The organism is Peptococcus simiae (assembly GCF_046569735.1).
GTDB lineage: Bacteria > Bacillota > Peptococcia > Peptococcales > Peptococcaceae > Peptococcus > Peptococcus simiae_A.
In genome coordinates this window covers 57672-115342 of record NZ_JBKICG010000004.1, presented here as the reverse complement: position 1 = coordinate 115342, position 57671 = coordinate 57672, and the positions used below count along the sequence as shown (strand labels likewise).

Below are 57671 nucleotides of genomic sequence, written 5' to 3'. Positions count from 1 at the left end.
GGCATCCACCTTCCGGTGGTGGTGGGCTTCAATGATTTCAATATCAAAGTCCGGCAGGGCCTTGGCTGCTTGCCGGACCAGGAGCTTGAGGACATGAACGCCGAGACTGAAGTTGCCGCTGTGGAAAATAGATAACTCTTTGGCGGCCTCTTCCATCAAGGCCATTTCCGCCTCGGTGTGGCCGGTCGTCGCTATGACCAGGGGCAGGCCCCTAGGCCGGGCATAGGCCAGCAGGTCTGCCAGGGTGGTGTGGTTGGAAAAATCAATAATGACATCTGCTGCCGGGGCCTCGTCCAAATGATCAGACATGGGAAAGGGGCCCCCTTGCTCAGGCTCATCTGCCCAGCCGAAGACAATTTCCATATCCTCGTAGGCCTGGACCTGGTCGGCGACCATATGGCCCATAGCCCCGGTCGCACCACTTAAAATAATCTTCATCCCTACCCCTCCAGTACCCCAAGCCGGGTCATTTCAGCCTTGAGGGCTGCGATGGTGGCGTCAGCCGGGGTGGTCAGCGGAGCCCGGTAACCTCCGGCCGGCAGGCCCCGCATATGAACGGCAGCCTTAACCGGAATCGGGTTGGGCTCAGAGAATAAAATATGGACGAGTTTTTGGAACCGGCACTGGATGGCCAGGGCCCCGGCCCGGTCCCCCTGTTGCCAGAGGGCACACATGTCATGGACCTCTTTAGGGAAAACATTGGCCAGGACAGAAATAACCCCGGCGCCCCCACAAGATAAGACGGGTACGGTCACATCGTCATTGCCGCTATAAATATCAAAATCAGCCGGGCACTGGCTGCGCAAGTCCACCGTGGTGGCCAGGTTGCCGGTAGCATCTTTAATGGCAACAATATTATCAAAGGCTGCCAGGCGGGCAACGGTCTCCGGTTTTAAGTCCATCCCCGTCCGACCGGGCACATTGTATAAAATAATCGGAATATGGACGCTGTCTGCCATAACGGCAAAGTGTTCATAGAGGCCCTTTTGGGAGGTCTTATTATAGTAGGGGGTCACATGCAGGAGGGCATCGGCGCCAACGGCTTCCAGGGACCGGCTCAGGGCCTCCCCGTGGATGGTATTGTTGGAACCGGCGCCGGCAACAACCGGGACCCGGCCCTTGATGTGGTCGACGGTGAAGGCGACGGTCTCAATCTGCTCTTCATCGGTCAGGGTAGAGGCTTCACCGGTGGTGCCACAAATGACGATGGCATCTGTCCCGTTTTCAATTTGGAAGTCCAGTAGGGTGGCCAAGGCCTCAAAGTCCACATCACCGTTATCTTTAAAGGGGGTAATAATCGCAACACCAGAACCTGTGAATACAGACATTTTTATCTTCCTTTCTAAATTTACTTTATTCATTTAATTTATTTGAGTAAATCATGAGCAATAATATCATCTAGGCTTTCCCGGCGGACCACTTCCCGGTGGTCCTGCCCCTTGACAAATACCACAGCCGGCCGGGGCAGGCGGTTATAGCCGGAGAACATACTGAAGGTATAGGCCCCGGTACCTAAAATCGCCAGGATATCACCGGGTTGGGGGTCCGGGAGGGATGCCCCCTTAATGAGGACATCCCCGCTTTCACAATACTTGCCGGCAATCCGCCAGGTATTGCCAACCTCCTCATCCAGTCGGTCCGCCAGGACGGCGGTGTAGCCGGCCTGGTAGAGGGCCACCCGCATGTTGTCCCCCATACCGCCATCAACAAAGGCGTAGTTGGTCCCGTCAGCCAGGCGCTTGATATCGCCGATGGTGTAGAGGGTGAGGCCGGCGTTGTTGACCAGGCTGCGGCCTGGTTCCAGCCAGACTTCAGCCAGGCGGATGCCCCGGTCTCGGGCCTCTTTTTCCAGGTCTTGGGCCAGGCCTTCCAGGAAGGGGGCCAGGTCAATGGGCTGGTCGCCCTCTTCGTAAAAGACCCCAAAGCCGCCACCCAGGTCGAGGATTTCCATGGTCAGGCCTTGGCCTTGACAGGCAAGCATAAAGTCCAACATGATATGGGCCGCTTTTATAAAGGCATCGTCGGCAAAGATTTGCGACCCGATATGGCAGTGGAGGCCTCGGAGGCGGAGTCCGGTCAGGCCCTGGATGATTTGGAGAGCCTGGCCTGCCGTTGCCAGGTCAAGGCCAAACTTGCTGTCGCTGGTGGCTGTTTTGATATAATCGTGGGTGTGGGCTTCAACCCCCGGGTTGACCCGGAGAAGGACCTCAACGGTCCGGCCGGCCTTGTCGGCAATGGCCGATAGGCGGCGGGCTTCGGACAAGTTATCTAGGACCACAAAGCCAATCCCGGCCTCTACAGCTGCTTCCAGTTCCCGGTCCAGTTTATTGTTGCCATGGAAGATGATCCGGTCCGAGGGAAAATTGACCGCCAGGGCGGTGTAGAGTTCCCCTTCCGAGACCACATCCAGGTTCAGCCCCTCCTCTTTCGCCAGGCGGATGAGGGCAGCGAAGCTGGCGGCCTTAGAGGCGTATAAAACTCGGGCCTTATAGGCTTCACTCTTAAAGTGGTCGGCAAAGGTCCGGGCTTGGCGGCGCAAGGCCTCTTCGTCATAAACGTACAGGGGGGTGCCATAAGTGGCGGCCAGGTCCCTGGCGGCCCATTCGCCGACCACCAGCTGGCCCTCTTTATTTTTAAAATCAGGAAATCCCTTCATCCACTCATCCTTTCAATAGACCTATAAATAAAGCACCCACGAGCAAAAGGATTTGCGTCATGGGTGCTGAAAATATACCTTTTGCCCTTGATGTGAAAGCTCCTCACTGAAAGATTGGGCAACCTTTCAGCGACAGTCTTATGCCTATTCAACATAAGCCCAGCACCTTGGCACTTCGGCGAGCATGCCTTTCGGGAAATCCCTACTCATCGCACTCGCGTCCTCTCGCACATCTTGTATGGGTTTGTATCAATACTCTAGCAGATTGCCTGACCCCTGTCAAGGCTTTTATATAACAGTAATGGGGGTTCAGCTTCTGAAATGCAGCTGCCAGCCCCACCAGCCTTAGTTTAAGGGCAGGCGGTAGCGACTATCTAAGAAGCGAACGGTACCGGTCTTGTGGCGCAAAACCACGGTATTGACTCGGATAAAGTCACCATCGACCTCTACCCCTTTTAAGAGGTTACCGCTGGTCACCCCGCTGGCCACAAACATGACATCATCAGCCGGGACCAGGTCACTGAGGGTCAGGACCTCATCACAGCTGGTGCCCATGCTTTCTGCCCGGGTCACCTGTTCATCGTTTTCCGGAGCCAGCTTCCCCTGCATATCGCCGCCCATGCACTTGACAGCTGCTGCAGCCAGGACCCCTTCCGGGGCCCCACCAATGCCCAGGACCATGTCAATCCCGCTTTCCGGGAAGCAGCAGGCCAGGGCCGGTGATACGTCGCCATCGGTAATCAGCTGGACCCGGGCGCCCAGGGCCTTGACAGCCTGTTTAATGTGTTCGTGGCGCTGCCGGTCTAAGAGGCAGACAGTCAGGTCTTCCAAGGGTTTATTTAAGGCCTTGGCTACGTTTTTTAGGTTTTCTTCTACAGAGACCTCAATATCAATAGCCCCCTTGGCCCCGGGGCCGACAATGATTTTATCCATATACATGTCCGGGGCATGTAAGAGCCCGCCGGCATCGGCGACGGCCATGACGGTAATGGCGCCGGGTTGGTTTTTAGCAGCCAGGTTGGTCCCTTCCAGGGGGTCCACTGCAATGTCCACTTCTGCGCCGCCTAAGCCGACCTTTTCACCGATGTAAAGCATGGGGGCCTCATCCATTTCCCCTTCACCGATAACAACTGTCCCGGAGATGTCTACCGTTTCAAACATATGGCGCATGGCCTCTACAGCTGCCCCATCGGCAGCCATTTTATCCATTTTACCAACCCAATTTTTACAGTTGATGGCCGCTGCCTCGGTCACCCGTGAAAATTCTATGACCAGTTCTCTTTCCATAGTTAAGACTCCTTACGCTTTGCCGTTTGACCCGAAGATACGAATTTTTTCTACCACCCGTTCCTGCATTTTATCCCGGGCCGGGCCTAAGATTTTGCGGGGGTCAATTTCGTTGGGTTTTTCGGCCAAGACCTCGCGGACGCCATCGGTAAAGGCTTCCCGCAGGTTGGTGTCGATATTGATTTTGCGGACCCCGCGGCGGATGGCTTCTTTCAGGGCTTCATCCGGTACACCGGAAGACCCATGGAGGACAATGGGGATCTGCACTTTCTCTTTGATCGCAGTCAGCCGGTCAAAGTCCAGCTTCGGTTCCCCTTTATACTGGCCATGGGCGGTCCCGATAGCTACGGCCAGAGACCGGATGCCGGTCTGCTGGACAAAGTAGGCTGCTTCATCCGGGTCAGTAAAGCTGGCTTCCCGGTCACTAACGACCACGTCATCTTCTGTGCCGCCAATTTTACCCAGCTCTGCTTCAACCGAGACATTTAAGGGCCGGGCCACCTGAAGGATTTGGTTGGTCACCTTGATGTTTTCTTCCAGCTCATGCTTGGACCAGTCGATCATGACCGAGGTAAAGCCATGGCCAATGCACTGGATGACCTGTTCAAAGCTGGTCCCATGGTCCAGGTGGAGGGCCACCGGAACAGAGGCTGCTTCAGCAGCGGTCCGCACCAGGGAAACAATATAGTTGAGGCCGGCATACTTGATGGCCCCTTGGCTGGCCTGGATAATGACCGGGGACTTTTCCGCTTCAGCGGCCCCGATGATGGCCTGCACAATTTCCATGTTATTGCAGTTAAAGGCGCCGACTGCATAGCCGCCTTCTTCTGCTGCCTGTAATAGGGTGTCTACGTTTACTAAAGCCATAATATCCTCCTTTACATCCGTTCCGGGGCACTGACGCCCAGGAGCAGTAACACATTACGTAGGGTGATACGGGCACAGTCCGCCAGAACGAGCCGGGCGGCCTGCAGTTCCGCATCATCTGTCAGTACTTTACATCCATTGTAAAAAGTATGGAAGGCATTGGCAAGGTCTTTTGCATAATAAGCCAGGTGGTAGGGGGCCAATTCTTGAGCAGCCAGGGCCACCTTTTCAGGCCAGGAAGCGATGGCTTCCAGGAGGGCTCTTTCGGCTGGATGGATCAAGAGGCCGGTATCAATATCTTTCGCCTGACGAACTTCTTCACCGGCAACGGATAAGAGGGAGCAAATCCGGGCATGGGCGTATTGCACGTAGTAGACCGGGTTGTCTGAAGACTGCTTCTTAGCCAGGGTCAGGTCAAAGTCCAGGGGACTGTCCGGTGACCGCATGCTGAAGAAGAACCGGGCCGCCTCCCGGCCGACTTCCTCCATAAGCTCTTCCAGGGTCACAAATTCCCCGGCCCGCTTACTCATCCGTACCAGTTCACCATCCCGGTAGAGCCGGACCAGCTGCATGAGGATGACGGTAAGCCGGTCGCCGGGGTAGCCCAGGGCGGTCAGGGCCCCCTTCAAGCGAGCCACGTGGCCATGGTGGTCAGCCCCCCAAATATTAATCAGGTCTTCATAGCCCCGGTCAAACTTATCCTTATGGTAGGCAATATCTGCCGCAAAATAGGTGGGAATCCCGTTGGCCCGGACCAGGACCTCATCTTTTTCTGCCCCATAATCGGTACACCGGAGCCAATGGGCCCCATCTTTTTCGTAGACATAGCCCCGGTCACGGAGGGTATCGACCACTGCCTGAACGGCCCCGGATTCATGGAGGCTTTTTTCGCTAAACCACTTATCATAAGTAACCCCAAAGGCTTCCAGGCCCCGGCGGATACCTTCAACCTTCTCATTTAGGGCAAAGACGGTCATCTTTTCCAGCCGGTCTTCCCGGTCCATCTGAGCATAGGCCTCCCCCTCCCTGTCCAGGAGGTGCTGGGCGGTTTCCTTAATATCTTCCCCCTGGTAACCGTCTTCCGGCAGGGGGTATTCATCGGCCCGGCCTAAAAGTTCAAAATACCGGGCTTCCACAGAGGCGCCCAGGAGCTTGACCTGGTTACCGGTATCATTAATATAATACTCCTTATCTGCCCGGTAGCCGGCCATATTTAAAACAGCAGCCAGGACATCCCCCAGGGCGCCGCCCCGGGCATTGCCCATGTGGAGGAGGCCGGTCGGGTTGGCGCTGACAAATTCCACCTGAACCCGGCGGCCCTGGCCGACATCGCTGGCCCCATACCGGGTATCTTCCGCTTGCACCGCTGCCAGGACGGGCATAAGGTAGTCTTCTTTTAAAATAAAGTTAATAAAGCCCGGGCCGGCCAGTTCCACCCGGTCAATGGGCGCAGATTTGTCAATCCGATCTACCAGCCCCTGGGCGATGACCCGGGGGTTCATTTTCGCAGGCCGGGCCAACTGCATAGCAATGTTGGTGGCAAAGTCCCCATGGCTTTTATCATTGGGTTGTTCCACGACAAAGTCCGGCAGGGCGTCGACTGAAAAGACGCCATCTGCCTTAGCGGCTGCAAAGGCCTCTTCAATGCGCTCGGTCACCAGCGCCTTTGTATCTGCAATAATATTCATATTCTCCTCCACAAGTTAGGATTCACGGGCTTGTAAGGCTGCCTTCGCCAGCTGTTCATCGCCGGCGTAGGGTTCCCGCTTGCCATTTATTTTTTGACAGACCTCAAAGCCCTTGCCCAAGAGTAAGACCACCGCCCCGGTAGGGGCTTCTTTGATGGCATAGGCAATGGCCTGGGCCCGGTCGGCAATCATTTGAACCGGGGTCTCCTTTTCAAAGGCCCGGTAAATTTCTTCATTAATGGCCTCTACGGCTTCTGTGGCCGGATCATCTGCCGTTAGGATGACATAGTCTGCTTCCTGACTGGCCACCCGGCCCATGTCCGGCCGGCGGCTTTCAGCCTTATCGCCCGGGGCGCCAAAGAGGAGCCAGACCGGGGCCTGGGGAAAGTCATGGCGAACGGTCTCGATGACCCGCTTAAAGCTGATGCCATTGTGGGCATAGTCCACGACCACTGTCAGGTCAGCGCCATGGATATAGGCCATGTGCCCTTCCATTTTAACACTTGCCAGGGCCTCTGCACAGGTGTCCAGGGAAATCCCCGATCGATGGGCCAAGGCCAAGGCCGCTAGGGCATTTTCCACATTGAAGCGGCCATGCATGGGCAGGGCCACCTGGATGGCCTCCTGACCGACCCGGACCCGAAATGTCAAACCGCTATCGGTCGACTGGACCTGGTCGGCCCTATAATCGGCCCTGTCGCCGCCAAAGCTGATGACTTCGGGACAGTGGCCGGCGGCTTCTTGCAGTTCAGCAAGGTGGTCACTGGCCAGGTTGATAAAGGCCCGGTCCGTCCGGTCAAAGATAGCCAGTTTGCTGGCCAGGTAGTCCTCAAAAGTCGGGTGCTCAATGGGCCCGATGTGGTCCGGGGAAATATTGAGAAAGACAGCATCATCAAAGTGAATGCCCCCTACCCGATGGTACTTGAGGGCCTGACTGGATACTTCGATGACCATATGCTTCAACCCGGCCGCCCGGGCCGTTGCCAGGTGGCGGTAGAGGTCAATGTTTTCCGGGGTGGTCAGCTTGGAAGCCTTCTCCACCCGGCCATCATAGTTCATCAGGCTGGAGGTAATCCCACAGAGAGGCTCATGGGCCTTTTCGGCGGCCAGGTCAAAAATAGCCTTGACCATACTGACCGTCGTACTCTTACCCTTGGTCCCGGTCACCCCCATCATGTGGAGGTCCTGCCAGGGGGCATCAAAAAACCAGTTGGCGGTCACCGCCAGGGCCCGGCGGATATCGCTGACCACCAGAGCCGGCAGGTCAGAGGCTTCCGGATAAACCCTTGCGCTCAAGTAGGCACAAGCCCCCTGGCTGCGGGCATCCAGCAGGTATTGGACGGAAAAATGGGCCCCCTTGCATAAAAAGAGGGTGTTTTCCTGTACCTGCCGGGAGTCATACTGGATATCCGAAATGGGCCTTGCCGGCAAGTCACCAACCACCCGGTATAAGAGCCCTGCCTCATCCAGGGCAAGGGCCAGGTCATTCAGGGTCTTTGTCATACCTATCCTTTCTTAAGGGCCAGGCCGCACCAGTCTTGGCCGATGCGGCTGGCCTCTTCTATCAATCTGTATTGGGCCGCCTGCTGCTGGATCTCAGCCAGCCGTCCCTTATGAATACCTGACAAGAGGACTTGCCCCGCCGGGGCCAGGCTGTCACTCAGGCTGGGAATGAGGGCCAGGAGCACATCCGTAACAATATTGGCAATAATAATATCCCACTGGCCCTGGACATCCTGCAAGAGGTCACTTGGCCGGCTGGTCAGGTCCACCTGGTTGAGCCGGGCCATATCAGCGGCTGCTGCCACGGCCTGGGGGTCATTGTCCACCGCCAAGACCTCGCCGGCGCCACACTTTTTAGCCGCCACCGCTAAAATCCCCGACCCACAACCCAGATCACAAACCCGCTTACCGGCCGGGTCAGCCCAGTCCAGTAAGTCAAGGGCCAGCTGGGTTGTTTCATCGGTCCCGGTGCCAAAGCCGATGCCCGGATTGGTCAGGACCACAACAGACCCCTCTCCCAAGGGGCTGGCCCAGTAAGGACAAAGTTCTATCCGGTCCGTCACCTTCATGGGTTGGAACTGGTCTCGCCAGGCATCCTGGTCCGGCAGGTCATAGGGCGTTAGCGTCCAGGCCCCATCAAGGCCCAGGGTTGCCCACCGGCCCTTGATGGCTGCCAGCCGGTCCCGGTCTTCAGCAGCCAGGTAGGCGGTCAACCTGGCCTGGTCTTCCGCCAGGATATCCGCCGAGTATTCATGGGCATCCCAGTCTCCCTTGGCCAAATGGGCCAAAATATCCCGGGGGTCATATTGTTCAAAGCCCTCCGGGAAGACTTCATCAAAAAACAGGACCGCCTGGGGCCAGTCATCCAGCGACGCCAGGGTCAGCTCTAACTTAATATAGGCCATAGCCCCTCCTTTCCGACTCGACATTTTTAAAAGCGGAACAGCCACCGCCTATCCGCTCATAAAAATATCGAGAAGGAACCCCTTCTCGATATAAATACGGTCTATTCCATCGTTGCTTGAGCAGCTGTAATGATAGCCACTTGGTAAGCATCTTCAGCAGAGCAACCGCGAGATAAGTCATTGATCGGGGCAGCTAAGCCTTGTAAAAGGGGACCATAGGCTTCATAGCCACCTAGGCGCTGGGTAATCTTGTAGCCGATATTACCGGCTTCCAGGCTCGGGAAAATAAAGACATTGGCATGACCGGCAACCGGGCTGCCCGGGGCTTTACTTTCGCCAACAGAGGCCACATAGGCGGCATCAAATTGAAGCTCACCGTCAATGGGAAGATCCGGCGCAATTTTTTGGGCAATCTTCGTTGCTTCAGCTACCTTCTCACTTTCCGGAGAAACAGCAGACCCCTTGGAGGAGAAGCTTAGGAGGGCCACTTTCGGGTCGATGTCAAAGACTTTAGCGAATTTGGCACTTTCGACAGCAATTTCACCCATAGCCTGGGCATCTACGGTAATATTAACCGCAATATCCGCATAGAGGAGCCGCTCTTCCCCTTTAACGAAGACCATGGCGCCAGAAACCCGGGAAACACCCGGTTTGGTTTTGACAATTTGTAAGGCCGGACGAATGGTATCGGCTGTGGAGTGGGCTGCACCGCTAACCATCCCATCTACCTTGCCCAGGTATACCAGCATGGTGGCAAAGTAGGTTTCATCTTTCAGGATTTCACGGGCTTTTTCAGGAGTGGCTTTCCCTTTACGGCGTTCAACAAAGGCATCAACCATGGCATCAAATTCTGGATAATTATTGGGGTCAATGATTTCCAGTTTACCGATGTTGAGATTCTTTTCACCGGCAATGCGACCGATTTCATCCGGATTACCAATTAAAATCGGTTTCAAAATAGCGTCTTCAGCATGACGCGCAGCTGCCTCAATAATACGAAGATCGGTACCTTCAGGATAAACAATTGATAAGTTTTTCCCTCGTACCCGGTCTGTAAGCTGCTGCATAATATCCATGTTTAGGTCACTCCTTAACTTGTCTTGTATGAAACGACATCCTTTTACATTATACCCCAATTCCCCTAGGATATCTATAAGCGATTCACTCCAGAACCCTCTCGCTCTTAAGCATAGAAAAGTACTTTTGGTCATGAATAGCAGCCCATAACAATAACAGCAGAAGCCCCGCCTCATTTTACAAGGCAGGGCTTCTGCTGGTTAGAACGCCTCCTAGTCTCGACTATGCACCGGCTGTGAAAAACTCAAGCAAAAAAATAGGCAGACATAAGCCGCCGGCTACAAGCAAAAGAATAAGAGCCAACTGGATTTTCTTTTTCATAAAAGACCAGCCTTTCACCTAATCTCGACTAAAATCTTACTATAACTTTCATGTGCTTATGGCTATATTTTAAGTCCGTAAGCCTTCATTTGTAAAGTTTTATATACAAACCGGCCCTTGGCATCAAGATATAGACAATACTTATCCTTTAAGGGCGTATCCAGCCCGTCTTCTCGGCTGCCTGTGGTATACTAAGATGAACCTACAAGGAGGGATAAGACATGCCTTTAAGACTTGCCCAAACAGCAGACTTACCGCCCCTGCTAGACATATACGACCGGGCCCGCCAGCTCATGCATGAAGCCGGTAATTTCCAATGGGACCTGACCTACCCCGGCCGGGACCGGCTGGAAAACGATATTAAAAAAGGCCAGCTCTACGCCTTAACCAATGCCGGCAAGCTGGTCGGGGCCGGCGCCCTAGTCCCCGGCCCCGACCCCACCTATGAAGTTATCCGCGAAGGCGCCTGGCTCAATGACGCCCCCTACTGGGCCCTCCACCGGCTGGTCATTGACCCGGCCTGCCAGAGCAAGGGCTATGGTAAACAGATGTTCCAGGCCATTGAAAGCCTGGCCCTGGACAAGGGTATCTACAATTGCCGGATAGACACCCATGCCGCCAACGCAACCATGCAACACCTGATCCGCAAGCAGGACTACAACTATTGCGGGATGATTACCGCCATCGATGGCGATGACCGCTTAGCTTACCAAAAAATTTTATTGAGAGAAAAATAAAATAGCCGTTGGCTTTTAACTAGAAAATCCCCCTTCACGCATCCGGTGAAGGGGGATTTTTTTATTCAGCTTGTTAGCGGTTAGCCCGCTTGGCGGCTTCGTTTTTCAGCCAGGCGTTGATGAAGTCATCAATGTCCCCATCCATGACGGCCTGGACGTTACCTTTTTCGGTGTTGGTCCGGTGGTCTTTCACCATGGTATAGGGGTGGAAAACGTAGGACCGGATCTGAGACCCCCAGCCGATTTCCTGCTGGTCGCCGTGGAGCTTGGCGATTTCTGCTTCCTGGGCCTTGATTTTTTCTTCAACCAGGCGGCTGGTCAACATCTTCATGGCTGTGGCCCGGTTTTGGATTTGAGACCGTTCGCTCTGACATTGGACAACAATGCCTGTCGGCAGGTGGGTAATCCGGACGGCACTTTCTGTCTTGTTGACGTGCTGGCCACCGGCCCCGGTGGACCGGTAGGTATCCACAGACAGGTCTTTGGGATCAATGTCAATATCGGTATCTGTTTCAACTTCCGGCATGACTTCAACGGCAGAAAAAGAGGTATGCCGCCGGCCGGATGAGTCAAAGGGGGAAATCCGAACCATCCGGTGGACGCCTTTTTCCGCCTTGAGGTAGCCGTAGGCGTTTTCGCCGGCGACGAGGATGGTGGCGCTCTTAAGCCCGGCCTCATCGCCATCCAGATAGTCAAGGATGGTCACCTTAAAACCGTGCCGCTCAGCCCAGCGGACGTACATCCGGTAGAGCATTTCAGCCCAGTCCTGGCTTTCGGTGCCACCGGCCCCGGGGTGGATGGTCACGATGGCATTATTGGCATCATAGTCACCATTTAAGATAGTTTCCAGCTCAAACTGGTCTAAGCCGGCATCCACCTTTTTTAAGGCAGCTTCGATTTCTTTTTCAAGGCCTGGGTCGGCTTCTTCCTTGTAGAGTTCAAAGGCCACTTCTACATCATCCAGGGATTCAGCCAGGCCTTCATACCGGCGGAGCTTGCCTTCCATGGTCTTTTTCTTTTGCATGACGCCCTGGGCCGCCTCAGAATCCTGCCAAAAGTCCGGTTCTAAGGTTTGGGCCTCCAGTTTTGCGAGTTGATTTTTTAAATGAGGCAGGTCAAAGAGATTCACTCAAATCTCTGAGACGTGTCTGAGACAGTTGAAATAGCTTGTGTACTTCGTAGTCCATAGGTCACATCCCTTTGTATAATTTAAATCTGATGCCTGGTGCTTAACTTAGGCATTCCGCCCGTGGCAGTGTTTGTATTTCTTGCCGCTACCACAGGGGCAGGGGTCATTCCGACCGATTTTTTGGTCTTTGACGATGGGCTGTTTTTTAGCCGGTTCTTCGTCCCCGTGGCGGGCATTTAAGATGTCGGTCCGTTCTTCAGGGGTTGTTTCCTGGACGGTTTCTTCCGGTCTGGAAACAGACACATGGTACATGAGACGGACGGTTTCGTATTGAATGTTATAGATCATGTCGTTAAACATGTCAAAGGCTTCGTTTTTGTATTCGTTGATGGGCTTGTGCTGGCCATAGGCCCGTAAGCCAATCCCGGCCCGCATTTGGTCCATGGCGTCCAGGTGGTCCATCCAGCTGGAGTCGACCGTTTGCAGGAGGACATTCCGTTCTATCTGGTGGAAGAGGTCTTCGCCGATTTCGGCCTCTTTTTCTTCATAACGGGCAATGACCCGGTCTTTTAAGAGGTCTTCGACTTCCTGCCGGCCCATTTCAACAAAGCGGTCTTTATCGACCACATCGGTTAGACCAAAGACTTCGTTGATCCGGTCTGCAAACTTATCCAGGTTCCAGCTTTCGGGGTACTCTTCCCCTTGGGCGGCTTCAGCCACCAGGCTTTCGGCAATCCGTTCAATCATGGCCCGGATGGATTCTTTCATGTTTTCGCCTTCCAGGACCTGCCGGCGCTGGGCGTAGATGATTTCACGCTGCTTGTTCATGACATCATCATATTCCAGGATATTTTTACGGACTTCAAAGTTCCGGCTTTCGACCCGTTTTTGTGATCCTTCAATGACCCGCGACACCATCCGGTTTTCAATGGGGATGGAGTCATCCATGCCGACCTTATCCATGAGGCCAGGCAGGCTTTCAGCCCCGAACCGGCGGACCAGGTCATCTTCCAGGGAAATATAAAATTGGGTGATCCCGGGGTCCCCTTGACGGCCGGCACGACCACGGAGCTGGTTGTCAATCCGGCGGGCCTCATGCCGCTCTGTGCCGATGATATAGAGCCCGTCCAACTCATCAACACCTTCACCGAGGACAATGTCCGTCCCACGACCGGCCATGTTGGTGGCGATGGTGACGGTATTCTTTTGCCCGGCTTGGGCAACGATATCTGCTTCCTGTTCGTGGAACTTGGCGTTTAAGACCTGGTGGGGAACGCCGCGCCGTTTCAAAATATCCGAAAGTTTTTCGGATTTTTCAATGGATACAGTACCCACCAGGACAGGCTCACCCTTTTTATAAAGGGCCTCAACCTTATCCGCTACGGCTTCAAACTTGCCGTCTTCGGTCCGGTAGATGATATCCGGCTTATCTTCACGGATCATGGGTTTATTGGTCGGGATAATGACAACGTCCATCCCGTAAATAGACCGGAATTCGTCTTCTTCGGTTTTAGCTGTCCCGGTCATCCCGGCCAGCTTCTTATACATCCGGAAGTAGTTCTGGAAGGTGATGGTAGCCAGGGTTTGGCTTTCTTTTTCAATCTGCACCCCTTCTTTGGCTTCAATGGCCTGGTGCAGACCTTCGCTGTACCGGCGGCCATACATAAGCCGGCCGGTGAATTCGTCAACGATGATGACTTCGCCGTCATTGACCACATAGTCCCGGTCCCGTTTCATGAGAACTTGGGCCTTCAGGGCCTGGTTCACGTGGTGGGCGATTTCCATATTGCTTTCAGCGGTCAGGGGCTCTTCAAGGCCTAGGATTTTTTCCACGTGCTCTGCCCCTTCTTCGGTCAGGGCAACGGTCTTCAGTTTTTCATCAAAGGTGTAGTCCTCTTCTTTTAACCGCCGGACCACTTGGGCCATGGGGGTGTAGAGGTCCTTGGCCTTGGCCACCGGGCCGCTGATAATAAGAGGGGTCCGGGCTTCGTCGACTAAGATAGAGTCCACTTCGTCGACGATGGCATAGTTTAAGGGCCGCTGAACCATATTTTCCACGTGCATGACCATGTTGTCACGCAGGTAATCAAAGCCGAATTCATTATTGGTCCCGTAAGTGATATCACAAGCGTAGGCGTCCCGGCGTTCTTCATAGGAAAGGCCATGAACGATGAGCCCGACACTGAGGCCTAAAAATTCATACAGGGGCCTCAGCTGCTCGGCATCACGGCTGGCTAAGTAATCGTTGACCGTAATGACATGGACGCCCTTGCCTTCCAGGGCATTCAGGTAGGCCGGCAGGGTGGCAACCAGGGTTTTACCTTCCCCGGTCTTCATTTCAGCAATCCGGCCCTGGTGTAAAACCATCCCACCCATGAGCTGGACGTCAAAGTGCCGCATCCCTAAAATCCGGGTTGAGGCTTCCCGCACCACAGCAAAGGCTTCCGGTAAAATATCATCTAAGGATTCCCCTGCCTTGAGCCGGTCTTTAAATTCCGGCGTCTTAGCCGCCAGGTCCTCATCGCTTAAGGCCTTGTAGGCATCTTCATATTGTCCCACTTCCGCAGCTCTGCGGGTTAATTTTTTGACATCCCGTTTATTATCATCGACGAGTCGACGGATTAATGTATCTATTCCCATTCCTTCACTACTTTCTTATAAATAGCTGAATTGTACTGAAACAACTGGTTCATTATACTATGAAATCCTATCCTTCACAAGCTGAGGCCCGTAAATGGCGTTTTTCCTTAATATTTTACATTTTACAGAAAACAAACTTCCACAAAAACAAACAAATAATTTAAACAATTCGCAAATCTTTTTTTTATTGTATTCGAAAAAATGCTATAATGGGCTTACTCATAAACAATCTACTATAACCTATACGAGTGATTGGGTTATTTGAACTAGGAGGAGATTTTATATGCGCCAATCACAAGCTGTTAGATATCCTCTCCCTAGATCTGAGGGAGACTTACCTTTTCGGGAAATGGCGGATGTCTTAAGATTACTGGGCAATGCCAACCGTCTCATGATTTTGAGCATCCTGGCCGAATCTCCTCAGTCCGTTACCGCCATCCATCAATTGATTAACGAACACAGCAATTTATCCCAGTCCTCCCTATCCCAACACCTAGCCCTGCTCCGGGCCTACAAGTTTGTGGATTTTGAAAAGCAGGGACAGCGGGCCACTTACTTTATTTGTAACGACCGCATTAGCGATTTATTCTATGCCTTAGAGGCTTTTTGCCAATCCGGCAATTAATTAAAGATTTCTAATTGTTTAATGTTTGCAGGTTACCTTTTGGCGGGTATAGAATATAAAAAGGATCTGTCAAGTTTTTTTATGCAGGTCCACCCAAGAAAGGATGAGGATGTATGCGACTTACAATCAAAGGCCGAAACGTTGAAGTAACAGATGCCCTACGCAGCTATGTAGAAAAGCGCTTCAGCAAGTTGGAAAAATACTTTTCCAATGAATTAGAGGGGCATGTCACCCTGCTCGTCGAAAAAGGTGACCAACGGGCGGAAGCCACCATTCCCATCAATCGCTTTATTTTGCGCGCTGAGGAGTCCAGCGCAGATATGTATGCGTCTATTGATCAAGTGGTTGATAAAATTGAACGTCAGATTCGCAAGTATAAAACGCGGATCAACCGCAAGGCCAAACAAACTGAAATTAACATTGGCGAATTAATGCGCCAAGAAGAAGCAGACCTGAAAGCAGCGCAAGCTGACCAGGCTGAAGCGGACCAGGAGGATACTGCCGATAAGATCTCCAAGGTCAAACAATTCCATGTCCGGATGATGGACCCGGAAGAAGCCATCATGCAGATGGAACTCCTTGACCACGACTTCTTCATCTTCTTAAATGCTGACAGTGACGCCATCGATGTGGTCTACCGCCGTAAGGGCGGCACCTATGGCCTCTTACAGCCGCTAATGAAATAGTTTTAGCCAAATTTAAGCAGCCGAAAGGCTGCTTTTTTTCTTGCCCGGGTGCCTATAAAAGAATAATGCCCTAAGCCTAAAAAGCTGGTCATCATCACATCCAACTTTTTAGGCTCAGGACATAGGGCCGAAAGGCCTTTAACTAAAAGCAGGTCTTTTCTGTTCCATCCGGGCAAAGCCGGCCCCTGCCATCAGAATAGCCGTATTTTTCCCGCAGGGCTTCTGCCACCCCGCAGGGCACAAAGGCGGACACATCCCCGTCCAGCTCAGCAATGTTGCGAATCATACTGGAACTGACAAATGAGAACTCCGGTGCCGCCGTCAGGTAAACCGTGTCGATACTGGGACAAAGGTACTTGTTAAAAGAGGCCATCTGCATTTCGTATTCAAAGTCGGTAATAACCCGCAGGCCCCTTAAAATACCTACTGCCCCCTTTTCTTTGGCAAAGTCCACCAAGAGGCCGTCAAAGGCTTCGACAGTAACATTGGGGATACAGCGCACAGCATCCTCCAAGAGGATGAGCCGCTCTTCGGTGGTGAAGAGGGTATTTTTATAGTTCTGCCGGGCTACCGCTACGTAAACGTGTTCAAATAGGCGGGCCCCCCGTTCTAAAACAGATAAATGGCCATTGGTTACCGGATCAAAGGTGCCGGAGTAAACTGCAATTTTCATAAGTCACCTCATTTACTGTTATGTGCGATGCGGGCGGCTGCCGCGGCGGCCACTGCACCAATCAAGTCATCAGAAAAGGTATGCACATGGGTAGGATGACCATCTAAATGGCCGATGATGCCCGGTTTTTGCTTGTCTAAATAGCCAAAGTTGGTGACCCCGATGGTCCCGTAAATATTGGCAATGGACATGGCCAGGGCCTCATCAATGCCAAAGAGGCCCTCGTCGTTTTCGACGGCCTCCTGGAGTCCTTCCGGCATGAGCCCCTGCTCACAGCACTCATCTAAAAAGAGGCCGGTTAAGATGGCAAACTGGACATCCTGCTTATTTAAAACCGCTTCTACCGCTACAGTACAATCGGCTAGGGTTAGGCGGGGAAAGTATTTATTCTGTAAATCATAAACGAGGGCAGCGATGTCCTCACAATCGATCCCCCGCGCCTGCAATTTGGCGACAGCTGCCTGCCGCAAGTTAAAACGTTCTTCGGCCATTAGGCACCTCCCCGGTGTTCGGTAAATGTGACGTCATCATATGGTAGGTATAAGCGTAGTTCCTTCAGGACCGATTCTGAAGCATCTACATTATAGGCCGGATCCAGGCGCACCAGCTTCTTGTCACCGGGATAGTAAAAGTAGACCGGTCGCCGGCCGGGATGCCCCTTAAGCACTGCCAATAAGTCCCCTTCCTGGCTCCGGCTGTGGACCTTGACAAAAAGGGCCAGGGGCTTATCTGCCTGCTCGGTTGTCTGGGCCGCCGGCGCTGCAGCCGGGGCCTCTTTTTTTGCTGCCGGTCCCAGCTCGCTTAGGGGGCGGATATCATTCACGAAGCACTTCTTCTCATCTTCTTCCGCCTGGTACTTACCGCTGACCAGGACAATTTCCCCGTCTTCCAGGTGCCGCCTTACGGCCCCGAGTGACCGGGGGAAGACCAGGAGGTTCAGGCTGCCGGTCTCATCTTCCAGCTCAGCATAGGCCATCAGGTCGCCCTTTTTGGTGGTCTGAAAGCGGACCCCGCTTAAAATCCCGCCCAGGGTAATGTACTGGCCATCCATTTGGTCATTTAAGTCACTGACTGTCCCTGACCGATGGGCCCGGAGGGTCTGCCGGTAGTCATCCAGGGGGTGGCCGCTGATATAAATACCCAGGAGCTCCTTTTCCATCCGGAGCTGGTCAGCCTTGTCATAGTCTGGGATATCCGGCAGGGGAATGGCTGCCAATTGTGCGGCCGGGTCAATATCTGCCACGTCAAAAAGAGAAACCTGGTTGGAATGGGTGGCCTTCTGCAGGGCCTGGGCCTCAAGGACGCAGTCATTTAAAATGGCCAGGAGGGCCCGCTTGTTGGGCGTGATTTCCTGGAAGGCCCCGCCTCGGATCAGGCTCTCTAGAACCCGTTTATTGACGCCTTGGGACAGGTCCACCCGTTGGCAAAAGTCCTGGAGGGACTGGAAGGGGCCACCGGTCTCCCTGGCCTCTGTAATGGCCTCGATCGGGCCGTCACCGACCCCTCGGATGGCCTTTAAGCCAAAGCGGATGCCTTCGGCGGTCACCGTAAAGCCCTTGCCGCTTTCATTGATATCCGGTGGCAGGACGGGAATGCCCAGGTCCACGCATTCTTTAATGTAAAAGGTCACCTTGTCGGCATTATCCACAAAGGAATTTAAGAGCTCCGCCATGAATTCAGCCGGATAATGGCATTTGAGCCAGGCCGTTTGGAAGGCCAAGACCCCATAGGCGGCACTGTGACTCTTATTGAAGCCGTAACCGGCAAAGTATTCAATCAAGGAAAAGATATGGGCCGCTTGCTCGCGGCTGACGCCATTTTTTAGGGCCCCCTCTATAAACTGGGTCCGGAAGCCTTCAATAATTTCCGGCTTTTTCTTCCCCATGGCCCGGCGGAGCATATCTGCCTCGCCCAGAGAAAAGCCGGATAGGCGGCTGGCAATTTGCATAACCTGTTCCTGGTAGAGGATGACCCCATAGGTTGGGCGGAGAATGTCTTCCAGGAGCATGTGGGGGTATTCAATGTCCTTTTCCCCATGCTTACGAGCAATAAAGTCATCAACCATCCCGCTACCCAAGGGACCCGGCCGATAAAGGGCCACCAGGGCAATGATGTCTTCCAGGGAGTTGGGCTTTAGGTCCTTCAAGACCACCCGGAGGCCGCTGCCTTCCAATTGGAAGACCCCCAGAGAGTCCCCTTTGGATAGCATTTCATAGGTGGGTGGGTCATTTTCATCGATGGTCTGAAAGTCAATTTTTTGGCCATGTCGTTTTTCAATGAGTTCGATGGTTTTATTGACCACCGTCAGGGTCCGCAGGCCGAGGAAGTCCATTTTCAGAAGGCCAATCTCCTCTACCTCGTCCTTGGAAAACTGGGTAATCACCGACCCATCATCCCCGCCGGTCTGGAGGGGTAGATAATGGGTCATAGGTTCTCGGCTAATCACTACCCCGGCGGCATGGGTCCCGGCATGGCGGGGCAGGCCCTCCAACCGCTGGGCCATCCGGATCATCTTATCAATCTGGTCATCGTCAGCCATGGCCTGGCGGAGGTCCGGGGCGGCACTGAGGGCCTTGTCGATGGTCATCCCCAGCTCTAAGGGGATGAGCTTGCAAACCCGGTTAACGGTCGACAGGGGGACATTCATGACTCGGCCCACATCTCGAACAGCGCCCCGGGCGGCCATGGTCCCAAAGGTGATAATCTGCGATACATGGTCAGCCCCGTATTTCCGGGTCACATAGTCAATGACCTCGCCCCGCCGTTCATAGCAAAAATCGATATCGATATCGGGCATGTTGACCCGTTCCGGGTTCAAAAATCGTTCAAAGAGAAGGTTATACTTAATGGGGTCTACCGCTGTAATACCCAGGGCATAGGCCACCAGGCTCCCGGCCGCCGACCCCCGGCCCGGACCTACATAAATGCCCTTCCGCTTGGCGTAATCGACAAAGTCCCATACAATGAGGAAGTAGGCCTCATAGCCCATCCGGCCAATAACGGAAAGCTCCTTATCCAGCCGCTCTAAAAGGGGGGCATCGACGGTCTCATAGTGGTCAGCCAGACCGTCCAGGCACAACTTTTTGAGATAGTCTGGGATGGTATAGCCTTCCGGCACATCAAAGTAGGGCATGTGGTTACAGCCAAAGGTAAAGTCAAACTGGCACCGGTCTGCAATGGCAACGGTCCGGTCCAAGGCAGCTTCCTGGTTGGGAAAGGCGGCCAACATCTCATCATAACTTTTCAAATAGAATTCATTATTATCAAACCGCATCCGGTCCGGCTCATCCAGGGTCTTGCCTGTTTGGATACAGAGCATTACATCCTGGACTTCCGCATCTTCCCGCTTAATGTAGTGGTTATCATTGGTGCAAACCAGGTCGAGGTCCAGCTCCTTACCCAGGCGGATCAAGGCATCGTTAACGACCTGCTGCTCAGGCAGGCCATGATTTTGTAATTCTAAAAAGAAGTGATCCCGGCCGAAGGTTTCCTTGTACCATAAGGCCGCTTCCCGGGCAGCGGCCTCATTCCCGTCCATAATCATCTGGGGGAGTTCGCCACCCAGGCAGGCCGATAAGCAGATGAGGCCCTCATGGTGCTTGGCCAGGAGGTCTCGGTCAATCCTGGGCTTGTAATAAAAGCCCTCCAGGTAGGATTGGGTCACCAGCTGGCAGAGGTTGTGGTAGCCCTGGTCATTTTCAACGAGCAGGATCAGGTGATAGGGTTTTTCATCCCGGCCGCTTTCTTTTTGAAAGCGAGACCGCCGGGCCACATAGACCTCACAGCCGATAATAGGTTTAATCCCATGGGCCTGGCAGCTTTTATAAAATTGAACGGCGCCGTACATCACCCCATGGTCGGTGATGGCCAGCGCCGGCATACCCAGCTCCGCTGCTCGCTTCACCTCATCTTCTACGCGCCCGGCGCCATCCAGCAGGCTAAAAGCGGTATGATTGTGTAAATGAACAAAGGGCTTCATATGCGTCCTTTCTTTGACAGGCCTTCATCAGTACTTCACTACAAAATCACAAGTTATCATTACCTGTGATTATATCAAAGGGCTAGGCCCAATTCAATCATCGGTCTGGCCGCCGATTCCTAAGTAAACAAAGGTAGCTGACGGGACCATAAGGTCAGCTTAGGCGGATTTATTTAACTTTTTCTAATAAAAGGCTTGACATGGTACAGTTGAACCGTTAATATGTGTATTATATAACAAAAGCATTGATGAGGACTTATCCTTAGGAAAGCCTTTACAGAGAGTCGTTGGCCGGTGGAAAACGACAAGGCGGATAGGGAGACTCCCCTCTGAGCAGCCGACTGAACAGCCCAGCTAAGTAGGAAGGACGGCCTCTCTACCGTTATCTTGAGAACACATTCGCTACGGCCGATGTGATAAAGGGGAAGATGATTATCTTCAAATAGAGTGGTACCGCGAGCCCAAGACCTCGTCTCTACATGTAGAGACGGGGTCTTTTTTACGCCTACCACCCACAACGCCTAGCAAAATCCCTATTATATAGAAGAGCAAAGAAAGTGAGGAATCTACTATGAAACAAATTCGTATTTTTGATACCACCTTGCGTGACGGTGAGCAATCCCCCGGCTGCAGTATGAATTTAAAGGAAAAGCTGCAGTTAGCGGCCCAAATAGATGAATTAGGCGTAGATTGCATTGAAGCAGGCTTCGCTGCCTCCTCTCCGGAAGACTTCCGGTCTGTCAATGAAATCGCCAAGTCCGTTAAAAATGCCTATGTCGTCTCCTTGGCCCGGGCCTTGAAAAGCGACATTGACAAGGCCTATGAAGCAGTTCAACACGCTGCCAAGCCGATGATTCACACCTTCATCGCTACCAGCGATATCCATATGGAATACAAGCTGAAAATGACCCCTGACCAGGTCTTGGACAAGGTCACTGAAGCCGTCTCCTATGCCAAGTCCAAGTGCGACCAGGTTGAGTTCTCTGCTGAAGATGCCAGCCGGACCCGGCCGGAATTCCTCTGGGAAGTGTGCCAGAGAGCCGTTGACGCCGGCGCCAGTGTCATCAACTTGCCTGATACCGTTGGCTATGCCACCCCGGCTGAAATGACCGCCATGATTAAGGGCGTTAAAGACCATGTCAAAGGCATTGACGATGTCATCATTTCCACCCACTGCCATAATGACCTGGGCCTGGCCTTGGCCAACTCCTTGGCCGCCATCGAAGCCGGCGCCCGCCAAGTGGAATGCACCATCAACGGCATTGGCGAACGGGCCGGTAACTGTGCCCTTGAAGAAGTCGCCATGATCTTGAAGACCCGCCATGACTATTACCAGGCCAGCTGCCGGATCGATACCAAGCAAATCTATCGAACCAGCCGGATGCTGTCTGCCATTATCGGGGTACCTGTTGCCCCGACCAAGCCCATTGTCGGGAAAAACGTCTTCGCCCACGAGTCCGGCATCCACCAGCATGGGGTCTTGTCCAACAAGTCCACCTATGAAATTATGTCCAGAAAAGACATCGGCTATCCAGAACAACGGATGGTCTTAGGAAAACACTCCGGCCGCCATGCCTTTAAGGCCGAAGTGGCAAATATGGGCTACCACTTAACGGAAGAAGAGCTGAACGAGGCCTTCCACCGCTTCAAGGACTTGGCCGACAAGAAAAAAGACATTAGCGACCGGGATATTGAATCCGTTATCATGGGCCAGCAGAGCAGTCAAATCACCCCCTACTACAGCTTAAAAGCCTTCAATGCCAATGTCGGGTCTCTGGTTTCTGCCATGGCCTGTGTCCAATTGAACCACGAAGAAGATAAGTCCGTCATTGAACAAGTGGCCAAAGGCGACGGCCCCATCGATGCCGCCTATTCCGCCATTAACGATATTATTGGGGTAGATGCCCAATTGGAAAGCTACCAAATCAACTCTATTTCCGAAGGGGTCGATGCCCAAGGGGAGGCCTTGATCAAACTCTCCTGTGACGGCAAGTACTACACCGGCCGGGCTACCAGCACCAATATTATTGACGCCAGCTTAATGGCCTATATCAACGGGGTTAACCAAATCATCAGCCGCAATAAAAGCGAGCAAATTTAATTGCGAAAGGAAGCATGACTATGTCCAACCAACGTCCCATGACGATGACCGAAAAAATATTAGCTGCCCATGCCCATGTCCCCTCTGTCCGCCCAGGTGAACTCATTCTGGCGGACATAGACCTGGTATTAAGTAACGATATTACCTCCCCGGTCAGTATTGATGTCTTTGAAAAAGCCGGCTTCGACCAAGTTTTTGACCCGGATAAAATCACCATGGTCATGGACCATTTTGTCCCCAACAAAGACATCCAGTCTGCCCAGCAGGCCAAACGGACCCGCGAATTTTGTAAAAAGCATGCCATCAAACAATTCTTTGACGCCGGCCGGATGGGCATTGAGCACGCCCTCCTCCCAGAGCGGGGTATGGTACGGCCGGGCATGATTGTCATCGGGGCCGATTCCCACACCTGCACCTATGGGGCCATTGGCGCCTTTAGTACCGGGGTTGGGTCAACGGACGTTGCCGCTGCTTGGCGGACCGGTAAGGCCTGGTTGCGGGTGCCTGAAACCATCCGCTTTGAATTAAAGGGTGAATTGCAGCCCTGGGTCTCCGGTAAGGACATTATCCTTCACATTATCGGTAAAATCGGCGTAGACGGTGCCCGGTACAAGTCTATGGAGTTCACCGGCCCCGGGGTCTCCTCCCTGAGCGTTGATGACCGCTTCTCCATGGCCAACATGGCCATTGAAGCCGGCGCTAAAAACGGGATTTTTGCCGTCGATGAAGCCGCTGAAGCCTACGTTGCCGACCGCACCGACGTCCCCTACACCGTCTACCAGCCCGATGAAGACGCCGAATACAGCCAGGTCATTGAGATTGACCTCTCCAGCCTGGAAGTCACCGTTGCCTTCCCCCACCTGCCCTCCAATACCCGCACCTTTAGCGAGATTGAAGAGGATATCCCCATCCACCAGGTGGTCATCGGTTCCTGCACCAATGGCAAGCTGTCTGACTTAGCCATTGCCGCCGACCTGATTAAGGGCAAGCAGGTCGCTGACGGGGTCCGAATGATTGTCATCCCGGCCACCCAGAAGATTTACCTGGAAGCGGTGGAAAAAGGCTATGCCCAGGCCTTTGTAGAAGCAGGCGCCGTCTTTTCCACCCCGACCTGTGGCCCCTGCTTAGGTGGTCATATGGGGATCCTGGCTGAACATGAACGCTGTGTAGCCACCACCAACCGTAACTTTGTCGGCCGGATGGGCCATCCCTCATCCGAAGTTTACCTGGCTTCCCCGGCAGTGGCTGCGGCCAGTGCCATCACAGGTAAAATCACCTCACCGACAGAATTAAACTAAAGGAGGCTGCACCATGAGCGGAAAAGTATATAAATATGCAGACAATGTGGACACGGATGTTATCATTCCGGCCCGCTATTTAACCACATCCAATCCGGATGAATTGGCCAAGCACTGTATGGTCGATATTGACGCCGACTTTGCCGATACCGTCAAGGAAGGCGATATCATCGTGGCCGGCCAGAACTTTGGCTGTGGGTCTTCCCGGGAACACGCCCCGATTGCCATCAAGGCCAGCGGTATTTCCTGCGTTATCGCCCGCACCTTTGCCCGGATTTTCTACCGCAACGCCATCAACATCGGCCTGGCCATCATCGAATGCGATGAAGCCGTGGACCGAATCGAGGCCGGCGATGAAGTCCAGGTCAACTTGCAAACCGGCGAAATCAAGAACATCACCAAAAATGAAAGTTACCAGGCCCCACCTTTCCCGGCCTTTATCCAGGAAATCATTCAAGATGGCGGCTGGATTAACTATATTCAAAAAGGCAAGGTCCAAGCCTAGAAAGGAGCCTTATGGAAAAAACAATTGCAGTCTTACCCGGCGATGGCATTGGCCCAGAGATTATCCAACAAGCCGTTAAGGTCCTCCAGGCCGTCGCCGACAAGTACCAACACAGCTTTCACATCCAGGAGTACGCCTTTGGCGGCGCTGCCATCGACCGCCACGGCCAGCCCTTGCCGGACGAAACCCTGGCCGCCTGCCAAGCAGCCGATGCCGTCCTCATGGGGGCCGTTGGCGGTCCCAAGTGGGATGACGTCCCCAAGGAAATCCGCCCGGAGAAGGGCCTCCTGGCCCTCCGCAAGCGTCTGGGCCTCTATGCCAACTTGCGCCCTTCCCGGCTCTTTTCCCAACTAAAAGCCGCCTCTCCTTTACGGGCAGACATTAGCGAACAGGGCTTTGACTTTGTCATCGTCAGAGAACTGACCGGCGGTATATACTTCGGCAACCACCGCACCTTCGAGGAAGATGGCCAAACCTATGCCGAGGACAACCTGCGCTATTCTGAAGCAGAAATCCGCCGGATCCTGACCGTAGCCTTTACCACCGCCCAAAAGCGACAGAAAAAGCTCTGCCTGGTGGATAAGGCCAATGTCCTCGACTCTTCCAAGCTCTGGCGAAAAATTTGCCAGACCATGGCCTCAGACTACCCCGATGTAAACGTCAACTACATGTATGTCGATAACGCCGCCATGCAGATTGTTGGGAACCCGGGCCAGTTTGACACCATCGTCACTGAAAATATGTTCGGGGATATTTTATCCGACGTGGCCAGCATGATTACCGGCTCCATCGGCATGATCCCCTCTGCCTCCATGGCAGATGGCAGCTTTGGCCTTTACGAGCCCATCCACGGGTCTGCCCCAGATATTGCCGGTCAAAACATCGCCAACCCCATCGGGACCATCCTCTCTGCCGCCATGATGTTGGACTACTCCCTGGGCCTTTCCGAAGAAGCCAGGGCCATTGAAAAAGCCGTCGACCAACTCTTAGACCAAGGCTACCGGAGCGCAGACACCCTCACCCCCGGCATGCAGGAACTCAGCTGCAGTGCCATCGGTGACTATATCGCTCAAGCCATTTAATGAAAAGGGGCTGTTGCAAAATAGCCCCTCCAACAAACAAAGTCCCAGCTCAAAACAGTGAGGAGGGACTTTGTTTATGGATATATCCATGTAAGCTTATAACATGTAAGCTTATAATATATAGCTAAGGAGAATTTTATAAATCAATTAGGGCTAAGTTTGTCTATAAGCAAGGAGCTGTGCCGAATGATTTTACTCATTCTGACACAGCCCCTTTTTATGTCTTTTTTCCATAATCAAGATCACCTATACGTCTCCCTAAGGGACTGCTTCGAACAGGTCGCAAGAATCGCGGCTACTTCTCCGCTAAAAACGACCCTTTATAAAGGATAAGTGGCCTGTCGGCCTGTTGCCGTCACAGCACCGGTCCCGGTTTCCAGTTGGCCCAAGAGCTTGTCCCGCAGGCCCTTCTGGATTTCACGGACAAACTTGGCGTCTACCTCCGCTTGGGTAAAGCGCTTCTCTTCGTCCTGCTGCGCCTGGTCTTCGGGGGCTTCGGTTTTTGTTTCTGCCGCCTGGTCTGCCTGTTCTTCTGCGACAGGCGTGGTTTTATCTTCGGGCATTGGTTACCTCCTTGTTAACGTCCTGTAAGACGATATCCGTCACAGTTTTCTGCCATAAGCGTTTTGGGCATAGAAAATAGACCTTTTAACGACTTGTCCAGGTCGGTATGGTATAATACTTTCGTTGTCATTACCCATTCCGGCAACGGAAGGGGGTGGTTCGCATGACAATTGCAATATCCTTTTTACTTTCCATCATAGCAGGTATAGCTTGCCACTATATCTGCAAGTGGCTAGATGGAGAGCATAGTGACAACTAGCCCAACAAAAAACCCACCGACTTGCCCTCGGTGGGTTTTTCTGTTCGCAGGACTGCAATATCCTTTTTGACAGGCGGCAAAGGCACTGTCTTATATATAGTATACCACAGCTGCTAGCTTTTTAAACCCTTTTGTGTTTTACCCTGCACGGGAGATAGTGGATCACCTCCTAGAGCTTCAGAACCATTGACTTATGTCCCATCCGCCTCACCCCCCTTTGCTGATGATTGGCATGAAAAAACCACCCTTCCAGGTGGTTGGCTATAAGATTGTGTCCGCTATGCCCTTGGCAAGGTTAGCGGCCTTTTTCATCATACTATTCTCCTGCAAGTATTGCATGCCTGCAAAAGTAATATGAACCTGGCTATCGTCCACATAGTGGACGCCATCAAAATAGCCCGTTATGCCCAGCTCCCTAATGAGGCCTTCTTCCTGCATTAACCTTAAGATATTATCCCTTTTTATGGGACTAATTCCAAGTTGTTCAGCAGAAATCCGGGTCATATCCGGTTCTGGACAGTCTAAGGCAGTGTTAAGGGTCTTTAGGATACGGTAGATGATCGTGAAGTTATTCATGTGCAAATGCGTCCATCAATCTAGAATCTCAATGCTCTCGATTTCATAGTCGTTGATTTCATAGAGTATTCCGTGTTCCCTAATGGTAATATTGTCTCGTTCATCTTCATCAGCAGGCGGCTGCCATTCAGTACAAAAGCCTTCGCTAATCATACCATTCGTCATCTTAACACGAACGTTATGTCCGGGCAGGTCCCTCAACTCTTTTCTAGGAATCATTTTAAGCCCCCTAATCTAGGTACAACATGCGTTCCTTTATCTTTTGAATAGTGGATGCTGAAATATTTTGTGCTTGCCATTTCCTCACCGTTTTCAACAACTACACCAATAAATGCATCTGCCTCAATAAACTCCTTATTTGTCCAATCTCCGCCCCCTCTGTTTCTCTTAAATTCGCCTGTGCCTGCGTACTTGTAAACCAACTCCTGGGGATCAACACCTTCAAGCAGATAGCTTTCACCTGAATAGTTGTTGTGCTCTTTTATGTGCTTCCCCTGCCGGCCTTCATGAATCTTTAAGTTATAGGCTCCGCCCTGGATAGCACGCCTTAGGCGGTTATCTTTGATTAGCAGATTTAAGCTATCCTCAGGTGACCCAAGATGATATGCGCCCTCTGCCTGTTTCTGCGCCCGCCTATGGCTCCATACGGCCTTGCTGCTTATACTTCTATTATACCCGCCAACTGCTGTCCGCTCAAGCTTGGGCCGGAGCTTGGCCGCCCTGGAAAATCTCTTGTAGGCCTCTCTTTGTCGACGCAAGCGGATGACTTGTTCAGCAACCTTGACATCCGGGGCGCCGGCTGCCTGGTAGCCGATAATGGTCCGCCGGGTTTTACGCATGGTCCGTTCCAGCTGCCTTTGTCTTTGGCTGGCTTCATAGGCGGTATAGGTCCTGCCTTCATATTCAAAGGGGGGAGGGTCTATGTTCTCCAGGTCTTTTTTGCTATAGGTCCGTTCAGATAGGCCGGGGAAATAAGGAAAAAAGGAGTGGCGGCAGTTCCAGCCACAAAGGCCGGGGCCGCTGCCATATCCTGTCACCTCAATAAAGTCCGGTAGGCCGGCTTGGTTGCCGTCTCCGGTCTTGTCTTTCTCTGCCCAATAGTAGACGCCTCCCTGCCAGTCAGCATGGCTGGGCCGGGCACCTATGTGGGCAGAGACTTCCACGTAGCAGGCGCTCATGGTATCCATGTTTAAGCTGGTGATCTCGTGGCTAATTTGGGAAAGCCCGGTCCGGAGGAGGGTCCGCACATGGCCGTCAATGGTCCGGGTGACGCCTGATTCGAAGTCATAGACCCGGACGCCGCTGGCGGCCATTTCGTGGATAATCCGCCGGTTTATTGTTTGGTAGTCATAGCTGCCGGTAAGGGTGGCAAAGATGCCGTCATTCACCCGCTTGCGGTAGTACTGGTCCAGGTCCGTAAAGCCATCTGTCGTGATAAAGCCAATGGTCCCGGACATGTTTAAAACATCTTCCTTTTTCCGGCTTTGAACCGCCTTGAGGACCTGCTGGACCTGCCTGTTGTCGTCCCAAGATGGAAGGTAAAGCAAGCCCTAACCACAGATGACCCTAGCAAAGCATCAGCGGCAGCCCAAAAACACAAAATCCAGTCGGCCCACCCCCATCGGCGCAACCGTAAAAGAAGTACAAAATAGACTAGGTTATAAATCCGTAGAAACAAGGCTGCAGATAGACACACACGTCACCGCCAAAAAGCAAAAAGAAATAGCTGCCCGCTTTGCAAAATACCTGGAATCGTTTTGGCTTAGGTTTAGATAAGAGCTTTAGAACTGAGTTTAAAACAGACCCTTTCAGTCTCATTGCATAAAAAAAGAGCCGCTCAACAGAGCGGTTCTTCTCTTACTGTACACGACAGTATTATCACTTATGGAGATAAGGGGATTCGAACCCCTGACCTTCTGAATGCCATTCAGACGCGCTCCCAACTGCGCCATATCCCCGAATAAGCTACGAGAATTATAATACCTCAATTCTAAGTAAAAAGCAAGTGTTTTTTTACCTTTTTATCATAATTTCCCTGGTAACCGGGCCCGGATCTGGCTACAAATGATAAAGGACTATAATACAGAGGGGTTCCGGTCGCAAATTTGACCGGGCAAGGTTGGAGAAGGTTGGTCTTTTAAGTGGTATGAAGACTAGCCGAAAAAACGGACTGTTGGGGTTGTTGCAAAATAGCCCCTCCAACAAACAAAGTCCCAGCTCAAAAAAATGAGGAGAGACTTTGTTTATGGATATATCCATGTAAGCTTATAATATATAGCTAAGGAGAATTTTATAAATCAATTAGGGCTAAGTTTGTCTGCAATCCAGGAGCTGTGTCGAATGATTTTACTCATTCTGACACAGCCCCCTTTTCAGGATTTATGGTATCATGGACTCTGGTAAAAGTGACTTCACAAAACCTTTACAATAAACAAGAGGATTGGAGATAGTTATGGACCAGAAAACACTGGAAAGCTTAAAGAAAGAAAAAAATGCTGTCATCCTTGCCCACTACTATGTGAGTGGGACGGTTCAAACGGCCGCTGACTATGTTGGCGATTCCTTCACCCTGGCTAAGCTGGCGACAAGGATTGATGCCAACAAAGACTTGGACCGGGAGGTCCATATCATCATCACTGAAGAAGGAATCTGCTACGAACTGGAAAAAACCTACCCGGACCGGACCTTTATCTTCCCCGATTTAATCTGTGCGGGGATGAAGCAGGTCCATCTCGATGATATCATTGATATTTTAAAAACAGGGAAAAATGAAGTCCATGTCGATCCCAGCCTGGCAGAACGGGCCAAACTCCCCCTAACCCGGATGCTGGCCATTTGTGGCTAGAATAAGCTGCAGAAAGGAGCCTCTATGACCAACCAGTTACACCATTTTTTAATCGATGACTATATCCTGGCTGCCCTCAAGGAAGACATCAATGAAGAAGATATTTCCACCAATGCAGTCATTGATGCTGAGGCCCGGGGCCAGGTCAAGCTCCTGGCCAAGGAAGAGGGGATTTTAGCCGGCCTGGCGGTTTTTGAAAGGGTCTTCACCTTATTGGATGCCGAAAGCCGTGTCGCCTTCCAGAAGGCAGATGGGGACCCGGTGCAACCGGGCGAAGTGATAGCCATCGTTTACGGGAAAATTCGCGCCCTCCTGACCGGTGAACGGGTAGCCCTGAACTTCTTGCAACGGATGAGCGGCATTGCCAGCTATACCCGCAAGATGGCCGATATCCTGGCCGGGTCAAAAACCAAGATTGTGGATACCAGAAAAACCACCCCTAACTTTCGCCTCTTTGCCAAGTATGCGGTTACCGTCGGCGGTGGGGCCAACCACCGCTATAACCTCACAGATGGGGTCCTCCTCAAGGATAACCACCTTGAGGCGGCGGGCAGCATCCAGGCCGCTGTAGACAAGGCGCGGGCCTATGCCTCCTTTGTCCGCAAAATTGAAGTAGAGGTCGAAAGCCTGGCCCAGGTCCAGGAGGCCCTCGATGCCCGGGCCGATATCATCATGCTGGATAATATGGACCCTGAGGCCATTAAGGAAGCCGTTGACCTAATCCAAGGCCGGGCCCTGGTTGAGCTTTCCGGCAATATTAGCCTGGCCAACCTCCACAAGTACAAGGACCTCGGCGCCGACCTAATTTCCAGTGGGTCCCTGACCCACTCGGCCCCGGTCCTGGACCTATCTATGAAGGAGTTATCCCATGACCATGAGTAAAAAAGACCGGCTGACGGCCTTAGAAAAGCGGTTAAAGGAGACCGACACCCCCCTGCCCGGCGATGAGCTGGCCAAGGCCTTTGATGTCTCGCGCCAGGTCATCGTCCAGGATATTGGCCTCTTAAGGGCCAAGGCGGTGCCCGTTATCGCCACCAGCCGGGGCTACTATATCGAAGTGGCCAACGGCCACCAGCGGGTCTTTAAGTGCCGGCACCGAGATGACCAGATTACAGATGAGCTCAACCTCATCGTGGACCTGGGGGCCAGCTGTGAGGATGTCTTTGTTGAACACCGTATTTATGGCAAAATCAATGCCAGGATGGATGTAAAGTCCCGCAAGGACGTGCAAAACTTCATGAATAACATCTACACCAGTGTCAGCACCCCCTTGAAGAATATCACCGATGGCTACCATTTCCACACCGTCTCTGCTGATGATGAAAAGACCTTGGACGAAGTGGAAGCTATGCTGGAAAAAGAAGGTTTTCTAGTTAAAGAATAAGTCCGGGAGGAAAAAAATGAAAGAATTAGCAGTGATTGGTTATGGTGCCTTGGGAAAAATTTTAGTATCGGCCCTCTTAGACCGACTCAGGGATGACTACCGGCTGGTCGGTATTTACGACCAGGTCTTGGAAGGGGATAGCCTCCAGATTGATGGAGAGACCATCCCCCTCTTCCCCAACTTCGATGCCCTCATCGACAGCAGGGCTGACCTGGTGGTGGAAATCGCCGGCGTTGGTGCGGTCAAGGCCTATGGGGAGGAGATTCTAAGAGCCCACAAGGACCTGGTCATTAGCTCTGTAGGGTCTCTCGCTGACGAAGCCCTCTTGGCCCAACTGGTCGAGATGGCCAAGGCCAGCGGGCAGAAGGTCCATATCACCAGTGGGGCCCTTGGCGGCTTTGACATCATGCGGACCCTCTACCTCATGGGCGGGGCGACCACTGAAGTCCAAAGTACCAAGGCCCCCAAGAGCCTGAACGGGGCCCCCTACCTAGCCGGCAAGGACCTGCCCACAGACGAAAAGGTCACCGCCTTTGAAGGCAATGCCAAGGCAGCCATCGCCGGCTTCCCGAAAAACACCAATGTCAGCGTGGCCGCCGGCCTGGTCACCTGTGGTGCCGACCAAACCCGGGTCCGCCTGGTCAGTGACCCGGAAAAATCAGGCAATACCCACCGGGTCACCGTCGAGAACCCCTCGGCCAAGGCGACCATCGAAATCAGTTCGAAGGTCGATCCCAAGAACCCCAAGTCCAGTGTCACTGCAGCCTGGAGCGTCTTAGCCCTCTTGCAGAACTTGGCCTCCCCTATCCAATTCTTTTAATACCATACAAAAAAGCCCCCAAGGCCTGGATTTTCACCGGCCCTTGGGGACTTTTCATCATGGGATTATTTATCAAGGTGGTCCTTAGGCCTTGGGTAGCAGGTCCATGAGGGTATCACGGATCTCTGCAATCTCTATGACCGGGTGGGGCCGTTCTCCGCTTTGGGAGAGCTTGGCCAGGGCCCGGTGGACCGGGGTATTGGTCACTTCAGATAATTCCTTCATCAGGTCTAAGACATTGGCCTCGGAAACATCCTTATCCGGAGCCAGGGCTTCACTGACCGCTTGAACGAACTTAAAGGGGTTGGCCGTCGCATCGACCACCACCAGGTGGTCTGCCTGGGCTGCAGCTGATACCGCAACAGCGGTATGCGGGTCCAGGAGATAGCGGCTGTCCTCAAAGACCCGAGCAATGACCTCTTTAGCGGTCTCTGCATCTGCATCGGCTGCGAGGATATCTTCGGCCATGGCTTCCTGCAGGGCCTGGGGAATGGTAAAGGTCCCGCTGGCTTTCAAGTCCTGCATCCACTGGCTGATTTGCTCCCCATCGCCGCCTGTTTTGAGGTAGAGGTAGCGTTCCAGGTTACTGGAAATCAGGATATCCATAGAGGGGCTGATGGTCCGGTAGAAGGGACGGTTGGCGTTATAGGTCCCGGTGTTAAAGAAGTCTGTCAGGACATTGTTTTCATTGGAGGCGCAAATGAGGCGACCAATGGGCAGGCCCATTTCCTTGGCGACATAGGCGGCCAGGATATTCCCAAAGTTGCCAGTCGGCACAGAAAAGTCCACCGAGTCACCGAGTTGGATCTGCTCGCGTCGGACCAGGTTCAGGTAGGCGGCCACATAGTAGACCACCTGGGGAGATAAGCGGCCCCAGTTTATGGAATTAGCTGAAGAAAATTGGTAGCCGGCCTGGTCCAGCCGCTGGATCATGTCCTGGTCGACAAAGAGGTCCTTGACGGCCGTCTGGCAGTCATCAAAGTTACCCTTTACAGCCACCACATGGGTGTTGTTGCCATCGGTCGTTGTCATCTGCAATTCCTGCATGGGGCTCACACCCTGGTCAGGGTAAAAGACAACCACCTGGGTGCCGGGGACATTCTTGAAGCCTTCCAGGGCGGCCTTACCGGTATCTCCGGAGGTGGCCACCAGGATGACTACATTTTTTTGGCAGTTATTCTTGCGTAAAGAAGTCACCAAGAGGTGGGGCATGATTTGCAGGGCTAGGTCCTTAAAGGCGGCCGTCGGCCCATGCCACAATTCTAAAATATAGCTGCCTTCCGTCAGCTTGACCAGGGGGGTCACAGACGGATGTTCAAAGTTTTCTTCATTGTAGGCTGCTTCAACACATGCAGCGACCTCTTCTTCAGTGAAGTCATCTAAAAGGAGGCCCAGAATCCACTTGGCCAGGTCCTGGTAGCTATCGTCCAGGTGGCTTTCAAAGTCAGCCAGGGCAATGGTTGGAAACTGCTCCGGCAGATAGAGGCCGCCTTCAGGGACCATCCCCCGCATAATGGCTTCAGATGCGTGAACCGCTTTACTATTTCCTCTTGTACTAATAAACATAGTTTACCCTTTCTGTTCTATTTCCCTACTATCAGTTAAGTCCAGACGGGCCAAGGCAATCCGATAGCCATTGGCCCCGTAATTCAAGCATTTCTTGACCCGGCTAATGGTTGCGGTGCTGGCCCCGGTTGTTTCGGCAATCTGCGTATAGGTTTCATCAGCAGAAAGCATCACAGCGACATCTAACCGCTGGGCAATGGCGTGTAGTTCAGAGATGGTGCAAATATCTTCAAAAAAACGATAGTATTCTTCCTGGCTTTCCAGGACAGAAATGGCTTGAAAAAGGCGGTCTAAGGATGGGTTAGCTAATTTTGATTCGTACATATGGCGCTCCTTTATGGGTTTAACGCACTAAATTAGTGTTATCATACCGTAAGGAACGAGTGGTGTCAATATTATAAAAAGCTGATCAGGATACCTAGCGCCGCTGACCCGGCGATGATTTTAATCGGGCTGATGTGGTACTTCAGCGTAGCCACTACAGCCAGGACAGCGACCGCTACCGCCAGGGCATTGCTAAAGGCGGGCAGGCCGGGAATCCTGGTAAAAAAGGCACTCTGGCCAACGGTCCAGGCCGCAAAGAAGATCATCCCCACCACCACCGGCCGGATGCCGATTAAGATCCGGTCCATAAACCTGGCCCCCCGCTTGGTATATAAGAGGCGGACCACCGTCATGACCAGGATAAAGGCAGGCAGGCACAGGGAAAAGGTGGCCACCACAGCCCCCGGTACCCCGGCTAACTTATAGCCCACGAAGGTGGCTGTATTAATGGAAATCGGCCCCGGGGTGCTTTCAGATACGGCAATAATATCCGCAAATTCAGCAATGGTAATCCAGCCTCTTTCTACAACAGAATCCTGGATGAAGGGGACAATAGCATAGCCGCCCCCAAAGCAAAAGACACCAATCATGAAAAAAATAGAAAATAGCTGCCAGTAAATCATACGGCCTCCTTTCCGACCCGGGTATAAATATAGCCGGCCAGGGCCCCAGCCAAGATGAGAAAGATGGGGTTAAAGAGGGACAGGTAGGTAAAGACGGCAGATAGGATAATCAGGCTCCAGCCAAAGACCGTCTTGAGGCTCTGCTTACCCATTTTAACAGCTGCACCGAAGACCAGGCCGGAAACAGCGGCCCGAATCATAAAGAACATGCTGGCCACGTGGGGATTATTGCGGTATTTCATAATTAAATTGGCCAAAATCATAATGATTAATAAAGAAGGTAAGATGACCCCCAAGGTGCAGACCAGGGCCCCTAAGAGCCCCTGCAGCCGGTAGCCCACCTGGGTCGCACAGTTGACGGCCATGACCCCAGGCAGGGATTGGGAAATCAGGATGATCTTGTCCATTTCCTTTTCATCGATCCACCTATGCCTTTCGCAGATATCCTCGTAAATGATCGGCAACATGGCGTAGCCGCCGCCGAAGGTAAAGGCACCAATTTTGAGGAAGACCAAGAATAATTCGCCAAGCAGGCGTCCCTGTACTTTCATGATGACCCCCTTAACAATAAAAACGATTGGACAGGTATCCAATCGTTTGTAGACAAAAGATTTCCCACATCGCCGTATGCACGCAGTGTTTTGAACCTGCTCAAGCAGGTGGGTGCCTCCCAAACGCCTTCCATGTAGCAATTAAGCTGCATATTCACCGTTCGAGGTCAGGCTCCCTATAAAAAGTGTGTTGGAACAAAACTGACCACGTACATACAAACGTAGCAGGAAATTTAATTTAAATATATTTTAGCATAGACTGAAGGGCCTTTCAAGGCTACTGCTGGTCTTAGACCTCTTCTTTCACGTCCAGTTTGAGGTGCAGGTCCCGTAATTGCTTGCGGTCAACAGCCGAGGGGGCGTCTACCATGAGGTCCACAGCACTTTGGGTTTTCGGGAAGGGGATGACGTCCCGGATGGTCTTCCGGCCGCCGATGAGCATAAGCATCCGGTCTAAGCCGATGGCCAAGCCCCCATGAGGCGGTGCCCCATATTCAAAGGCTTCCAAGAGGGTGCTGAATTGGTCTTCATAGACTTCCGGAGCCAGGCCCAGTAGGTCAAAGACCCGTTCCTGGAGGGCCCGGTCGTGGATACGGATACTTCCCCCACCGAGTTCGACCCCATTTAAGACCACGTCATAGGCCCGGGACCGGATTTTGCCCGGTTCGTCAGCAAAGGCATCCAGGTCTTCAGCAATCGGCGCTGTAAAGGGGTGGTGGACGGCGGTGAACCGGCCTTCTTCTTCATCATACTCGAGGAGGGGGAATTCCCGGACCCAGAGGAAGTTAAAGGCGGCTTCGTCAATCAGGCCCCGCATTTCGCCCAGTTTTAGCCGCAGGTGGCCCAGGCTGTCGGAAACCACCTTAAAGGAGTCAGCGCCGAAGAAGATGATATCACCGACTTCGGCCCCCATCCGGTCGAGGATGGCTTGGACGAGGCTTTCGTCCAAAAACTTGGTGATGGGGGACTTGAGGTTCCCCTCTTCAACGACAATATAGGCCAGACCCTTGGCCCCATAGATGGACACAAATTTACCCAGTTCGTCCAGGGTCCGGCGGCTGAGGTCTGCACAGCCCTTGGCATTGATGGCCTTGACCACCCCACCGGAGGCAACGGCCCCGCTGAAGACCTTGAAGCCGCAGTCTTTGACCAGGTCAGACAGGTCGACCAGTTCGTAGCCAAAGCGGGTGTCCGGCTTATCACTGCCAAACCGGTCCATGGCCTCCTGCCAGGTCATCTGGGGGAAGGGGGTCGGCACATCTTGGTCTAAAGTCGCTTTAAAGACATCCTTAATCAGGGCTTCTGTCGTGGCGATAACGTCCTCTTCATCGACGAAGGACATTTCCAGGTCCAGCTGGGTGAATTCCGGCTGGCGGTCAGCCCGGAGGTCTTCATCCCGGAAACAACGGGCCACCTGGTAGTATTTTTCCACCCCGGAAACCATCAGGAGCTGCTTGTACTGCTGGGGCGACTGGGGCAGGGCGTAAAACTTCCCGGGGTTGACCCGGCTGGGAACCAGAAAGTCCCGGGCCCCTTCAGGGGTGCTCTTCATCAAAATAGGGGTATCAATTTCCCAGAAGCCTTGGTCATCCAGGCTCCGCCGCATGGCGGTCATGGCCACATGGCGCATCCGCAGGTTATCGCGCATTTCCGGCCGACGGAGATCCAGGTAGCGGAATTTGAGCCGCTTGTTTTCGTCAACATCCACATCGTCAGTCAGGTAAAAAGGCGGTGTTTTAGACCGGTTATAAATAACGATTTCACTGGCCACGACATCGATGGTCCCGGTAGACAGGTGGTCGTTTTCCATGCCTTCCGGGCGTTTTTTGACGGTGCCGCGAACGCCGAGGACAAATTCGCTCCGGATTTCTTCAGCCAGGGCAAAGGTTTCTGCCGAGCAGATTTCCGGGTTGGCCGTCACCTGAACAATCCCGCTCCGGTCGCGGAAGTCAATAAAAATAACCCCACCATGGTCCCGGCGTTTTTGTACCCAGCCGGTTAAAATAACTTCTTCTCCAATGTGCCCCTCTGTTAAGGCTGCACATTCATGTGTTTTTTTAAGTGGCAACATGCTTAATCCCCTTTTCCAAGTAAGTGACGAGTTTATCTAAATCGATTTCTGTTTGTTCACCGGTCGCCATCTGCCGGACCGTTGCAAAGCCACCCTGCCGCTCATTTTCGCCAATGAGGACGGTATAGGCCACCTGCAGACGGTCGGCATTTTTCATTTGTGCCTTGAGGCTCTTGCCCATGCTATCCATTTCGACAGCGATGTCCTTAACCCGGAGTGCCTTGGCCAGGGCAAAGGCCATTTTCGAAGCCTCGGCATCCATGGGGGCCAGGTAGACCGCCGGCGTCCGCCGCTGGCCAATGGCTAGGCCCTGGCTTTCCAGGATCAGAAGCAGCCGCTCCATCCCGGCAGCAAAGCCAACCCCGGGAGTATCCTGACCGCCACAATTATAGACCAGCTTATTGTAGCGACCGCCACCGCAGATGGCATTTTGAGCCCCGCTTTTTTGGGTCATGATGACTTCAAAGGCCGTTTGGGTATAGTAGTCCAAGCCCCGCACCAGGGTGGAATCCAACTCATAGGCAATGCCCACTTCATCAAGGTAGCCCCGCACCGCTGCAAAGTGGTCCTTGCAGTGGTCACAGGCATAATCCAGGGTGGTCGGTGCCTGGGCGGCCAGGGCCTTGCAGCCCTCTTCCTTGCAGTCTAAAATCCGCAGCGGATTCCGGTGGAGCCGGTCTTTACAGGTATCACAGAGGTCTTCTTCATGCCCGGTAAAATAATCCACCAGGGCCTTTTCATAGGCCGGCCGACATGCCGGGCAGCCAACTGTATTCAGGGAGACCTTGAGGTCCTGGAGGCCAAGACGGCTGAAGAGGTCCACAGCAAAGGTGATGACCTCGGCATCAACAACCGGGGCATCGCTGCCTAAGACCTCACAGCCGAACTGGTGGAACTGGCGGTAACGGCCGGCCTGGGGCTGGTCATAGCGAAACATGGGCCCGATATAGTAAAGCTTTTGGGGGGCCGGGCCGGCGAAGAGCTTATTTTCAATATAAGCTCGAACCACCCCAGCTGTCCCTTCCGGCCGGAGGGTGATGTGCCTGAGTCCCTTATCTTCAAAAGAGTACATTTCTTTTTCGACAATATCGCTGGTTTCCCCGACACTGCGCAAAAAGAGCTCGGTATGTTCAAAAATCGGGGTGCGTATTTCTTCATAGTGGTACAGGGAGAACAAGTGACGAATGTGGGCTTCCAAGGCTTGCCAGCCCTCCACATCGCCGGGCAGTATATCATTAATGCCGCGAGGCCTGGTGGTCAGCAAAAAGATCCCCTCCAAGTAGGTATTACAATAAAAAACGCCTCGTCCACGGGGCAGAGGCGTTCTTAAACATTTCCGCTAAACTACATTAAATTGTAGTCATTTAAGCTATTTTTGTCAACGGGTCAAGCCTCCCAGCGGAAGTAAGGATTATGCTGCCGCTCAAAGGCCAGGGTGGTCTTAGGCCCGTGGCCGGGATAAAGGACGGTCTCATCAGGCAGGTCAGCCAGCCGCTTCTGGACAGAGGTGACGATTTCTTCAAAGCTGCCACCTTCCAGGTCAGTCCGGCCGACGGTCCCTTTAAAGACAGTATCCCCGGTAAAGGCGATCCCTTCTTTTTCCAGGTAAAGGACGCATCCGCCCCGAGTATGGCCCGGGGTATGGATGACGGTTATTTCCTGGCTGGCCAGGGGAATCTTGTCCCCATCGGCCATTTCCCGGTCAGCGGCCCGGGTGTGGACCTGCATGCCGAAAAAGTCCTGCTGGCTGCCCAGCATGCCGGCATCATCCCGGTAAATGTAAACCGGGATGTCAAAGTGGCCGGCAACGTCATCATTGGCGCCCACATGGTCATAGTGGCCATGGGTATTGATGACCATTTTAGGGCTAAGGCTCAGGCGGTCGATTTCCGCAATAATCCGCTGGCCATCTGCACCCGGGTCAATAATGGCGGCTTCTTTACTGTCTTCCGCATAGACCAGGTAGCAATTGGCCTCAATGGGCCCAACAACTAAGGGTTCAACTTTCATAGGTCCTCTCCTTTATCTCTGAGCTGGGGGTGTTTCAACAAGTAGGGTGACCGGGCCATCATTGGTCAGGCTAACAGCCATATCCGCCTGAAATTGACCGGTTTCAACGGTCAGACCTGTCTCCCGGAGCTGGTCGCAAAAGAGCTCATAGAGGGCATTAGCCGCCTCAGGGGGCGCCGCTTCTGTAAAAGAAGGCCGCCGGCCCCGCCGAGCATCCCCGTAGAGGGTAAATTGAGAGACGGCTAAAATAGCCCCGCCCTGGTCTAGGACTGACCGGTTCATCTTGCCGGCCTCATCTTCAAAAATTCGCAGGTTGGCCACCTTATCGGCCAACCACCGGCACTTGGCCGGATTATCATCATGGGTGACGCCAACAAGGACCAGGAGGCCTTGGGCTATCTGGCCGATGGTTTGGCCTTCTACCTCAACCTTGGCCTGGCTCACCCGCTGAACAAGGGCACGCATATTAAGACTCCTTCCGGGAAAATTGCCGCCGAACTTGAAAGACATCCGGAATGCTGGAAATTTTATCCATAACCACCTGGAGCTCATGGATGTCCCCGACTTCAAGGGTAATATCCATAACAGCCATATAATTGTGGACCCGGGACGTGATGGACAGGATATGAACATCGGCGTCATTGATTAGGGCCATGACCTCTGGGGTGATTTTTGGCCGGTCGAAGGCTTCGACCGAGAGTTCCACCTTGAAGAGAGAGTCCTCGTAGCCCTGCCATTTGACCTCTGTCAGCCGGACCCGCTCTTTTTCAGGCAGTTTTAGGATGTTGGCACAGTCGGCGTGGTGGACGGTGACCCCATGGCCCCGGGTGATGTAACCCACAATCGGGTCACCGGGGACGGGCTTGCAGCAATTGGCAAAGCGGACGCTGACATCAGCGGTTCCGGAAATGGCCACGCCACCGAAACTCTTACCGGATTCCTCAATATGGGTCTTAGGCGTTGAGCTGGAAGCCGTCTTTAATTCGGTCTCCTGGGCCGGGGCTTCTTCACGCTGGGACTTTAATTCCTCTTTAAATTCTTCCCGCAGCCGGTTAATGACCTGGTTGGTGGATAAACCACCAATGCCCAGGGCGCAGAAGACATCGTCAGCGGTGTTATAGCCCATTTTCCCGGATATCCGGTTGATATTTTCTTCCTTGCCGAAAATACCCTCATCCAAGCCCAGGTACTTAAGGGCCTTTTTATAGAGCTCCTCGCCCCGCTCGATATTTTCTTCCCGCTTATTCTTTTTGAGCCATTGGCGGATCTTATTTTTAGCCTGGGGACTTTTGACGATGTTGAGCCAGTTTCGACTGGGCCCCTTGCTGTTCTTAGACCGTAGAATTTCTACACTGTCGCCGTTTTTCAGCTGGTAGTCAAAGGGGACAATCCGGTTGTTGACCTTGGCGCCTACGCACTGGTTACCGATTTCCGTATGGACCCGGTAGGCAAAGTCGATAGGGGTAGACCCTTGGGGGAGCTCATAGACCTCCCCTTGAGGGGAGAAGACGAAGACCGCATCGGAGAAGAGCTGGAGCTTGATGTTTTCCAGCATTTCCTTGCTGTCATCGGCATCGTCCTGGAGCTCTTTTAGGTGCTTAATCCAGTCCAGCTGGTTGACGTCATTGGTCTTTTCGCTGCCCCCGCTCTGCTTGTAAAGCCAGTGGGCGGCAACCCCGTATTCTGCTACCTGGTGCATTTCAAAGGTGCGGATTTGGATTTCAAACCGCTCACCCCGGGGGCCAATGACGGTGGTGTGCAGGGACTGGTACATATTGGGCTTGGGCATGGCGATGTAGTCCTTAAAACGGAGGGGGACCGGTTTCCATAGGGAGTGGACCACCCCTAGAACCACATAGCAGTCCTGGACGGTATTGACCAGGACCCGAATGGCAATGAGGTCATAAATTTCATCCAGGTCCTTGTTTTTCTTTTTCATTTTCCGGTAAATGCTGTAAAAGTGCTTGGGCCGCCCGGCAATTTCAAAGTATAGGTCCCGTTTTTTCAGTTCATCGGAAATGTCATCAATGACTTCATCGATATACTCTTCCCGCTCTTCCCGCTTCATGGAAATCCGATCCACTAAATCGTAGTAGACATCCGGCTCCAGGTAGCGCAGGGAGAGGTCTTCCAGTTCCCACTTCAGGGTGATAATCCCTAGGCGGTCTGCAATGGGGGCATAAATTTCCAGGGTTTCCCGGGCAATCCGGGCCTGCTTTTCAGGGGCCTGGAAGTCCATGGTCCGCATATTATGTAACCGGTCGGCCAGTTTTATGATAATCACCCGGATGTCCTGGGCCATGGCCACAAACATTTTCCGGTAACTTTCCAACTGGCGCTCTTCTCTGGATACACAGGAAAGCTGGTCCAGCTTGGTGACCCCTTCAACCAAGAAGGCCACGTCTTCACCGAAATGGTCGACCAGGCCCCGGGTGGTACAGCCGGTATCTTCCACCACATCATGCAGCAAACCGGCCGCAATAGCGCGGTCATCTAGCCCCAGTTCAGCGAGCAAAATAGCCACGTGAAGTGGGTGCGTAATATAAGGTTCACCGGACTTCCGGTATTGTCCCTGATGAAATTCTTCAGCAAACCAGTAGGCATCTTGTAAGAAAGCAAAGTCTGCATCCGGATTGGTTTTATAAACAGCATCTATTAAGTCCTTAAACCGTACGGTTTCAGTCATCAGGACCACCTCCTTCAAAATAGGCTGGATGCGGTAGAATGGGTGCCTGCACCTGGGCAGTGATAACAGCTGCCTCCCGGTGGAAGGCAAGGTCTAAGTACTGGGTATAATCAGCCCGTTCATGGGCGATTTCCTGATAGGTTGGTGATTGGTCCAGGGCCTTCTTACCGGCATTGGCCACCAGGGTATAGCGGCCATCTGCCTCCCGCCGGTTGAGAAAGCCCAGTTCTGTAAAAATCCGTTTGGCTAGGCGGAGGGTCTCATAAGGGATTTTCTCGCCGCCCAGGCCTGCTAAAAGGTCCTTTCGGAGGGGGTCCGGTCCCTCCTTTAACCGCCGGCGGATGAGCTGGTAGAGCCTGCCCAGGACCTGCCGGTCCGGGCAGGCCCTGGATAGGATCAGTTCATTTAAGGCCTGGTCCCGCTCGCCATAAAGCAGGTGGATATAGGCCGGGACTCCATCCCTGCCGGCCCGACCGGCCAGCTGGTTAAAGGCCTCCTCTGAAAAACAAAGGTGGTAGACCACTACATGGCGGACATCCGGTAAGTGGATGCCTTCACCAAAGGCGGTGGTCGCAATCAAAAGGCGGATTTGACCCCTTTGAAAGGCCTCCTGGAGCCAGGCCCGGGCCTTTTTATTGAGCCCCCCATGGTAGTAGCCGACGGTCTGCCGCAGCTGGTAGGGCAGGTAAAAACGGAGCTTTTTAGCAATATCCAGGGCCTGCTTCCGGCTATTGACATAACAGATGGTCTTTTCCCCGGACAGGGCCAGGCGGAAGAGGTATTGGTTTTTCTTTTCCAGGCCCCGCTTATCGATGATCTGCAAATTTTCTCGTTTGCCGGCATCGGCTATAAAGGCAATACCGGGCCGGGCCGCTTGGCAGGCCTCTGCCGCATGGTCGGACATGGTGGCCGTTAAGGCCAGGCATTGGCCGCCCAGCTGGGGCAGGGTCTCCCTGAGCTGGCGGTAGCCGGCCCGGCGGTCGGCCAGGTGGTGGGCTTCATCCAGGACCCAGAAGCCGATTGCTTTTCGGCCTTGTCGGAAGGCGGCTTCATTACCAAAGAAAAATTCCGGCGTTGCCAGGACAATATCCGCCCGACCATCGGCCAGGGCCCCAAAAAGGTCGACCCGCCGGCGGCCGGAAAGGTCGCCATAGGCCTCATAAACCGCCAGGCCTAAGGCCGCCATGGCCGGCTGGAGGTAACGAAACTGGTCCTTGAGCAGGGCCTTTAAGGGGAAGAAGACCACCGTCATTTGCCCGTCAGTCAGGGCCTTGGCGGCGGCCTGGGCCTGGTAAACCAGGGATTTGCCGCGGCCCGTCCCCATGATGAGGGCCACATCTTTGCCTGCGGCCAGGGCCTCAAGAGCCTCTGCCTGCTTGACGTGGAGCTGGCCACCCTTGAGGAGGCGGTCAGCGATGTCCGCTGGGGCCAGGCCCTGGGGCCGGTCAGCTTGGCGGGCCGGCTGCCGGTCTTCCAACTGTTTGACCTGACTGATCTTAAGGTTAGCGCCATGGAGGGTATCCCCTGACCCGGTAATGGTCGTCAGGACGGCCTCATACCGCCGACCAGCTTGGATCAAGGGGGCTAGGGTAGCGGCCAAATCCCGGTTTAGGTAACCAATCTTCCCCCACTCGGTGACCACAGCCAGGGCATTGGGGTCATGGGGGTTATCCGGTTCGGCCACTAGGTCCACCGGGGTGGGCGCCTGAATCTTAGTTAAAAGGCTCTGCCGCCGCTCAAAGCTGACCCCGGCCACCTTGGTGTAAAAGGTATCCGCTTCGCCGATATCGGCATAGGGCCTTTCTTGGAGCTGGTCCTTGCCCTGGAGGTAAAGCTGGTCATCGAGGGGGCCATCGGCCATATAGGCCGGGCGGATATCCTTGACCATCATTTCCAATCGGTCCTGTCCGCGGAAGTTAGACTTATTTACGGCAAAGAGGATGTCTTGAGGCCCCCTGGTCGTTTGCTGGAGGTCCTTGCCCCGTCTAAAGGCAATACCCCGGATGTCCCCTTGGGGGGCCAGGACAGAAATCTGCAGGTGGGCATCGTCCTTGCCGCAGGCCCGGGCCTTGAGGGAGGAAGCAGCCATAAAGGCGAAGGTCGGCATGGGGTTGCCACAGCCGGTCGGTTCCAGCCGGTCCAGGTCTGCCCAGAGGTCCTCATCAATGTCAGCCGGCTTGAGCAGCCCATCTACTTTCAGGGGGTCCTTGCCATACCACTGGTCAGCGCTCTCCTCACATTCTCTGATGAAGGCGGCCTGGAAGGCCGGTAATTTTTCCCGTAAAAGGCTCAAACCAGCTGCCTTGGCATGGCCGCCAAACTGGACCAACGCATCGGCCGTGGCCTTCAAGTGGTCATAGAGGTTAAAGCCTTCCGGGGCCCGACCGGACCCGGTCAGGACGCCGGGGTCACTGACCTTGGCGGTTAGGACCAGGGCCGGTACTGCATACCGCTCCATAAGCCGGGAGGCGACAATCCCTATAATCCCAGGATGCCAGCCGTCTCCGACAACCACAACCGCCTTGGGCCGGGTCTCGGTCACTTGGGCCACAGCCTCCTGGAAGGCCTCCTCTTCCATGCTTTTCCGGTCGATATTCAGTTGGTTTAAGGCCGCTGCCGCTTGCTGGGCGCTGACCTGGTCTTTCGCCGTCAGTAAGTCCAGGGCCAGGCTGGTTTGATCCAAGCGGCCGGCAGCGTTGAGCCGAGGGGCCAGTTGAAAGGCAATATGCTCTGCCCGCAACTTGCCCGGGGCCAGGTTGGCCTCGGTCATGAGGGCCGCAATCCCCGGTTGGGGGTTTTTATTCAAAACGGCCAAACCGGCCTTCACAATCCGGCGGTTGTCCCCTACCAGGGGGACAATGTCCGCCACCGTTGCCAGGGCGGCCAGGGCCAGATAAGGGGCCAGCTCTGCCGCCGACCGGCCCAGGGCCCGGTAGACGCCTCGGACCAGCATAAAGGCCACCCCAGCCCCACACAAGTGTCCAAAGGGGGTCGTTTCCGGATGAAGCTTGGGATTCACCACCGGACAGTCCGGCAGGTCTGCCGGCGGGACGTGGTGGTCTGTCACAACGACGTCCAGCCCCTCTTGGATAAAGGGGTTCAGGATTTCTGCAGCGGCAATCCCCGTATCCACTGTAATCAGCAGGGGGTTATCGGCCTTGAGGTCACTTAAGGCCGCGGTGTGAATGCCATAGCCCTCTTCCAGGCGGGAGGGAATATAAACGGATACCCGGGCACCAAGGGCCCTGAGGGCATCCGACAGGAGGGTGGCAGCGCTCATCCCGTCGACATCGTAATCCCCGTAAACCACGATTGGCCGGCTATCTTCCATGGCCTGGATGATCCGCTCTACTGCGACATCCAGGTTATACAAGGCTGAAGGGTCAGAGATCCCGGCATAGTCCGCCTCTAAGAAGTCCTGGGCCTGGTCCGCCGGAATATCCCTATTGAGAAGCAGGCGGGCTAAGGTTGGAGAAACGCCAGCCTTTTGGGCATAGGTCGCCGCCGCTTGATCCGATTTGCCTACGAGTTGCCACACCTTTCGCATCCGCCTACCTCCTTTCCTCTATATGACTAGGCCAGAATGAGGCCGTAAAAGGCCATGAGCCCCCCGGCTAGCCAAAGCAGGCCCACAAAAAATACCGCATAAAAAATAAGGCCGCGCCGTTCATCCATTTGGTCAAAGAGACCCTGGAGTTTGGCTTGAGGCTGGCCTGTTGAAGCATAAACATAAAGGCCCCAGCTGTTACGGACCGCTACAAATAAGACCAGTAGGCCGGCTAAGCCCAGGAGCGTGGCCTGGTCAACCAGCTTTAAGACCGCAGCCAGGAGCCACAAGACCATGCCAAGATAAAACACATATTTCCCATAGTCGTGCTTAGGCATTTGCAGACCTCCTTTGCCTAATATTACCCATATTGTATCTATTTTACCACAGGCAACATCACTTGATAAGTCATCTATAATAAAAAAAGACGCCGGATTGCCATCCGACGTCTTTAAAATCACTTAGCCTTCCAGCTCGGCAATGAGTTCGCCCGCTTCAACTTGGTTGCCTTCCTGAACAAAGATCCGATGGATGACCCCGTCACGCGGTGCCAAGACATTCGTTTCCATTTTCATGGCTTCCAAGACCATCAGCGGCTGGTTTTCCTTGATTTCGTCCCCTTCCTTGACATTGATTTTAATGACGGTCCCGGGGATATTTGCACCGACATGGGCAGGGTTATCCTGGTCGGCAATCGGTTTGCGGACAATTTCCAGGCTCTTGGTGGCGAATTCATTGAGGACGTTGACCACCCGGCGGGCCCCATTGACCTCAAAGGTTACATGGGAGTTCCCTTCTTCATCAGGGTCTTTCACTTCAATGAGCTTGACAGCCAGGACCTTCCCTTCTTCAAGGGCCACGTCCCCGCTTTCGCCTTCGGCTAAGCCATGGAAGAAAATGTCACTGGATACATGAGACAGGTCCCCATCCTTTTCCAGGCTCTTCCAGTAGTCTTCGTAAACTTTAGGATAAAGGGCATAGCTGACGGCTTCACGCATGTCTGCTTCAATGCCCAGCTCTTCCTTGATATGGGCCATATCTGCTTCAAAGTCTTCCGGCTCTAAGAGCTCACCGGGCCGGCAGGTAATCGGTTCCCGGTCTTTTAAGACAATCTTTTGCAGTTTCGGTGGGAAGCCCCCTTCCGGCTGCCCCATCATCCCTTCAAAGTAAGAAACAATGGAATCCGGGAAGTCCAGGTTTTTCCCTTTTTCATAGATGTTTTCCGCATCCAGGCCATTTTGGACCATGAAGATGGCCATGTCGCCAACGGCTTTGGATGAAGGCGTTACCTTGACGATATCGCCCAGCATCTGGTTGACTTCCGCGTACATGTCCTTTACTTCTTCCAACTGGTGGCCGAGGCCGAAGCTTTCGACCTGGGCTTTTAAGTTGGAGTATTGGCCGCCGGGGATTTCATACTTGTAAATTTCAGCGGACCCGGCCTTTAAACCGGATTCAAACTGGGCATATACCGGGCGGACATCCTGCCAGTAGTCGGAGATTTTTTGCATGTCATCCGTATCTAAGCCGGTGTCCCGTTCGGTATTGATTAAGGCTGCAGCCAGGGAGTTGAGGGCCGGTTGGCTGGTAAGGCCCGCCATGGCGTTAAAGGCGCAGTCGACAATATCCACCCCGGCCTGGGCGGCCATCAGGAGGCTCGCTACCCCGTTACCGGTGGTATCGTGGGTATGGAGGTGAACAGGAATTTTAACGTTTTCTTTTAAGGCGGTGACCAGTTCAAAGGCCGCTTGCGGCTTCAAGAGGGCACTCATGTCTTTAATGCCGATCATGTGGCAGCCCAGGCCTTCTAATTCCTTAGCCTTGGTGACAAAGTAGTCCAGGTCATACTTGGTCCGGGACTTATCCATGATATCGCCGGTGTAGCAGAGGCAACCTTCAACCAGGCGGTCGGTTTTCAGGGCTTCGTCAATGGAAACCTTCATGCTTTCGACCCAGTTTAAGGAGTCAAAAATCCGGAATACATCGATGCCGCCCTTGGCGCATTCCTGGACAAACTGGCGGATAACATTATCCGGGTAGCTCTTGTAGCCAACGGCATTGGCCCCGCGGAAAAGCATCTGGAATAAGATATTCGGAATGGCTTCCCGGAGCTTGGTCAACCGGTCCCAGGGATCTTCTTTTAAGAAGCGGTAGGCGGTGTCAAAGGTGGCCCCGCCCCACATTTCCAGGCTGAAGAGGTCCTTACCCAGGACAGACAGGGCCGGGGCAATGTTCAGCATATCCGTCGTCCGCATCCGGGTGGCCACCAGGCTCTGGTGGGCATCCCGCAGGGTGGTATCGGTAATGAGGAGCTTCTTCTGGTCTAAGACCCACTTGCACAAACCTTCTGGCCCTTTTTCATCTAAGAGCTGCTTGGTCCCGTACAGGGGTTTTTCCGGTTTTTCAAACTTAGGGACGACCGGCACATCAAAGGCAGGCTTGCTCCCCTTGGTTTCATTAACAACCTTATTGGCCAGGTAGGTCAGGATTTTTAATTCCTTGTCATTACTCTTTCTGATGTCAAAGAGTTCCGGCGTCCGGGCAATAAAGCCGGTATCACACTGGCCCTTTCTAAATTCTTCTGTATTTAAGACGTTGATCAAAAAGGCGATATTGGTTTTAACGCCCTTAATCTTCATTTCCCGCAAACACCGGATGGCCTTGTCGATGGTACTGCCAAAGGTATTGCTGTAGGCAATCACCTTAACCAGGAGGCTATCGTAGAAGGGGCTGATATAGGCCCCTGCATAGGCGTTCCCGCTGTCCAGGCGAATCCCGTTACCAGAGCTGGACCGGTAGACGCTGATGGTCCCGGTGTCCGGTGCAAAGTGGTTGATGGGGTCTTCGGTGGTCACCCGGCACTGGATGGCGTGGCCCCGAACCTGGATACTTTCCTGGTTGGGAATGCCGACTTCTTCAGAATCCAACCGGTAGCCGTCTGCCACCCGGATTTGGGCTTGGACGATATCGATCCCGGTAATTATTTCAGTAACGCAGTGTTCAACCTGGATCCGGGGGTTCATTTCAATGAAATAGTGCTGACCGGTATGGTCGACTAAGAACTCCACAGTCCCGGCATTACGGTAGTTGACCGCGCCGGCAATCTTCAGGGCATCTTGGCAGATGGCTTCCCGCTGGGCATCGGTCAGAACCAGGGACGGGGCAAATTCGATGACCTTCTGGTGGCGCCGCTGGATGGAGCAGTCCCGCTCATAGAGGTGGACCAGGTTGCCATAGTTGTCCCCCAGGACCTGGACTTCAATGTGCTTGGGTTCAGCGATAAATTTTTCCACGAAGACATCGCCAATACCGAAGGCCTTTTTGGCTTCGTTACAGGCGCTCAGGTACTCATTTTCCAGGTCAGCTTCTTTATAGACCACCCGCATCCCGCGACCGCCACCACCGGCTGCAGCCTTTAAGATAATCGGATAGCCGCAAACCTCGGCATACTCCCGGGCTTCTTCCAGGTTAAGGGCCGGTTTTTCAACGCCGGGAATGGTGGGCACATTCACCGATTTGGCAACAATTTTAGATTGAATCTTATCCCCGAGGGCATTGAGCATCTCATGGGTCGGCCCGATAAAGATAATCCCGGACCGTTCGCAGTATTCGGCGAACTCGGCATTTTCAGCTAAAAAGCCGTAACCCGGATGGATGGCATCAACCCCCTTGGCCTTGGCCAGGGCGATGATTTCTGCAATATCCAGATAAGCATCTACCGGCAGCTTGCCCTTACCAATTTGATAAGACTCATCTGCCAGGGTACGATAAAGCGAATTTTTATCTTCTTCAGAGTAAATGGCAATCGAACGAATGCCAAGCTCCTTACAAGCTCGGAAAACGCGAATCGCTATTTCGCCGCGGTTGGCGACTAATACGGATTTAATATTTTTCATTCGCACTCCCTCCTCCAATTTATAAGCTTATAAAAAACTTTATAGACTGGTTTAATAATAGCACTCTTTTGACAATTTTGCAGTACATTTTCTTTATTTACCCTCTTATTACCATTATTTATCTCTTTATGGGGCACAAGTGTCTTTTTAACCAGCTGGTTGCGAGCCTTCATCAGCGTCCCGGTCCCTGGATGCCTGAACTTGCGGCAGGGTCACGCAGGCCTCGGTGCCCTGGCCGGGAATACTGGAAAAGTCAATGTGCCCTTGGTGCTTATCTACAATTTGCTTCACAATAGCCAGGCCCAGGCCCAGGCCGGCAAAGGGGTCATCCCCCCGGTTCCGGGACTTTTCCACCTGGTAGAAGGGTTCTGTAATCTTGCTGACCTGGTCAGGGGTCATCCCCTTACCGGTATCAGCCACAACAATATGAACCCAGCCGGCCTCTTCCCTGGCATAAAGGCTGATCCGGCCACCGGCAGGGGTTGCCTTCAGGGCATTGTCCAAAAGATTGGTCAGAAGGCTCCGCATCAGGTCCGGTGCCATATCCAAGGACAGGGATTCTTCGCAGACAAAGACCGCGACCCCCTTTTCCTTGGCCCGCAAGTTAATGAGCCCGCAGACATCCTTGGCCACCGGCAGCCAGTCAGCCCGTTCAAAGTCAACGGGCTCGTGCCGGGTATAGGTCAGGTCGACCAGGGTTTTGTTTAAGTTGAGCATCCGCTGGCCTTCGCTATAAATATAGCCGAGGCCCTTGGCCAGGGTCGCTTCATCATAGGGCATCCGCTGGAGGAGGTCTGCATAGCCGATAATAGAGGTCAGAGGCGTCCGGAGCTCATGGGTGAGGTTGTCCATCATCCGGGTTTGAGCCTCATTCCGCTCTTCCAGCTCGGCGATGTTGTCCTCGACGGCTGCCGCCATCATGTTAAAGCTCTGGGCCAGTTCACCGAATTCATCCTGGGTCGTCACCGGGACCCGCTCCCTGTAGTCCCCCAGGGCAATCCGCCGGGAGGCCCGGCTTAAGTTCCGGATGGGCCGGGTCAGGTAGCTGGTCACCAGCCAAATAAGGATAGCGACCACCAGACAGCCCACCACCAGGGCCTGGGCAGTAACCAGGTAAGTGGCTCGGCGCTGGGCATCTAGGTCGGAGATGTCCTTAACAATGGCCACCAGTAAACTGTCATCGCCCCGGTCTAATTTTTGCGTAAAAAAAGCCAGGTAGCGGCCTTGGTCATCATGGCGGGATACGAAAGTCTGCCGCCCGCTATTGGTCAGGGCGGCAGACAATTCGGGCCGGTGCACTTTTTGAAGCCCATCCGTATTCCCGGCCAAGCGGTTGAGGTCCTTGTCGTACACCTCAATGGCCAGACCGTCCTTGCTGAAAATATCCACAACACTGGCAGCGACATCCACCACCGGCTTTTGCTCAGACAGGTAGAGGTTGATATTATTCAGGATATTCCCGGCCTCATAGATATAACCTTCAATGACCCCTTGACGGGTTTCTTCATAGGCCATGGTCCCAATGGTCGCTGCAATGAGGATGGTCAGGGCAATAAAGATACCCTCGCATATAAGCACCAGTTTGACTGAAAAGCGCATTATTCCTCCAGTCTGTAGCCGACTTTATAGACCGTCTTGATGGTATCCAGGTCCAGCTTGGTCCGGAGCCGCTGGACGTGCATGTCCACCGTCCGGGTATTGCCCTCATAGTCATAGCCCCAAATTTGGCTCAGGAGCTGCTCTCGGGTTAAGACATTCCCCTTGTGTTCAATGAGGTAGGCCAGGAGTTCAAATTCCTTCAGGGTCAGGGGCACTTCTTCCCCCTTCTTGGATACCCGGTGCTGCTCAGGATCCAGAACAATATCCCGGTAACTGACAGACTTGGCCACCAGCTGGTCATCCTCGGTCCCGGTCCGCCGGAGGACGGCCTTGACCCGGGCCAGGAGCTCCATACTGTCAAAGGGCTTGGTGATATAGTCATCGGCCCCCATTTCAAGGCCCTTGACCTTATCCTGGACCGAATCCTTGGCCGTGAGGCAAATCACCGCCACCTGGTCTTTTTTCAGTTCTTCCAAGAGGGTGTAGCCGTCCATTTTCGGCATCATAATATCTAACAAGACGAGGTCCGGCCGGTTATTGCGGATCAGGTTCAGGGCCTCCAACCCGTCTTTTGCTTCTTGGACCTCATAGCCGGCCAATTCCAGGTTCAGGCGAATGAGTTCACGAATAGCGGTTTCGTCTTCAACAACAGTAATCCGCGCCATGGTCCCCCTCCTCACTTTTATTGAATAATCCGTCCGTGCTCTCTATAAGAATAATAGGCCAAGCCTTCGTGGCCCACAATAATATGGTCTAATAAATCGATCCCCAGTAAGTCCGCTGCAGCCTGCAGACGTTCCGTTAACCGGTCATCGGCCCGGCTGGGTGTCAGGTCATTACTGGGGTGGTTGTGGCCGCAGATGATGCAGCAGGCATTGTGATGGACCGCATAGTGAAAAACATCACGAGGATGGACCGGGGCCTCATTTAGGGTCCCGACCGAGACCACCTTCTTCTCTAAGACCCGGTGCTTGCTGTCCAGGTAGAGGACCATAAAGCACTCTTGCCCCCGCCTGGAGGCCAGGTCATTAAAGTAGCGGCCGGCATCTGCACTGCCGCCGATTTTTTCCACCAGGCCCCCGGCCTGCAAAAGGCTCAGCCGCCGGGCCAGTTCACCCAGGCTCAATACCGTACAGGCCCGGCTAGGGCCAATCCCGTCCAGCTGGGTGATCTGCTCATAGCTGAGCTGGGTAAGCTGGGCCAGGCCGCCGGCATGCTGCAGAATCAGCTGAGCCAAATCGATGACATTATACTTGCTTGTCCCACTGCCCAGGAGGATGGCCAGGAGCTCTGCATCCGACAGGGCCCGGGCCCCATACTGCTGCAGCCGCTCCCGGGGTCGCAGCTCCGGCGGTAAAGACTTGACGCCTAAACGTTCATCACTCATAACCGAACGGCTCCTCTCCAATGTCAGCCAGCCACTGGCAGAGCACTTCCAGGGGCATGCCGACGACATTCGTATAAGACCCCTGGATCCCTTCTGTTAGGGCAACCCCCCGCCCCTGGATGGCATAGCTGCCGGCCCGGTTTCTGCTTTCATGGGTCGCCAAATAGGCCTCAATAAGGCCTTCCGTTAAATTTTTCATCTGGACCTGGGTGGTAACGGTCGCTTGGAAAGACCGGCCATCCGGCACAAGGAGGGCCAGGCCACTCTTGACTTGGTGGACCCTGCCGGAAAGGGCCTCCAGCATCTGCCGGGCAGCCGCCAAATCAGCCGGCTTGCCCAGGGGCTCTCCGTCGGCCACCACCATGGTATCACAACCAATGAGGAGGGCATCCGGATAGTCTGCCCGGACCGTCTGGGCCTTGCGAAAGGCCAGGTCTGCCAGGGCCTCATCCAGGCCCCAGCCAGGTTTGAGGGTCTCTACTTCCAGTTTAGGCGCTGCCACCGTAAAAGGCAAGCCCAATTGCGCAAGGAGGGCCTGCCTTTGGGCTGACGTGGACACCAGAACCAGGGCGCTCATTCGACTAAAGCGCCACCGGCCAGAAAGTCACGATTGGTAATAATAAAACTTAAGACTTCCAGGTTCACGGTCAGGTCAATATTGCGCACCGACACCCGGTCAGGCATGCTGAGGGTTGTCGGCGAAAAGTTCAGGATGCCGGCTATCCCTGTGTCCGCCAATTCGTCGGCAACATCTTGGGCAGCCGGTCCCGGGACCGTAATAATGGCAATTTGAATATCATGCTCAGCAATGTAGGCCGCCATCTCACCAATGGGTAAAATAGGCAGGCCGGACAGGGTCATCCCAACCTTGCGGATATCATTATCAAAGGCCGCTATGATTTCAAATCCCCGGTTGCGAAAACCTGAATAATGGGCTAGGGCCGAGCCTAAGTTGCCAGCCCCTATAAGCACCATCCGCCAAGGCTTGTCTACCCCTAGAATCTCTTTGATGGCCTCATTTAAACTGGGCACATTGTAGCCGACGCCCCGGGTCCCAAAGTCACCAAAATAGGCCAGGTCCTTTCTGACCTGGGCCGGTGTACCTCCTGTTCCTTCAGCTATTTCGCCTGAAGAAATGCTACTAATACCTGAAGCCTCCACTACAGATAGAAAGCGTGAGTACACCGATAAGCGGGTAATCGTTGCTTCCGGTATTTTTTGCGTTTTCAACTTTACACCTTCTTTCACCATACATCTTCCTCTTATACCAATAATACCCAATAAAAATAGATTGTGCAATATTTCTCGACCCCTTTGTCCCCTTTTACTTTTACCCAGCTTAGACTTTTGTCCAGCCTAGACCTGATCCATCGAGGCTAAAGCAGCCCCTATCTACACGTCCAGAGCATAGAGGAATTTTATCCTATATAATAGGCTATCTTCCTTGTAAAGGCGACTTTTTACCGTTATAATTTAGGCGGTAGGCGGTTACCCTTGTTTAAAAAGGAAGCTCTTGGGTATATACGCTTAGGCAAAAGATCATAGAACCAGCTAACTACCCATTCAAGATTTCACGAAGAAAGGTAAGATATTGATGAAAATAAAAGAGCATCTCTACTCCGTTGGGGTACAAAACCCGACCCTGCGCGTTTTTGACATTATTATGGCCACCAAGTACGGGACGACCTATGGGTCCTATTTGGTGATGGGTGACGACAAAAAGGCCCTCATTGAAGGGTCCCACAGTGGCTTTGAAGAAGTCTGGTTCAACAAAATCGAAGAAGTCACCCCGCTGGATTCTATTGATTACCTAGTCATTAACCATACAGAGCCGGACCACTCCTTTGCTGTAGCTGCCTTTTTAGAAAAAAATCCGAACGTAACCGTCATCGGCAGTGTAGCTGCCATCAACAACCTGAAGGCCATCACCAACAAGGACTTCCAGGCCCAGGTGGTTAAGGGTGAGGATAGCCTGGACTTAGGTGGCCGGTCTCTGGTTTTCAAAACCAGCCCCAACGTTCACTGGCCGGATACCATGATCACCTACTGCCCGGAACTCAAGGCTCTCTTCCCCTGCGACTTTTTAGGGGCCCACTTCTGTGAACCGACGGAACGGCTGGAAACCTGCCGGAAAAAAGAACTCTATGACATTGAGTTCGCCAACTACTACTGGAGCATTATGGGGCCCTTCCCGGCTGCTGTCCGCAATGCCCTGGCCTATGTAGATACGCTGGATATCGATGTGGTTTGCCCCTCCCACGGGCCCACTTTCGGCGAACCCTATTTAAGCGAAGCCAAGGACAAGTACCGCGAATGGAGTGCTGAGCCCAAGGCAGACCGCAAAAAATCCGTAGCTATTTTCTATGTGTCCGCCTATGGCTTTACCCGCCAAATGAGCAAGTATCTTGCTGATCAACTTGTTGAAAAAGGCCTAGACGTCTTCATTGCGGATATCATCAAAAATGATGAAGCCGACCTCCTTCCCCACTTATCGGCCGATGCCCTCGTCTTCGGGTCTCCGACCATTAATCGGGCTGCCTTAAAGCCGGTATGGGACCTGATTTCTTCCATTGATGCCGTCAACGCCAAGGGCAAACCCTTTGCCACCCTTGGGGACTATGGCTGGACCGGGGAAGCCTGCGACCAATTAAATGACCGCTTAACCGGGATAAAAATGAAGCAGGCCGGCGAAAGCGTCAAGCACCGCTTCACCCCGACAGAGGATACCTACAAAGAATTAGACCGCCTGGCAGATGACCTTGCCGCTGCCCTAGCCTAATATAAAAAAGCGCCTCATGCTCTCAGCAGGAGGCGCTTTTATCTACAAAGAAAGGATGGCTGAAAATATGCTTGACCAGGTCTATTTTTTCAAGGTACAGACCCCCCTGGGGGACCTCCCTGCCCTCGCCTCCGACCACTTTATTTACTATCTAGGCTACAGAGAAGAAGATGCTCGGATCTTTGCAGCCGCTCATCGGCTGGGCCTAGTCTATGCAGCAAGTCCATTAACAGCCCCTTTAAATCGGGAGTTAGAAGAATATTTTGCCGGTCAGCGAACCCGCTTTTCTCTCCCGATTAAGCCCCTGGGTACCCCCTTCCAACGCCAGGTCTGGCAGGCCCTAAGGGACATTCCTTATGGGCATACGGCCAGTTACCAGGCCATTGCCCAGGCCATCGGTCGACCCCAGGCCAGCCGGGCTGTTGGTGGGGCCAACCACCGCAACCCCCTGTCTATTATCATCCCCTGTCACCGGGTCATCCGGGCAGATGGAAGTCTGGGCGGCTACGGCGGCGGCCTGGCAGCAAAAAAATATTTGCTGAACTTGGAGCAGGCCGGGCTGGAGGGGTCTCTTGCAAAGCCCCCTGAAAAGGGGTATGATAAATCCTAATCACCATCGAACGACATAGGAGGAAAATATGGACAAAAGAAATGCGTATGATGTATTGCAGGAGCGCGGTTACATTGCGCAAGCTACCCATCCCGCCGAGTTGCGCGAGCTATTTGCTAAAGAGCAGGTCACCTATTATTGTGGCTTTGACCCGACGGCAGCCAGCCTTCATGTCGGCCACTTTATTATGTTTATGGTTATGCGCCACTTGCAGCTCTTAGGCCACCGGCCCATTGTCCTCCTTGGAGGCGGCACAGGCATGGTTGGGGACCCTTCAGGCCGGAGTGATATGCGCCGGGTCATGACCATTGAGGAAATTGACCAAAACTGTGCCAACTTCAAAAAACAGGCGGAAAAATTCATTGACTTTGACGATGACAAGGGCCTCTGTCTCAACAACGCCCACTGGCTCCGTGAGTTGAACTATATCGAATTCTTACGGGATGTCGGTTACCACTTCTCTATTAACCGGATGCTCTCTGCCGAGTGCTACAAGACCCGCCTGGAAGAAGGGCTCACCTTCACTGAATTAAACTACATGGTCATGCAAAGTTATGACTTTTTATACCAATTCCGTAAGTATGGTTGCCGGCTCCAGCTTGGCGGCAATGACCAATGGTCCAATATCATCGGCGGGGTTGAATTGGTCCGCCGGTCTGAAGGGGAAAGCGTCTACGGCCTCACCATGAATCTCTTGACCAAGAGCGACGGCACTAAGATGGGTAAAACCGCTGGCGGCGCTGTATGGCTGGACCGGGATAAGATGTCCCCCTATGACTTCTATCAATATTGGCGAAATGTCGATGATGCCGATGTTAACAAGTGCTTCCGGCTCCTGACCTTCTTACCTATTGAAGAAATTGATGCTATGACGGCGGTTGAAGGGGCAGAGATGAACGCTGCCAAGGACCGTCTGGCCTATGAAATCACCAAACTGGTCCACAGTGAAGCCGATGCCCAAGAGGCCCAGGCCGCTGCCAAGGCCCTCTTTGCAGGTGGTGCCCAGGCCGGTGCCCTGCCGGAAACAAAAATAGCCCGGTCAGCCTTTACAGAAGGCTACGGGCTCTTACAGTTATTAAAGGATACTGACCTCGTTGACTCTGTCAGCCAGGGCCGACGCCTGGTCGACCAGGGGGGCATCAGCCTCCAAGAGGAAAAAATCACCGACAGCAAGTACCTGGTGACAGAAGATGATTTTGATGCTGATGGCCGGCTGAAAATCCGTAAAGGGAAAAAGACCTACCACCTGATTCAGTTGGAAGACTAAATAGCCCCGGCGCTCCGGTTTTTTATATGCCGGAGGGCCGGTTTTTTCGACTGGAAAAAGCGGGTCCTATATGACAAAGCCACCGGCTACGGTGATGACCTGGCCGGTCATATAGGCAGCCTCCTCTGAGAGTAAAAAGCGGGCGTACTTGGCAATCTCATCGGCAGTGGCCGGCCGGGCAAAGGGGATCTCCGCTAAGGTCGCAGCCTGGTCATCCGGGCTCAAGTGGTCAAACATGGCTGTGGCCACCACCCCGGGCGCCAGGGCATTCACCCGGATCTGGCTCGGGGCCAGCTCCTGGGCCAGGGCCTTGGTAAAGGCATCTATGGCCCCTTTAGAGGTCGAATAGGCTACCTCACAGGCCGCCCCCCGGGCCCCCCAAATAGAGGAAATATTTAAGATGCTCCCATGCTTGGCATGAATGAGCTGGGGCAGGGCCGCCCGGGCCATGAGAAAGCTCCCGGTTACATTAGTGGCCAGGATATCTTCCCAATGAGCCATATCCAAGTCCTGGAGTAGGCCATAGTGGTCGATACCCGCTGCATTGA

50 protein-coding genes, 1 tRNA gene, 1 other RNA gene, 1 riboswitch and 1 other annotated feature (2 of these 54 cut by a window edge) are annotated in these 57671 nt (G+C 53.5%); of the genes, 14 read left to right on the top strand and 38 right to left on the bottom strand.

The features are described from left to right. The 9 genes from dapB to pta form a co-directional block, all read right to left on the bottom strand. On the bottom strand, positions 1 to 438 hold the 5' portion of the coding sequence (gene dapB / locus ACLGL1_RS02855) for a 4-hydroxy-tetrahydrodipicolinate reductase (protein ID WP_411007286.1). The gene continues 303 nt to the left of window position 1, outside the view; the window shows 438 of its 741 coding nt (coding positions 1-438); its start codon is at positions 436 to 438; its stop codon lies off the left edge, out of view. A gap of 2 nt (positions 439 to 440) precedes the next feature. Continuing rightward, complete coding sequence (gene dapA / locus ACLGL1_RS02850) at positions 441 to 1328, bottom strand: 4-hydroxy-tetrahydrodipicolinate synthase (protein ID WP_411007285.1); 888 nt, start codon at positions 1326 to 1328, stop codon at positions 441 to 443. A gap of 38 nt (positions 1329 to 1366) precedes the next feature. Beyond that, positions 1367 to 2656 (bottom strand): diaminopimelate decarboxylase, encoded by a 1290-nt coding sequence (lysA, locus tag ACLGL1_RS02845; RefSeq protein WP_411007284.1) that lies wholly within the window; start codon positions 2654 to 2656, stop codon positions 1367 to 1369. A gap of 88 nt (positions 2657 to 2744) precedes the next feature. Beyond that, positions 2745 to 2891: riboswitch (Lysine riboswitch) on the bottom strand. A 110-nt stretch (positions 2892 to 3001) separates the two neighbouring features. Then, positions 3002 to 3943, bottom strand: coding sequence for a class II fructose-bisphosphatase (gene glpX, locus ACLGL1_RS02840; protein ID WP_411007283.1), 942 nt, complete (start codon positions 3941 to 3943; stop codon positions 3002 to 3004). A 12-nt stretch (positions 3944 to 3955) separates the two neighbouring features. Beyond that, positions 3956 to 4810: a class II fructose-1,6-bisphosphate aldolase gene (locus ACLGL1_RS02835; RefSeq protein ID WP_411007282.1), complete on the bottom strand. Its 855-nt coding sequence runs from the start codon at positions 4808 to 4810 to the stop codon at positions 3956 to 3958. Positions 4811 to 4821: 11 nt separating this feature from the next. Beyond that, positions 4822 to 6498, bottom strand: coding sequence for an arginine--tRNA ligase (argS, locus tag ACLGL1_RS02830; RefSeq protein ID WP_411007281.1), 1677 nt, complete (start codon positions 6496 to 6498; stop codon positions 4822 to 4824). Positions 6499 to 6513: 15 nt separating this feature from the next. Then, the gene (locus ACLGL1_RS02825; protein ID WP_411007280.1) at positions 6514 to 8001 is read right to left on the bottom strand and encodes a Mur ligase family protein; all 1488 of its coding nucleotides are present in this window, start codon (positions 7999 to 8001) and stop codon (positions 6514 to 6516) included. A gap of 2 nt (positions 8002 to 8003) precedes the next feature. Beyond that, on the bottom strand, positions 8004 to 8906 hold the full coding sequence (locus ACLGL1_RS02820) for a 50S ribosomal protein L11 methyltransferase (protein ID WP_411007279.1): 903 nt from the start codon (positions 8904 to 8906) through the stop codon (positions 8004 to 8006). A 101-nt stretch (positions 8907 to 9007) separates the two neighbouring features. Continuing rightward, complete coding sequence (gene pta, locus ACLGL1_RS02815; RefSeq protein WP_411007278.1) at positions 9008 to 9982, bottom strand: phosphate acetyltransferase; 975 nt, start codon at positions 9980 to 9982, stop codon at positions 9008 to 9010. A 543-nt stretch (positions 9983 to 10525) separates the two neighbouring features. Between pta and ACLGL1_RS02810 the strand changes: the two genes are divergently transcribed. Then, on the top strand, positions 10526 to 11041 hold the full coding sequence (locus tag ACLGL1_RS02810) for a GNAT family N-acetyltransferase (protein WP_411007277.1): 516 nt from the start codon (positions 10526 to 10528) through the stop codon (positions 11039 to 11041). A 73-nt stretch (positions 11042 to 11114) separates the two neighbouring features. Here ACLGL1_RS02810 and prfB read toward each other — a convergent pair. Further along, positions 11115 to 12228, bottom strand: a protein-coding gene (prfB, locus tag ACLGL1_RS02805; RefSeq protein WP_411007276.1) for a peptide chain release factor 2 whose coding sequence is annotated in 2 segments (ribosomal slippage) — positions 11115 to 12158 and positions 12160 to 12228 — 1113 coding nt in all. Because the reading frame shifts where the segments join, the coding sequence is not laid out codon by codon here. Between the two features lie 47 nt (positions 12229 to 12275). After that, a complete protein-coding gene (gene secA, locus ACLGL1_RS02800; protein ID WP_411007275.1) occupies positions 12276 to 14810 on the bottom strand; it encodes a preprotein translocase subunit SecA in 2535 nt (844 codons plus the stop codon). A 283-nt stretch (positions 14811 to 15093) separates the two neighbouring features. On the opposite strand from secA, the gene ACLGL1_RS02795 reads away from it, so the two are divergent. Both ACLGL1_RS02795 and hpf read left to right on the top strand, forming a co-directional pair. Beyond that, entirely contained in the window at positions 15094 to 15435 is a 342-nt protein-coding gene (locus ACLGL1_RS02795; RefSeq protein ID WP_411007274.1) for an ArsR/SmtB family transcription factor, read from the top strand. A 113-nt stretch (positions 15436 to 15548) separates the two neighbouring features. Continuing rightward, positions 15549 to 16121: a ribosome hibernation-promoting factor, HPF/YfiA family gene (hpf, locus tag ACLGL1_RS02790; protein WP_411007273.1), complete on the top strand. Its 573-nt coding sequence runs from the start codon at positions 15549 to 15551 to the stop codon at positions 16119 to 16121. A gap of 142 nt (positions 16122 to 16263) precedes the next feature. Here hpf and coaD read toward each other — a convergent pair whose 3' ends face one another. From coaD to ACLGL1_RS02775, 3 genes are read right to left on the bottom strand one after another with little or no spacing between them, the layout of a single operon-like run. After that, positions 16264 to 16794, bottom strand: coding sequence for a pantetheine-phosphate adenylyltransferase (coaD, locus tag ACLGL1_RS02785; RefSeq protein WP_411007272.1), 531 nt, complete (start codon positions 16792 to 16794; stop codon positions 16264 to 16266). 8 nt (positions 16795 to 16802) lie between these two features. Further along, positions 16803 to 17285, bottom strand: coding sequence for a phosphatidylglycerophosphatase A (locus tag ACLGL1_RS02780; RefSeq protein ID WP_411007271.1), 483 nt, complete (start codon positions 17283 to 17285; stop codon positions 16803 to 16805). Beyond that, positions 17285 to 20773, bottom strand: a complete 3489-nt coding sequence (locus ACLGL1_RS02775) for a DNA polymerase III subunit alpha (protein WP_411007270.1) — start codon at positions 20771 to 20773, stop codon at positions 17285 to 17287. The genes ACLGL1_RS02780 and ACLGL1_RS02775 overlap by 1 nt, the downstream gene beginning before the upstream one ends. A gap of 236 nt (positions 20774 to 21009) precedes the next feature. After that, positions 21010 to 21253, top strand: a binding site (T-box leader). A 91-nt stretch (positions 21254 to 21344) separates the two neighbouring features. Here ACLGL1_RS02775 and ACLGL1_RS02770 point away from each other — a divergent pair. Genes ACLGL1_RS02770 through leuB form a run of 4 tightly spaced genes read left to right on the top strand, consistent with a single transcriptional unit; the run spans position 21345 to position 25759 of the window. Beyond that, a complete protein-coding gene (locus ACLGL1_RS02770) occupies positions 21345 to 22874 on the top strand; it encodes a 2-isopropylmalate synthase (protein ID WP_411007269.1) in 1530 nt (509 codons plus the stop codon). A gap of 20 nt (positions 22875 to 22894) precedes the next feature. Further along, on the top strand, positions 22895 to 24172 hold the full coding sequence (gene leuC, locus ACLGL1_RS02765; RefSeq protein ID WP_411007268.1) for a 3-isopropylmalate dehydratase large subunit: 1278 nt from the start codon (positions 22895 to 22897) through the stop codon (positions 24170 to 24172). Between the two features lie 13 nt (positions 24173 to 24185). Further along, on the top strand, positions 24186 to 24677 hold the full coding sequence (gene leuD, locus ACLGL1_RS02760) for a 3-isopropylmalate dehydratase small subunit (RefSeq protein ID WP_408977369.1): 492 nt from the start codon (positions 24186 to 24188) through the stop codon (positions 24675 to 24677). An 11-nt stretch (positions 24678 to 24688) separates the two neighbouring features. Next, positions 24689 to 25759: a 3-isopropylmalate dehydrogenase gene (gene leuB, locus ACLGL1_RS02755; RefSeq protein ID WP_411007267.1), complete on the top strand. Its 1071-nt coding sequence runs from the start codon at positions 24689 to 24691 to the stop codon at positions 25757 to 25759. A gap of 320 nt (positions 25760 to 26079) precedes the next feature. Here leuB and ACLGL1_RS02750 read toward each other — a convergent pair whose 3' ends face one another. The 5 genes from ACLGL1_RS02750 to ACLGL1_RS02730 all read right to left on the bottom strand — a co-directional run bounded on the left by ACLGL1_RS02750 (position 26080) and on the right by ACLGL1_RS02730 (position 29116). Beyond that, a complete protein-coding gene (locus ACLGL1_RS02750) occupies positions 26080 to 26322 on the bottom strand; it encodes a hypothetical protein (protein WP_411007266.1) in 243 nt (80 codons plus the stop codon). Positions 26323 to 26843: 521 nt separating this feature from the next. After that, positions 26844 to 27158, bottom strand: a complete 315-nt coding sequence (locus tag ACLGL1_RS02745) for a YjcQ family protein (protein ID WP_411007265.1) — start codon at positions 27156 to 27158, stop codon at positions 26844 to 26846. A gap of 15 nt (positions 27159 to 27173) precedes the next feature. After that, on the bottom strand, positions 27174 to 27377 hold the full coding sequence (locus ACLGL1_RS02740; RefSeq protein ID WP_411007264.1) for a hypothetical protein: 204 nt from the start codon (positions 27375 to 27377) through the stop codon (positions 27174 to 27176). Further along, positions 27374 to 28705 carry a phage minor capsid protein gene (locus ACLGL1_RS02735; protein ID WP_411007263.1) on the bottom strand — a complete coding sequence of 444 codons (1332 nt, stop codon included), beginning with the start codon at positions 28703 to 28705 and terminating at the stop codon, positions 27374 to 27376. Before ACLGL1_RS02735 ends, ACLGL1_RS02740 begins: the two co-directional genes overlap by 4 nt. Positions 28706 to 29043: 338 nt before the next feature. Beyond that, positions 29044 to 29116: transfer RNA gene (locus ACLGL1_RS02730), tRNA-Ala, on the bottom strand. Positions 29117 to 29610: 494 nt separating this feature from the next. Here ACLGL1_RS02730 and nadA point away from each other — a divergent pair. The 4 genes from nadA to ACLGL1_RS02710 are packed head-to-tail and all read left to right on the top strand — an operon-like array spanning position 29611 to position 32207. Beyond that, positions 29611 to 30003, top strand: a complete 393-nt coding sequence (nadA, locus tag ACLGL1_RS02725) for a quinolinate synthase NadA (protein WP_411007262.1) — start codon at positions 29611 to 29613, stop codon at positions 30001 to 30003. Positions 30004 to 30027: 24 nt separating this feature from the next. Beyond that, entirely contained in the window at positions 30028 to 30885 is an 858-nt protein-coding gene (gene nadC / locus ACLGL1_RS02720) for a carboxylating nicotinate-nucleotide diphosphorylase (protein WP_411007261.1), read from the top strand. Further along, on the top strand, positions 30872 to 31387 hold the full coding sequence (locus ACLGL1_RS02715; RefSeq protein ID WP_411007260.1) for a transcription repressor NadR: 516 nt from the start codon (positions 30872 to 30874) through the stop codon (positions 31385 to 31387). The genes nadC and ACLGL1_RS02715 overlap by 14 nt, the downstream gene beginning before the upstream one ends. Positions 31388 to 31403: 16 nt before the next feature. After that, entirely contained in the window at positions 31404 to 32207 is an 804-nt protein-coding gene (locus ACLGL1_RS02710; RefSeq protein WP_411007259.1) for an aspartate dehydrogenase domain-containing protein, read from the top strand. Between the two features lie 84 nt (positions 32208 to 32291). On the opposite strand, the gene thrC is transcribed toward ACLGL1_RS02710, so the two are convergent. From thrC to ACLGL1_RS02620, 18 genes are all read right to left on the bottom strand, one after another. After that, positions 32292 to 33773 carry a threonine synthase gene (gene thrC / locus ACLGL1_RS02705; RefSeq protein ID WP_411007258.1) on the bottom strand — a complete coding sequence of 494 codons (1482 nt, stop codon included), beginning with the start codon at positions 33771 to 33773 and terminating at the stop codon, positions 32292 to 32294. Between the two features lie 3 nt (positions 33774 to 33776). After that, on the bottom strand, positions 33777 to 34097 hold the full coding sequence (locus tag ACLGL1_RS02700; protein WP_411007257.1) for a YerC/YecD family TrpR-related protein: 321 nt from the start codon (positions 34095 to 34097) through the stop codon (positions 33777 to 33779). Between the two features lie 71 nt (positions 34098 to 34168). Next, complete coding sequence (locus tag ACLGL1_RS02695) at positions 34169 to 34720, bottom strand: chromate transporter (RefSeq protein WP_411007256.1); 552 nt, start codon at positions 34718 to 34720, stop codon at positions 34169 to 34171. After that, complete coding sequence (locus ACLGL1_RS02690) at positions 34717 to 35271, bottom strand: chromate transporter (protein ID WP_411007255.1); 555 nt, start codon at positions 35269 to 35271, stop codon at positions 34717 to 34719. The genes ACLGL1_RS02695 and ACLGL1_RS02690 overlap by 4 nt, the downstream gene beginning before the upstream one ends. A gap of 57 nt (positions 35272 to 35328) precedes the next feature. Continuing rightward, positions 35329 to 35505, bottom strand: a non-coding RNA gene (ssrS, locus tag ACLGL1_RS02685) — 6S RNA. Positions 35506 to 35560: 55 nt separating this feature from the next. Continuing rightward, positions 35561 to 37342 (bottom strand): aspartate--tRNA ligase, encoded by a 1782-nt coding sequence (gene aspS / locus ACLGL1_RS02680; protein ID WP_411007254.1) that lies wholly within the window; start codon positions 37340 to 37342, stop codon positions 35561 to 35563. Beyond that, on the bottom strand, positions 37329 to 38606 hold the full coding sequence (gene hisS / locus ACLGL1_RS02675) for a histidine--tRNA ligase (RefSeq protein WP_411007253.1): 1278 nt from the start codon (positions 38604 to 38606) through the stop codon (positions 37329 to 37331). The genes aspS and hisS overlap by 14 nt, the downstream gene beginning before the upstream one ends. Before the next feature lie 122 nt (positions 38607 to 38728). Beyond that, positions 38729 to 39352, bottom strand: coding sequence for an MBL fold metallo-hydrolase (locus tag ACLGL1_RS02670; protein ID WP_411007252.1), 624 nt, complete (start codon positions 39350 to 39352; stop codon positions 38729 to 38731). Positions 39353 to 39364: 12 nt separating this feature from the next. Beyond that, positions 39365 to 39817, bottom strand: a complete 453-nt coding sequence (dtd, locus tag ACLGL1_RS02665) for a D-aminoacyl-tRNA deacylase (RefSeq protein WP_411007251.1) — start codon at positions 39815 to 39817, stop codon at positions 39365 to 39367. A 1-nt stretch (position 39818) separates the two neighbouring features. Continuing rightward, entirely contained in the window at positions 39819 to 42038 is a 2220-nt protein-coding gene (locus ACLGL1_RS02660) for a RelA/SpoT family protein (RefSeq protein WP_411007250.1), read from the bottom strand. Continuing rightward, a complete protein-coding gene (gene recJ, locus ACLGL1_RS02655; protein WP_411007249.1) occupies positions 42031 to 45585 on the bottom strand; it encodes a single-stranded-DNA-specific exonuclease RecJ in 3555 nt (1184 codons plus the stop codon). The genes ACLGL1_RS02660 and recJ overlap by 8 nt, the downstream gene beginning before the upstream one ends. Positions 45586 to 45611: 26 nt before the next feature. After that, entirely contained in the window at positions 45612 to 45923 is a 312-nt protein-coding gene (locus ACLGL1_RS02650; RefSeq protein ID WP_411007248.1) for a hypothetical protein, read from the bottom strand. 123 nt (positions 45924 to 46046) lie between these two features. Then, positions 46047 to 49481, bottom strand: coding sequence for a pyruvate carboxylase (locus ACLGL1_RS02645; RefSeq protein WP_411007247.1), 3435 nt, complete (start codon positions 49479 to 49481; stop codon positions 46047 to 46049). Positions 49482 to 49628: 147 nt separating this feature from the next. Continuing rightward, positions 49629 to 51080 carry a sensor histidine kinase gene (locus tag ACLGL1_RS02640; RefSeq protein ID WP_411007246.1) on the bottom strand — a complete coding sequence of 484 codons (1452 nt, stop codon included), beginning with the start codon at positions 51078 to 51080 and terminating at the stop codon, positions 49629 to 49631. Then, positions 51080 to 51745, bottom strand: coding sequence for a response regulator transcription factor (locus tag ACLGL1_RS02635; protein WP_411007245.1), 666 nt, complete (start codon positions 51743 to 51745; stop codon positions 51080 to 51082). The genes ACLGL1_RS02640 and ACLGL1_RS02635 overlap by 1 nt, the downstream gene beginning before the upstream one ends. A 17-nt stretch (positions 51746 to 51762) precedes the next feature. After that, the gene (gene radC, locus ACLGL1_RS02630; RefSeq protein ID WP_411007244.1) at positions 51763 to 52467 is read right to left on the bottom strand and encodes a RadC family protein; all 705 of its coding nucleotides are present in this window, start codon (positions 52465 to 52467) and stop codon (positions 51763 to 51765) included. Continuing rightward, positions 52460 to 53044 (bottom strand): Maf family protein, encoded by a 585-nt coding sequence (locus tag ACLGL1_RS02625; protein WP_411007243.1) that lies wholly within the window; start codon positions 53042 to 53044, stop codon positions 52460 to 52462. Before ACLGL1_RS02625 ends, radC begins: the two co-directional genes overlap by 8 nt. Next, a complete protein-coding gene (locus ACLGL1_RS02620; protein ID WP_411007242.1) occupies positions 53041 to 53697 on the bottom strand; it encodes a redox-sensing transcriptional repressor Rex in 657 nt (218 codons plus the stop codon). The genes ACLGL1_RS02625 and ACLGL1_RS02620 overlap by 4 nt, the downstream gene beginning before the upstream one ends. 364 nt (positions 53698 to 54061) lie before the next feature. Here ACLGL1_RS02620 and ACLGL1_RS02615 point away from each other — a divergent pair, with 364 nt between their 5' ends. From ACLGL1_RS02615 to tyrS, 3 genes are read left to right on the top strand one after another with little or no spacing between them, the layout of a single operon-like run. Further along, positions 54062 to 55246 (top strand): FprA family A-type flavoprotein, encoded by a 1185-nt coding sequence (locus ACLGL1_RS02615; protein ID WP_411007241.1) that lies wholly within the window; start codon positions 54062 to 54064, stop codon positions 55244 to 55246. A 55-nt stretch (positions 55247 to 55301) separates the two neighbouring features. Beyond that, on the top strand, positions 55302 to 55856 hold the full coding sequence (locus ACLGL1_RS02610; RefSeq protein ID WP_411007240.1) for a methylated-DNA--[protein]-cysteine S-methyltransferase: 555 nt from the start codon (positions 55302 to 55304) through the stop codon (positions 55854 to 55856). A gap of 28 nt (positions 55857 to 55884) precedes the next feature. Next, positions 55885 to 57123: a tyrosine--tRNA ligase gene (gene tyrS, locus ACLGL1_RS02605; protein ID WP_411007239.1), complete on the top strand. Its 1239-nt coding sequence runs from the start codon at positions 55885 to 55887 to the stop codon at positions 57121 to 57123. 66 nt (positions 57124 to 57189) lie between these two features. Here the strand turns inward: tyrS and ymfI are convergent, their stop codons facing one another. After that, positions 57190 to 57671 carry the 3' portion of an elongation factor P 5-aminopentanone reductase gene (gene ymfI, locus ACLGL1_RS02600; protein ID WP_411007238.1) on the bottom strand. The gene runs 256 nt beyond the window's last position, so 482 of the gene's 738 nt are visible here — the last part of the coding sequence; its start codon lies beyond the right edge, outside the window; the stop codon is at positions 57190 to 57192.

Coding starts and splice junctions, on each gene's coding strand:
- dapA (WP_411007285.1), bottom strand. CDS start 1,328: ATGTCTGTATTCACAGGTTCTGGTGTTGCGATTATTACCCCCTTTAAA.
- lysA (WP_411007284.1), bottom strand. CDS start 2,656: ATGAAGGGATTTCCTGATTTTAAAAATAAAGAGGGCCAGCTGGTGGTC.
- glpX (WP_411007283.1), bottom strand. CDS start 3,943: ATGGAAAGAGAACTGGTCATAGAATTTTCACGGGTGACCGAGGCAGCG.
- ACLGL1_RS02835 (WP_411007282.1), bottom strand. CDS start 4,810: ATGGCTTTAGTAAACGTAGACACCCTATTACAGGCAGCAGAAGAAGGC.
- argS (WP_411007281.1), bottom strand. CDS start 6,498: ATGAATATTATTGCAGATACAAAGGCGCTGGTGACCGAGCGCATTGAA.
- ACLGL1_RS02825 (WP_411007280.1), bottom strand. CDS start 8,001: ATGACAAAGACCCTGAATGACCTGGCCCTTGCCCTGGATGAGGCAGGG.
- ACLGL1_RS02820 (WP_411007279.1), bottom strand. CDS start 8,906: ATGGCCTATATTAAGTTAGAGCTGACCCTGGCGTCGCTGGATGACTGG.
- pta (WP_411007278.1), bottom strand. CDS start 9,982: ATGGATATTATGCAGCAGCTTACAGACCGGGTACGAGGGAAAAACTTA.
- ACLGL1_RS02810 (WP_411007277.1), top strand. CDS start 10,526: ATGCCTTTAAGACTTGCCCAAACAGCAGACTTACCGCCCCTGCTAGAC.
- secA (WP_411007275.1), bottom strand. CDS start 14,810: ATGGGAATAGATACATTAATCCGTCGACTCGTCGATGATAATAAACGG.
- ACLGL1_RS02795 (WP_411007274.1), top strand. CDS start 15,094: ATGCGCCAATCACAAGCTGTTAGATATCCTCTCCCTAGATCTGAGGGA.
- hpf (WP_411007273.1), top strand. CDS start 15,549: ATGCGACTTACAATCAAAGGCCGAAACGTTGAAGTAACAGATGCCCTA.
- coaD (WP_411007272.1), bottom strand. CDS start 16,794: ATGAAAATTGCAGTTTACTCCGGCACCTTTGATCCGGTAACCAATGGC.
- ACLGL1_RS02780 (WP_411007271.1), bottom strand. CDS start 17,285: ATGGCCGAAGAACGTTTTAACTTGCGGCAGGCAGCTGTCGCCAAATTG.
- ACLGL1_RS02775 (WP_411007270.1), bottom strand. CDS start 20,773: ATGAAGCCCTTTGTTCATTTACACAATCATACCGCTTTTAGCCTGCTG.
- ACLGL1_RS02770 (WP_411007269.1), top strand. CDS start 21,345: ATGAAACAAATTCGTATTTTTGATACCACCTTGCGTGACGGTGAGCAA.
- leuC (WP_411007268.1), top strand. CDS start 22,895: ATGTCCAACCAACGTCCCATGACGATGACCGAAAAAATATTAGCTGCC.
- leuD (WP_408977369.1), top strand. CDS start 24,186: ATGAGCGGAAAAGTATATAAATATGCAGACAATGTGGACACGGATGTT.
- leuB (WP_411007267.1), top strand. CDS start 24,689: ATGGAAAAAACAATTGCAGTCTTACCCGGCGATGGCATTGGCCCAGAG.
- ACLGL1_RS02750 (WP_411007266.1), bottom strand. CDS start 26,322: ATGCCCGAAGATAAAACCACGCCTGTCGCAGAAGAACAGGCAGACCAG.
- ACLGL1_RS02745 (WP_411007265.1), bottom strand. CDS start 27,158: ATGAATAACTTCACGATCATCTACCGTATCCTAAAGACCCTTAACACT.
- ACLGL1_RS02740 (WP_411007264.1), bottom strand. CDS start 27,377: ATGATTCCTAGAAAAGAGTTGAGGGACCTGCCCGGACATAACGTTCGT.
- nadA (WP_411007262.1), top strand. CDS start 29,611: ATGGACCAGAAAACACTGGAAAGCTTAAAGAAAGAAAAAAATGCTGTC.
- nadC (WP_411007261.1), top strand. CDS start 30,028: ATGACCAACCAGTTACACCATTTTTTAATCGATGACTATATCCTGGCT.
- ACLGL1_RS02715 (WP_411007260.1), top strand. CDS start 30,872: ATGACCATGAGTAAAAAAGACCGGCTGACGGCCTTAGAAAAGCGGTTA.
- ACLGL1_RS02710 (WP_411007259.1), top strand. CDS start 31,404: ATGAAAGAATTAGCAGTGATTGGTTATGGTGCCTTGGGAAAAATTTTA.
- thrC (WP_411007258.1), bottom strand. CDS start 33,773: ATGTTTATTAGTACAAGAGGAAATAGTAAAGCGGTTCACGCATCTGAA.
- ACLGL1_RS02700 (WP_411007257.1), bottom strand. CDS start 34,097: ATGTACGAATCAAAATTAGCTAACCCATCCTTAGACCGCCTTTTTCAA.
- ACLGL1_RS02695 (WP_411007256.1), bottom strand. CDS start 34,720: ATGATTTACTGGCAGCTATTTTCTATTTTTTTCATGATTGGTGTCTTT.
- ACLGL1_RS02690 (WP_411007255.1), bottom strand. CDS start 35,271: ATGAAAGTACAGGGACGCCTGCTTGGCGAATTATTCTTGGTCTTCCTC.
- aspS (WP_411007254.1), bottom strand. CDS start 37,342: ATGTTGCCACTTAAAAAAACACATGAATGTGCAGCCTTAACAGAGGGG.
- ACLGL1_RS02670 (WP_411007252.1), bottom strand. CDS start 39,352: ATGAAAGTTGAACCCTTAGTTGTTGGGCCCATTGAGGCCAATTGCTAC.
- dtd (WP_411007251.1), bottom strand. CDS start 39,817: ATGCGTGCCCTTGTTCAGCGGGTGAGCCAGGCCAAGGTTGAGGTAGAA.
- ACLGL1_RS02660 (WP_411007250.1), bottom strand. CDS start 42,038: ATGACTGAAACCGTACGGTTTAAGGACTTAATAGATGCTGTTTATAAA.
- recJ (WP_411007249.1), bottom strand. CDS start 45,585: ATGCGAAAGGTGTGGCAACTCGTAGGCAAATCGGATCAAGCGGCGGCG.
- ACLGL1_RS02650 (WP_411007248.1), bottom strand. CDS start 45,923: ATGCCTAAGCACGACTATGGGAAATATGTGTTTTATCTTGGCATGGTC.
- ACLGL1_RS02645 (WP_411007247.1), bottom strand. CDS start 49,481: ATGAAAAATATTAAATCCGTATTAGTCGCCAACCGCGGCGAAATAGCG.
- ACLGL1_RS02640 (WP_411007246.1), bottom strand. CDS start 51,080: ATGCGCTTTTCAGTCAAACTGGTGCTTATATGCGAGGGTATCTTTATT.
- ACLGL1_RS02635 (WP_411007245.1), bottom strand. CDS start 51,745: ATGGCGCGGATTACTGTTGTTGAAGACGAAACCGCTATTCGTGAACTC.
- radC (WP_411007244.1), bottom strand. CDS start 52,467: ATGAGTGATGAACGTTTAGGCGTCAAGTCTTTACCGCCGGAGCTGCGA.
- ACLGL1_RS02625 (WP_411007243.1), bottom strand. CDS start 53,044: ATGAGCGCCCTGGTTCTGGTGTCCACGTCAGCCCAAAGGCAGGCCCTC.
- ACLGL1_RS02615 (WP_411007241.1), top strand. CDS start 54,062: ATGAAAATAAAAGAGCATCTCTACTCCGTTGGGGTACAAAACCCGACC.
- ACLGL1_RS02610 (WP_411007240.1), top strand. CDS start 55,302: ATGGCTGAAAATATGCTTGACCAGGTCTATTTTTTCAAGGTACAGACC.
- tyrS (WP_411007239.1), top strand. CDS start 55,885: ATGGACAAAAGAAATGCGTATGATGTATTGCAGGAGCGCGGTTACATT.